We start from the raw sequence: 57,671 nt of genomic DNA, 5'->3' as shown, positions 1-57,671 counted from the left end.
GCCAGGGCATCGCGGCGCTGCAATTGGGCGGTGTATTGCGCAAGCCCGGTCTGGGTCTCGCGGATGGCATTGAGCACCACCCCGTCAAAGTGCGCCAGGGCGCCCTGGGTCGCGGCTTCGGCTTCATGGATGCGCGCACGCGAGCCGTTGGATGGCACCGTCCAGCTCAACAAGGGGCCGAAACCCCAGCGGTTGGTGGCCGGTTTGCCGAGGTTGTCGATAATGCCCACGGTGCCAATGGAGGCGCCGATGCTGATATCCGGGTACAGCTCGCCGGTGGCCACGCCAATGCCCGCCGTCGCCGCCGCCAACCGGCGTTCGGCCTGGCGCACGTCGGGGCGGCGCTTGAGCAGGGTTGCGCCGTCGCCCACCGGTAGCAGTTGGGCAATCTGCGGCAACTGGGCGCAATCGCGGGTGCCAGTAGGCAATTGGTCCAGGGGCTTGGCCAGGAGCATCGACAGGCGGAACAACCCCGCCTGGCGCGCCGCCTCAAAGCGCGGCAGTTCGGCGCGCAGAGACTTGAATTGGGTTTGCGAGCGGGTGACCTGGGTTTCATCGCCCCGCCCGGCATCGCGCAGGCGCTGGGTCAGGCGCGTGCTCTGGGCTTGCAGGTCGAGGGACTGTTGGGCGATGTGCAGCTCTTCGTTGGCCGCGCACACCTGTGTGTAGGAGCGCACCACGTCCGCCACCAGGGTGATGCGCGCGGTATCGACGGCAGCCTGGGTCGCGTCGGCATTGGCCTGGGCGCCTTCGATGCCGCGCTGCAGGGTGCCGAACAGGTCGAACTGATAGGAGGTGGTGATGCCGATATCACCGACATTCGCCACCGGCACTTTATTGGCCTGCAAAAAGGCCTCGCCGGACTCCTGCAAACGCTGGGCGCCAAGCTTGACCCCACCGCTCCAGCCGCCCGCCGATTGCGCTTCCTGCACCTGGAAACGCGCCCGTTGCAGGTTGGCTGCCGCCACGCGCAGGTCGGTGTTGGAGGCCATGGCCTGGCGCACCAGTTCATCCAGGCGCGGGTCCTGGTATAGCTTCCACCAGTCGGCGGGCACCGGGGCCGAGACCACATGACTGCCCTGCCCGGCCAATTGGCCTTGCAGGTCGCCACGGTTGATCGCCGCTTGGTCCGGCAACTGGTAATCCGGGCCTACCACCTGGCAGGCCGACAGCAGCAGCCCCAGCCCCAGCCCTGCGGTCGCCAGCAGTTGCTTCATGGCTGGTCTCCGGCCTTGGGCTGGTCATCGATGATCGAGACGGTGGCCGTGCGCCCGGCGATCATGCGGAAATCCGCCGGCACATCATCAAAGGCAATACGCACCGGAATCCGCTGGGCCAGGCGCACCCAACTGAACGCCGGGTTGACGTTGGGCAGCAGGTTGGAGCCGCTGGTGCGGTCGCGGTCTTCGATGCCGGCGACGATGCTCTGCACATGCCCGCGCAAGCGCGCGTTGTCGCCAATCACGCGGATATCCACGCGTTGGCCGACATGGATGCCGTCCAGCTTGGTCTCTTCAAAGTAGCCGTCGATGTGGAAGGAGTTGCTGTCCACCACCGACAACACCGGGCGCCCGGCGGTCACGAACTCCTGGGCCCGAGGCGCACGGTCGTTGACGTAGCCGTCTACCGGGCTGCGGATCACCGAGCGGTCGAGGTTGAGCTGGGCGCTGTCCACCGTTACCTGCGCTTCGGCCAGGGCCGACTGGGCGCGGGCCACGCGGGACTGGCTTTCTTCCAGTTGCTCGCTGGCCACCAGGTTGCCCAGGCCACGGTTGCGCTTGGCTTCGCGCTGGGCCTGGGCCAGGGTTTCCTGGCGGTCGGCCACGGCCGCCTGGGCCTGGCGCAGGGCGAGCTTGAAGCGGTCCTGGTCCACCGAAAACAGCACCTGGCCACGGGTTACCAACTGGTTGTCGCGCACGTCCACTTGCTGGATCAGCCCGGACACGTCCGGGGCGATCTGCACGATGTCGGCGCGGATATGCCCGTCGCGGGTCCAGGGCGCGAACATGTAGTACATCACCATGCGCCAGACCACGACGCAGGCGAAGGTCACTACCAGTAATGTCAGGACCACACGGCCAATCGTCAAAAAAGGTTTTTTCATGTCATCAGGTATCGACTGAGTGAGTCCACAGCGCCCAGCAACAGCGCGTAGAGAGCCACATTGAATAATGCCCGGTGCCAGACCAGGCGATAGAAGTGGACGCGGTTCAACAGCCCGTGCACCACCAGGTAAAAGCCATACGTAATGCCCATCAGCACCAGCAGCGTGGGCAGGAATACCCCGCTGATATCCAGGTCACCGATCATAGAGGCGCTCCATCGGGTAACGGCGCGTCCATCTCGCCTGTGCTGACAAACTCCACACCCGGCAACAACGCCAGGCGCAGGCCGCTGAGGGCATGCAGCAGGTGCAGGCGGGTTTCGCCCTCGCCTTGCAGGCCCTGGCCATTGAGGGCGCGGCGGGTGCGGTCCAGGGTCATCAGCAGACCGCTGGGAGCCGGCAGGCGTTCACCGGCCTTCAGGCACGCCTTGAAGTACTCGCCAACCTCGGCCACCACCTGGTCGAGCAACACCCGTGGCACGCCGAGGATGCGGGGTGCGTAGGCCAGCAGGTCGAGCAGGTTCAGCGCCACGCGCAGCTCGCGCAGGGCGACGCCGGTGTCCTGGCCGGTCATGGCCAGGCGCGGCAGGTGCTGCATCAGGCGGTCGAGCATTTGCACGCCCAGGCGCCGGTGCTCGGCGAGGGTCGCCGGCTGCGTGAGCCCGACGATATCGCGCCAGCTGAAACGGGTCAGGCGCTTGGCCGCCAGTTCGGCGCCAAAGGGCCGCGCAATCAGAGTCCAGACAAAGGCAAACAGCAAGCCCACGGGGCCGGCGAGGTTGGAGTTGGCGAAGCTCAGAAAATCCGCGTCATAGGCGCCCTGGATGCTGATAAAGGACGAGGTGTTGACGATGGTCAGCAGCATGCCCAGGTAGAAGCGCGGTTGCACCGTCAGGGTGCCGACCCAGATAAAGGGCACCGCGAACGCCAGCACCAGCATCGGGAAATCATGCAGGTTGGGTAGGATCAGAAACAGGTAGAGGCTGGCGAACAGCACCGACATCGCGGTCCAGAAAAAGAACCGGTAGATCTGCGGCGCCGGGTCGTCCATCGAGGCGAAGAAACTGCACGCTACCGCCGCAAGGATCACCGCGCTGCCGCCGTCGGTCCAGCCCAGCAGAATCCACAGCACCGAGGCGACGATGATCGCGCTGACCGTGGAAAACGCCGAGTAGAACATCAGGCCACGGTCAAGAAACGGCGTCAGCCGGCCCAGGCGCCAATGGCGGTAGACCGCGCGCCACGGGGCCTGGCTTTCGCTGTGGATGGCAGCTTGCAGGCTGCGGCAGTCTTGCCACAGGTCGATCCACTCGCCAAGGCGATACAGCGCGTTGGAAAACAGCAACTGATGGCGATCGTCCAGGGCCTCGGCGTCGGGTTGCAGGGCTTCGAGCTGGTCACGCAGGGCGCGCCAGCGTTCCACCGACGCCTCACTGGCGGTGCTTTGCAGCCACTCGGTGGTGGCCGCCAGCAGCGGCGCAAACATGCTGACCAACTCCGGGGTGCGGCGCTCCAGGGCATACAGCGCGTCATCCAGGGCATCCACCACCGGCAACAGATGGATCATGCGCCCGCGCAGTTCCTTGGTGTTGCGCACCGTTTGTGGCCGCGCGCCTTCGTGGGGCAGTTGGCCGATCATCAATTCCAGGGTGTTGAAGGTCGCGACCATGCCGCCGCGCAGGCTGCTGACTTCTTCGGGCTGCACATTACGCGTGAGGAAGCGCTGGCTGTAGACCGTCGCGTCGGCAAACCATTTGCGCACCGAATCATCGAACACCGGCGCCAGGCGCCGTGGCCAGAACATCGCGCCGACCACCGCCGCCACGGCGATGCCAAGGAAGATCTCTTCGGTGCGCGCCTCGGCCACATCCCACACCGCCAGGGGGTTATCCACCACCGGCAGGGCGATCAACGGCAAGGTGTAACCCGCCAGCATCAACGCGTAGCTGTTGGCGGTGCGCAAATGCAGGGACAGAAACAGCAGAATGCCAGTCCACAGTGCAATCACCACCACCAGCAGGAACGGCGTCTGCACAAACATCGGCACGAAAAACACCGCCGCCATCGCCCCCAGAAAGGTGCCGATCGCACGGTACAAGGCCTTGGAGCTGGTGGGCCCGACAAACGGGCTGGAAACGATATACACCGTGGCCATCGCCCAATACGGACGCGGCATTTGCATGAGCATGGCGATGTACAGGGCAATCATCGAGGCGGCGAAAGTGCGCACGCCGTAGAACCAATCCCGGGCCGGCGGCATGCCGGTAAAAAATCCGTTCAAGAAGCCACGACCACGGGCGGCTGGCTGGCGTCTTCGAAAGCGCGCAGTACCCGCAACGCTGCCTCCAGGTCGGCAGGGGCAATATCTGCCAGCACTTCACGGCGCAGGCGCACCAATTGTGCTTCAACGGCCTGTACCAACTCCCGGCCCCGTTCGGTCAGGCTCAAGGCCTTGGCGCGGCGGTCGTGCAGGTCTTCGGCGCGGCACACATAACCTGCGCTGCACAGTTGGTCCAGCAGGCGCACCAGGGATGGGCTTTCCATCCCCGAGGCCTGGGCCACCTTGACTTGATGCACGCCGTCGCCAAGACGGCCGATCATCAGTAAAGGCACCGCACAGGCTTCGGAAATACCGTAGCTCACCAGCGTGGTCTGGCAGATTTTGCGCCAGTGACGGGCGCCTGCGACCATGCTGCTGCTGAGGCTCATATGTAGGGTTTCGAGGGTTTGGGGCACGAGATCATTCGCATACAGTTAGTTTGCTAACTATCAATATGATCAAGGAATGGAATCTCGTCAAGTTTTGATACAAATTCACAGATAGGCGGTGGGACACCCACATACCGCGTCACCCTGTGGGAGCTGTCGAGCCTTGGCGAGGCTGCGATGGCAGTGGCACTGCGTGCATGGATGGTGGCTCACCCACCGCTATCGCAGCCTCGCTGGGGCTCGACAGCTCCCACATTCGATTGCCGTTGTCTTGCACAGTGCGTTCGCTTAAGCACGACCGCTGCGCAGCAGCACATTCAACTCATCCACCACTTCCGCCCAATCCGCATCCTCCAGGATTTCTTCGCGCAAAAACGCCTTCTGGCTCGGCGTCCAGAAAAACGCATCTTCGAGTTTCAACTCTGCCTTGAGCGGTGAATGCACGGCGACAAAACGCTCAATGCTGATGGCGTCATCGGCCAGTCCGAGCTGTTTGAACAACGACGGCAGGCTGTGAACAGGCGATTCCATGACAACTCCAAGACGAGGTAATTGCCCACAGTCTAGACCGATAAAACCCACAGATTGGCGGCCATACGTGCAACATTTTGCAATGTTCACGTTATCATCTTCACCTTCCGCCCAGCGGCATCCACGGACTCCCGGAATAAGGACAATTCATGCGCATCGGTCTTCTGTCATCCCTGACCCTGGCACTGTGTGCCGGCGTATCCCTGCAGGCCCAGGCCAGTGGCGACGACTCGTGCTACCCCGACTGGCGCGTGTCCCAGGATTCGCTGACCGCTTGCAGCAACATGCCGTTCCTGAGCCCCGGCAACGACAGCCGGACCAACCTGCGCCTGTTGCTCGCGGCAAAAAAGAACGCGCCCCTGACCACCAATCCGCTGGGTGAAGATGACCTGGCCCAGGGCTTCGGCCCGGTGCCGTTCCCGGTGTATCGCCTGGTGCCCCGCCCGCCCGAGGGGCAGACGCCCGCAGAACAAGGCGCGCAGCTTGCGCAGTTGTTGGCCGCGCTGGGCATCCAGCACGAGGCCACGGCGGCGGCGGGCGACCAGTTTTTGTGGGGCGAAGGCAGCCGTTGCCGCAGTAACAATGTGCAGAGCGCCACCGACTTTGTGCGCCAAGTGACCAAGGCCGATGTGCCGGCGAATGAGCGTGTGCTGCTGGCCAATGCCCGCCTGAAACTGCTCGGCACCTGCGACTGGCAGGGCGAGGTGCTGCTGGAGCCGCAGTTGATCACTTCCACCCAGGGTCGCGAACTGACCACCTACCTGCTCGCCGCCTCCGACTTTTACAGCGGGCGCTTTGTGTATGCCGAGCGTGGATTTGCCGCAGTCACCCTGACCACGTTGCCGTGGCTGAAGGAAACGGCGGTGTACATGATCGCCCGCGCGTCCCTCAACCATGCCCAGGAAAATGCTTTTGACGAGTACGGCTTGCCCCAGCGCCAGGCTGTGGATAAGTCTGCGCTGGACGAAGCCGAGCACAGTTTCCTCAGCTACCTGAACACTTATCCACAGGGTAAATATTCGGCCTCCGCTCGTGGCCTGCTGCGCCGGGTGCATTGGCTGGCGGGCGATGCGACCAAACTGGCCGACGACTACGCCTGGCAACTGACCGAGGCCAGCGATGCCGAGCGCAATGGCTCCATCGATGAGCTGGTGGAAGAAACCGACAACAAGCTGCTGACCAGCTACGCCGAGACCATCCGCAACCCCTTGTTGCTGGCGATCAACGACCTGATGTGGATGCGCGCCAACAACCCGCCCAAGCTGACCCGCGCCACCCTCGACGGACAAAAGGCCGCGTTTGCCAACGAGCCTGCGCTGTACGACTACTTGCAGGCGGCGTTCGCCCTGTATGTCGAGCACCAGCCAGACCAGGCGTTGAAGCATCTGCCACAGGAGCTGCCAGCGAGCCTGGATTACCTGGCATTCAGCCAGCAAACCCTGCGCGGCCTGGCCCTGCAAGCCAAGCAGGACTGGAAAGGCGCCGAGGCACTTTGGCTGCAACTGCTGCCACTGGCCAAGCAGCCCTTGCAGCGCGATCAAGTGGAGCTGGCCCTGGCGATGAACTACGAACGCAGCGGCCAATTGGCCAAGGTGTTCGCTGCCGACTCGCCGATCCAGACCCAGCAAGTGCGCTATATCCTGTTGCGCAGCGTGGCCGGGCCCGAGTTGCTGCGCCAGCAGATCAGCCAGGCCAGCGACCCGCTGGAGCGCAGTACCGCGCAATTTGTGTTGCTCTACAAAGACCTGCTGCGGGGCCAGTTCGCGACCTTTGCCGAGGACTTGCAACAACTGCCGGCCGCCCCTGCCGCAGACAAGCTCGGCACCAGCCTGGGCTATGTGTACGACGGTGGCCAGGCACTGACCCTGTTCCGCTGGAGCGGCGACAAGGCCGCCTCCGGCTACACCTGCCCGACCATCGCGCAAACCGCCAGCACCTTGCAGGCCGACCCGAAAAACCCACACGGCCTCAACTGCCTGGGTGAGTTCATCCTGCGCAACGGCCTGGACGGCATGCCCCTGGAACAGGCCCGCTCGGCCGGCAGCCTGGGCAGCACTGCATCGGGCTTCACCGGGGAAACCTTCTCGCGGCTCGAGGGCTACCAACAAGTGATCGCCAACCCCAAGGCGCCCCGTGACGACAAGGCCTATGCACTGTTCCGGGCGATCAACTGCTATGCGCCTTCGGGCTATAACAGCTGCGGTGGCGAAGATGTGGACAAGGCCGTGCGCAAGGGCTGGTTCCGCCAGTTGAAAACCGGGTTTGCCGACACCCAGTGGGGCAAATCGCTGCAGTACTACTGGTAAGCCGGTGAAAGGCTTGTGGCTGGCGCTGCTGCTCCTGGCGAGCCCGGCCTTCGGCGCAGTCGACGCCCGCGACCATGAAGCCTTCTGGCTGTGGAGCGGCGTCGCGCCACAGCCGGTGCTCAAGCAGGCCAAGACCCTGTACATCCTCCAGGGCCAGATCAACTCGACCCGCCGCCAGCCCGAACGCGGCGTGCAGTTCATCGCCCAGGGCATGAGCGTGCCGCGCCTCCGTCAGGGCGAAGTGTGGATCGTCTACCGCGCCCATACCTTGCGCTGGCCAGAGCCGGTCTACACAAAAATGCTCGGGCAGGTGCAACGCTGGCGCGTAGCGGGCAACCCGGTGGTCGGGATCCAGATCGACTTCGACGCCCGCACCCAATACCTGCACGAATACGCCACCTTCCTCAAAGACCTGCGCCAGCGCTTGCCGAAGGAGTTGCGCCTGAGCATCACCGGCCTGATGGACTGGAGCAGCAACGCCGACCCGGCCGCCATCGCCCAGCTTAAGGGCGTAGTGGATGAAGTGGTGGTGCAGACCTATCAGGGCCGCCATAGCATCCCCGATTACGCGGCGTACCTGCCCCGGATGATCCGACTGGGAATGCCGTTCAAGATCGGCTTGATCCAGGGCGGGGAATGGCAGGAGCCGGGGTATTTGCAGGGGAGCGAGTGGTTTCGGGGGTATGTGGTGTTTTTGCAGAATCCGCCAAGCCCTTGACACATCACGACGCCCGTGCAATACATCGTCCACAGTCCATGGACGGTGGACGGGGAGCCCCGGTTATAAATGAAAAGTCAAGATATCGTAATCCTCTTCAAGTTGATCAGCCTGAACCTCCAGGCCACGGGAGATCGGGTCAAAAAGCGCGACTTCACTCTATCCCTTGATCATGACGAGGCCATGAATCTGGTACCGATTGATTCCCAGGATTATCTAGATCGATTCCTTGACCTGCGCATGACGGGGAACATCGAAAAAATCGACCTCTCACAGGGACAGCGCTGGGAGGGATGGGAAGACATTGAGGAAGACTCGACCCCACCGAATATGGAGAGCTACTCCGTCCGAGCACTCGCAGCCTCACTGGCACTGAGTAAAAGTGAGGTCTCCAACTCGCTGAATCGTTGCCGTGACATTGGCCTTATTCATACGGACCGCCTGAGCGGTCTGCCGATTGTCAGGGCCCAGGCGCTTCTGGACTTCGTGAGATATGGTCTGCGCTATGTGTTTCCGGCCAAGCCAGGCCCAATCGTGCGAGGTATCCCCACAGCATTTGCCGCGCCGATCATGGCCGGTAAAGTCCTGACGGGCGGCGACCTCATTCCCGTGTGGCCAGACGCTTATGGAAAGAACAAAGGCCAGGAAATCATCCCTTTGTACAAAACGGTTCCTGGAGCCGTGAAAAAAGACGAACTGCTTTATCACTTTCTGGCTCTCGTAGACGCCATTCGCATTGGAGGCCCACGAGAAACCAAGGTCGCAGATGCCATGCTGCGGGAGTGGATCCTGTGAACTCAACCAAAGCAATGATGCTGCTGATGCTTGAAGAGGTCGCCCAAGCCCTGGGCGAGGAACTGAGGGACCAGGTGGCCTTTGTCGGGGGCTGCACGACCGTCCTGCTGATCACCGACGAATACACTCAAGAATCGATTCGCGGCACCGACGATGTGGATCTGGTCATTCATCTGAGCAGTACTGCCCAGTGGTATCGACTGGAGGAACAACTCAAATCCAAAGGCTTCAAGAACACCGGCCAGGACACGGTCACCTGTCGCTTGCGGTTAGGCGCCCTGAAAGTCGACTTCATGCCGACTGACGAAAAGGTACTGGGCTTTTCCAATGCCTGGTTCGTGGGAGGCCTGGCGAATGCCATCCGTCACCAACTCCCAAATGGCACTTGGATCAAGGTGTTTGCAGCCCCCTGGTTTCTTGCGGCGAAGCTGCAGGCTTATCAGGGCCGGGGTCTTGGCGATGTGCTGATGTCCAACGATATTGAAGACATCGTTGCCCTGCTGGATGGCCGGGAAGAGCTGCTTGAGGAAACAAACCAGGCACCTGCTGCATTGCGACGTTTCGTCAGCGAACAACTCGGCGCATTGCTGAGCCTCGCCGCCTTCCATGATGTCATCCAGAGCACTGCCCAAAACGCTGAGCGCGAGTCGCTGATTCACGAGCGCATCAAGCAACTGATTGCGGATGGGATATACGCTTGATCCTACATTCGAGCGCCACCCGACAAGGAGCCGGAAGAACAGAAAACCGCGATATCACAGGCTCTGCGGACAACGGCGGCATGTACCTCTACGTGATCGCAGACGGCACCTCCAGGCCCGACAGTGAAAAGCTGGCAACCGCTCTGACTGACGGCCTGTTGAAGTGTTTTTCCAACGCAGGGCCGGCAAGCATTTCTTGCCTCGACGCGGCCCTTGAATTGACGCTGTCCTCGCTCAGCGCAATACGTTCAACATTCTGCCCTGACTACCCCTTTGCATCAGCCAGTTACCTCGCATTACTGGTGCTTGGCGATACTGCTACTTCAATACATGCAGGGGACTGCTGCCTGGGATTGCTCGATAAAGAAAAAAACCTGAAATGGCTGACAGCTCCCCACTGCGGCCCCAATTGGAAGGGCAGCCTGAGCCACGCAGTCATCGCCAACAACCCGGCCCGCAAAACGCTGCTCAACTGCATGAGCCACCGCAGGCCACATGAACCACAGGTTCAATTCTTGGACGTTGTGCCTGACACAAGATGGATTTTGGCCACCGATGGTTTTTGGGCCGAACTCTCCACCGAAGACCAGCTCAAGGCGATAGAAGAGTCCAGTCTTGAAGGCTACCCAGGTGAGGACGACTGCACCTTCATGCTGTTGATGCCTTAGAAGCGGCGCGTCCTGCTTGACACGCCGCTATCGCCGGCAAGCCGGTTCCTGCGTCTTACCAGTCGTAAGTCAGGCTCGACACCACCGTACGCCCTTCGCCGTAGTAGCAATCCAGGTCGCTGGTGCACTGCGATACGTAGGTCTTGTTGGCAAGGTTCTGCACGTTCATCGCCAGCTTCACGCCTTTGAGTTTCAGGGGCGAGGCGCCCAGGTCGTAGCTCAGGCTGGCATCGTAGACGGTGTAGGACGGCACGGTGAACGCGCCGGCAAAGTAGTCACCCATGCTGCTGCGCGAGTAGCGGGCGCCCAGGCCTGCGCCGAGGCCGGCCAGGGGGGTGTCGCCGATCACGGTGTAGTTGACCCACAGCGCCGCCGTCAGGGGTGAGATACCGGCCGGGTGGCGGCCTTCGCGACCTTCGTTGTCCTTGGTGTACTTGATGTCGTTGCGCGCCGCCGAAGCGACCACATCCCAGGAATCGTTCAACACGGCCTTGGCTTCGAACTCGACGCCGCGCGAACGCATGGCGCCGCTCTGGCTGCTGACGTTGCTCGGCGGATTGGCCGTCAGGATGTTTTCCTGGTCCAGTTGATAGACCGAGACCTGCACAAAACTTTCCTGGCCCGGGGGCTGGTACTTCACGCCGACTTCGTACTGGTTGCCGGTGGACGGGTCGAAGGGTTTCTGGTTGGCATCGGTGCCGGACAGCGGCAGGAAGGACTCCGAGTAGCTGATAAACGGCGCCAGGCCGTTATCGAACAGGTACACCAGGCCCGCGCGGCCGGTGAAGGCCTGGTCCTTGCTGCTGGTGCGGTCGTCGCTCAGCGGCGCCTTGTTGACCACATTGGCCCAGTCATAGCGCCCACCCAGCACCAGTGCCCATTTGTCCCACTTGATCTGGTCCTGCACGTACAGGCCGGTCTGGGTGATGGTGTTGTCCCAGCGATAGGGCTGGCCGAAGTTCAGCGGCTGGCCATACACCGGGTTGAACAGATCGATGATCGGCGGGTTGCGGTCATAAAGGCCGAGGAACCTGGAGTTGGAGTGGTAGTAATCCAGGCCCACGATCAGGGTGTGGGAGAACTCGCCAGTGGTGAATTCGGCCTGGGCGATGTTATCCACGCCAATCACTTTGTTGTTCTGCCTCCAGTCCACGCCGAAACGTTGCAGGTAGCGTTGATCCATCGCGCCAGTGGCCGGGTTGGCGACAAAACGGTAGCCGTGCAACGGCGCCCTGTAGCGGTCGTCCACTTCGGCATAGCGTGCGTTTTGCTTGAGGGTCCAGGTGTCGTTCAGCCGATGGGACAACTCGTAGCCGAAGGCGAATTGTTCGCGGTTGTACTTGTTGACGCCCGGCTCGCCGATAAACACATCGCGGTCGATCTTGCCGTTGGGGTTGCGCCATATCGTGCCGGACGCCGGCAGGCCCTGGGCCTCGGGCACGCCCTTGTCTTTCTGGTACTGGGCGAACAGGGTCAGGCTGGTGTCGTCGTTGGGCCGCCAGGTCAGGCTCGGCGCAATGAATTGGCGGCGGTTTTCGAAGTAGTCGATCTCGCCCTGCTCGTCCTTGAGGCGCCCGGTGAGGCGATAGAAGAATTGCCCTTGATCATCCAGCGGGCCGCTAAGGTCAATGGCCGCGCTTTTGTGCTCGTAGGTGCCGGCTTCGAGCACCACCTGGCGCACCGGGGTCTCGCTGGGGCGCTTGCTGACCATATTGACGATGCCGCCCGGCTGGTTGTGCCCGTACAGCACCGATGCCGGGCCCTTGAGCACTTCGATGCGCTCCAGGGAATAGGGCTCGATCTGCAACGCACCGCCGGTACTGCCGCCGCCGTAAGGCAGGTGCAGGCCGTCGAGGTACAAGGGGGTGGGCGAGAAGCCACGGGATGTCGGCTCGTCGAACAGCTTGACCCGGTCGGAGAACCCCCCGGCGCTCATGCCGGGGGTGTACAGCAGCGCCTGGGTCACGCTTTGCGCGCCGCGCGCCTTGATTTCGGCAGCGGTGATCACGTTGATGGTCTGGGGGATTTCCACCAGCGCGGCATCGGTCTTGCTGCCCGTGGCGCTGCGGGTGGCGACGATGCCGTCGACCGGGCCCCAGGCGTTTTCCTGGGCCTGCTGGGCGCTGATCTGGGTTGCGCCCAACTGCACCGAACCGTCCCCCGACAGCGCCTGCACCGACCAGCCGCCGCCCGACTGCAGCGCCACCAGGCCGCTGCCGGCCAACAAGCGTTCCAACCCCGGGCCCGTGGCATAGCGACCCTGCAAGCCAGGGCTGCGCTTGCCGGCAGTCAGTGATGCATCCACCGAGAGCAAAATCCCCGAAGCGCTGGCGAAACGGTTCAACGCCTGGTCCAGGCTGCCAGCAGGGATGTTGTATTGGCGCAAGGCTTCGCCAGCGCTCTCCTGGGCCTGGACCAGGGTCGGGACGAGCGGCACAGTCGCCAGCACACTGACAAATAGGCCACGGCGCAGGGCGCGGGCCAGGGGTTGGATTGGGTGGTGCGGCATTGCAGGACTCCCCGTGAGAACGCTTCTTGATTGGCTTTCAAGAGGTATCCCGGACGGGATTGAAAAACCGACAAAAGAAAATCAAAAAAAATGCGGCCACAGATTTTCCAAACTGAAACACCATCAATGTGGGAGCTGGCTTGCCTGCGATAGCGGTGGGTCAGTTGGCCCATCTGTCACTGATACACCGCTATCGCAGGCAAGCCAGCTCCTACAGTTGATCGAGTCAGACCCTGGGTTTGATGGTGACCCAGTAACGCGTCACCGCATGCACCCGTACCGGCAATGAGCGCTCAAGGGCGGTGAGGATCGCATCGGTGTCATTGAGCGGAAACACACCGGTCAGCAACAGCCCGGACACGGCCTCGTCACAGCGCAACACCCCCGGCCGATAACGGCTCAGTTCAGCCACAAAACGCCCCAGCGGCTGGCGCTCGGCAATCAGGCGGTGCTGGGCCCAACTGCTGGCGTTGGCATCCAGCGCAGTCACTGCCGAGGTCTGCGTTGCACTGAACCACAGGCTGTCACCCGCGTTCATCAGCACCGGCAAACCCTCTACCGGGCGCACCTGCAGGCGTCCTTCATACAGGTCGACGCGGCTGCCGTCGTCCAGTTCGCGCACGGCAAAGCGGGTGCCCAGGGCCTGGATATCGCCCGCAGCGGTTTCGACGATCAGCGGGCGGGACGGGTCGTGGCCGCTGGTCAGCAGGATCTCGCCACGAATCAGGCGGATGCGCCGCTCAGTGGCACTGAAGCGCAGGTCGATGGCACTGTCGCTGTTGAGGTCCAGGTGGGTGCCGTCGCTCAAGGTCAGGTGGCGAATTTCGCCCGTGGCGGTGCGGTGCTCGGCAAACGCCGCCCGCCACGGCTGGCTGCCCTGCACCAGGTAGCCGCTGCCACCGGCTACCAGCAACAGCCCGAGCAGTTTCAACGCAGCCCGACGCTGTGGGTCCGGCGCGTCGCGCAACACCGCGCGGGCGCTGTCTGCGGGTACGCCGCCCAAGGTCTGCTGCAACTGCTGCAACCGCTGCCAGGCGCGACGATGCTCCGGGTCAGCGGCCTGCCAATGGGCAAAGGCCTGGCGCTGGGCCCCGTCGAATTCGCCGCCCCATTGCAGCATCAACCATTCGCTGGCCTGTTCGACCACGGCCTGGGCAATCGGCGCGTCATGGCGGGCTCTCATTCTTCGTAAGCCACCTGGTAGCAGGCGATGATCGCGCGGGTCATGTACTTCTGCACCGAGCTGATCGTTACCCCCAGGCGCTCGGCGATCTGCGCGTACGTCAGGCCTTCGAACTGCGATAACAGGAACGCCCGGCGCACGTTCTCGGGCATGCGGTCGAGCATGGCATCGATCTGCATCAGGGTTTCGAGGATCAATGCGCGGGTTTCCAGGGACGGCGACTCGGGCTCCGGCAGGTGGGCAATGCTTTGCAGATAGGCGCGCTCGATGCGCAGGCGCCGCCATTGATCGATCACCAGGTTGCGCGCGATCTGCGTCAGGTAGCTGCGGCTCTCCTTGGCCCCGGGAAAACGCCCCGACACCAGCAGGCGCAGGAAGGTGTCCTGCGCCACGTCGGCGGCGTGCTCACGGTCGCCCAGGCGCTTGCGCAGCCAGCCTTGCAGCCAGCCATGATGGTCGCGGTACAGGAGATGAAGCTGTTGCTGGCCGTCAGTCGCGGTGTCCATGAATCGCCCGGATACACTATTGAGAGCAATTATCATTACAGCTTGTATCGCGACTGGCAAAAAACTTTATCAGTTACCGCCCGGCGGTCTGCAACGGATACACCGACTCCCAGCCCCCGCCCAATGCCTTGTACAAGCCGACCATGGCCAGGGACACGCCGGTGGAGCTTTCCACCCATTGCTCCTGGGTCGCCAGCAAGGCGCTCTGCACCGTGAGCACGTTGACGAAATCCACCACCCCTTCGACGTACTGGTGCTGGGCGGTGTCCAGGGCAATCTGGTTCTGGCGCACGGCTTCGGCGAGGCTGTCGCGGCGCAGTTGGCTGGCGTTGTAGCGGGTCAACTGGTCGTCGATTTCATGCCAGGCGCGCAACACGGTCTGCTGGTACGCCAGGGCCGCTTCCTGCTGCTGGGCTTCGCGCAGATCGAGCATGCCTTGCAGGCGGCCGCCGTTGAACAGCGGCAGGCTCAGCGATGGGCCGAAAGCAAAGGTGCGTGAGCCCCAGGAGCCCAGATCCGACAATTGCATGGCCTGGGAACCGAGGCTGCCCGACAGGGTGATCCGTGGGTAGAAGTCGCCCTTGGCCACGCCGATGCTCGCGGTCGCCGCATGCAGGCGCGCCTCGGCCTGGCGGATATCCGGGCGGCGCTGTGCCAGTTGCGACGGCAGGCCAATCGCAACCTGGCGCTGGGTCTGGGGCACCGCCGCGTCCGGCGACAGTTGTGCATGCAAGGCTTGCGGGGCCTGGCCCATCAGCAGGCTCAGGGCGTTGATCAACTGGTCCTGGCGCTGCTGCAAATCCGGCAGGCGCGCTTCGATGGCGGCCACTTGCGCCGCAGCTTCAGCGACATCCAGGTGGGTGGCCACGCCATCGGCCAAGCGCAGTTGCGAGAGCTTCAGGCTGCGCCGTGCGACGTCGAGGTTTTGCTCGGTGACCGCACGGGTACTTTGCACGCCGCGTAGCTGGATGTAGTCCTGGGCAGTCTCGGCCAAGACCGACAGCAGCACACTGCGGCGGTCGTTTTCGGCCACTTGCAGGGTGGCGTCGGCGGCTTCGGTTTCGCGCCGTACCCGGCCCCAGAAGTCCAGTTCCCAGGAGGCCGCAAAGCCCGCGTCCCACAGGTTGAAGGCCGAACGGCCGTTATTGCCGGAGGGATCGCTCAGGCCGTTGGCGCTATTGCGTTTGCGCCCATAGTTGCCGTCGGCGCTGACCTGCGGGTAGCGCTCGGCAGTCGTCACCTGGCGCACCGCGCGGCTCTGTTGCAGGCGGCTGCTGGCCAGTTTCAGGTCGAGGTTGTCACTCAGTGCCCGGCGCACCAGGGCCGACAGTTGCGGGTCGTGGAACACGTCCCACCACTGCTCTTCCAATGGGTCGCTGACCGCACGGCTGGCGGCCTGGCGCCCCTGGGGCTCGGTCCAGTGCGCCGCTGGCTGCGCGTCGGGGCGCTTAAAATCCGGGCCGACGGTGCAAGCGCCCAGGCTGATCAGGCTGAGAGTAAGCAGCGCGAGTTTTCTCATTGCTGCGCCACCTCACGTTGCTGCGCACTGGGCTGTGTGTTGACGCTGGCCTCCACCGACATCCCGACCCGCAGGCGATGAACCTGCGCCTGGCCCGGCTCCAGGATGATTTTCACCGGGATGCGCTGCACCACCTTGGTGAAATTGCCGGTGGCGTTGTCGGGCTTGACCGAAGCGAAGGTCACGCCCGTGGCCGGTGCCAGGCTTTCCAGGTGGCCGTTGAGGACTTCACCGTCAAGGCTGTCGACCCGCACTTCAACCGCCTGGCCGGCGTGCATGTGGGACAGTTGGTTTTCCTGGAAATTGGCCACCACATACGCGTCGGCCAACGGCACCACGGCGAGGATCTTGCTACCCGGGGTGACAAAGGCACCGACCCGCACCGCCCGCTCGCCGACCATGCCATCCACCGGCGCGACAATGCGCGTGTACGACAGTTGATAGCTGGCCATTTCCAGCGCGGCCTGGGCACGCTTCAAGCCACCTTCGGCGGCATCGCGCTGGGCGCTGAGGATTTCCACCTGCTTGCGTTCGGCGGCCAATACCGCCGTAGCGTTGGCCAGGCGCGCGGTGGCCTGGTCGATACGGGTCCTGGCTTGCTGGGCGTTCTGCACGGTACCTGCGCCAACTCCGGCAAGGTGGTTGTAGCGGTTCAATTCGTGCTCGGCAAAGGCCACTTCGGCGCGGTCGGCGGCCACCGTGGCCTGGGCCTGGGCGATCACCGAGCTTTGCCGCTCAAGGGTGGCCACTGCGTTTTTCAGCTGGGCCTGAGCCATCAGGGTTTCGGCGTCGGCGGCCTGGGCGGCGGCGCGCAAGTCGCGGTCATCGATCAGCGCCAGCAACTGCCCGGCCTTGACCTGCTGGTTGTCCTCCACCAACACCTCTTTGATAAACCCGGCGACCCGTGGTGCCACCAAGGTGTAGTCGGCGGCGACGAAGGCGTCGTTGGTGGTCTGGCGCTTGCTGCCAAACACACCCGGCGCCAGCAGGTACACCAGCGCGCCCACGGCGAATACGCTGATAACAGTCACGGCAATCTGGTCTTTGCGTTTCATAAAAATCCTTTGTTTCAGTCAACAATCAAGCGGGTGCGCGCGGCGGGAAAATCCGCGTCGGCATCCAGAAAATCAGGAGGATCAACGCCACCGCGACACCGGCCATGACGTAATAAAGATCCGCAGAAGTCAGCACCACGGCCTGCTGGTGCAGGCGGTGGGCAAGGCCCGCGGCATCGCTGTCAGCCAGGGGTGAGTTACCCAGGGCGTCCACCAGCATGGTCGAGTGGAAATGCAGGCGGTGGGTGGTCAGCACCTCGATCACCCCGGTGGCGACCACCGCCGCCAGGCCCTTGACCGTGTTGAACCAGGCCGAGGCAAACGGCCCGTCGGTGGGCACGATGCTGCCGGTGGACAGCATCAACAGCGGCAACACCGCCATCGGCTGCCCGAAGATTTGCAGCAGTTGCAGCACGTAGAACTCATCCCGGATCCACGCCGAGGTCAGTTGCGCGCCGCCAAGGCAGGACAAGGTCAGCATGCCCAGGCCAATCCCCAGCACCCAGCGGCAATCCACCCAGCGCAAGTTGCACAGGGCGGCCACCAGGGGCAGCGCGAGCAACTGCGGCAGCGCCATGATAAGCATCACCGGCGCGGTTTGCAGCGGCCGGTAACCCTGCACCTGCGCCAGGTAGCTGGACGGCAGGATGATCACCGCCTGCAACACCACCAGCACCCCGGCCAACACGATCAGGGCGAAGGCCAGGTTGCGCAGGCCGAGCATCTGCAACTTGAAGAACGGCATCGGGTGTGACCATTCATTGAGCATGAACAGCACCAGCAACAGCACCCCGCCAATCAGCAGCGTGGTGATCAGCGGCGACTCGAACCAGTCCAGGCGGTTGCCCTGCAAAATGCCGATCACCAGCATGCAGATCGCCGGGAAGCCCAGCAGCAGGCCGCGCCAGTTGAACTGCTTGAGGCGCTCCAGGCGCAGCGGGTCCTGGGGCAAGCCGTAGGCCACGGCGGCCATGGCCAGCAGGCACGGTGCGACGATCTGCCAGAACGCCCACTGCCAGCCGACGTATTCGGTCCAGAGTGCCGCCAACGGTGTGCCGAGGCTGGGGCCGAAAGTGGCGGTCAGGGCATAGCCGGCCAGGCCGTAGAGCTTGACGTGGGCCGGCAAGAAACGCAGGGCCACGGTCATCAGCATCGGCGGCAAGGCTCCACCGGCCAAGCCTTGCAGGGTGCGCAGTACCAGCAGGCTTTCATAGTTCGGCGCCAGCGGGCAAAGCACCCCCAGCAGGGTAAACAGGCCGATGGCCCACAGGGTGAAGCGGCGCAGCGAAAACGTCACCGAACACCACGGCGCAAAGGCCATGGCCGAGACGGAAGTGGCGGTGTAGGCAGCAACCAGCCAGGTACCTTCGTCAAACCCGATGTACAGCGCACCGCGGATATCGGCGAGGGCGACCTTGGTCACCATTTCGTTCAGGCCCGAGACCAGTACCGCCAGCAGCACGCCGACCAGGCCGATGATGATCCGTGGGCCGAACACAGGGGGGCTGACGGCGGCGGGTTTGGCGGCGGCCAAGGGCGCGGGGGCAGCGAGGGAAGTCATGAAGGTACAACTCGGCAATAGAATACCCGAGCAGTTTAATAAGGCTTAGACATGACGAAAACTGACTTGTGGGAAGGTTATAACTGCATCAGACGCAATGATTGAATGTAGGAGCTGGCTTGCCTGCGATAGCGGTGTGTCAGTTACAGATGCGTTAGCTGACACACCGCTATCGCAGGCAAGCCAGCTCCTACATTTGATCGGGGTCATCAGACCGGCTGGGCTTCGCGCCAGGTCGCCGCGCAGCTTTCGCGCATGGTTTCGCGCAGCCATCGGTGCGCCGGGTCTTTGTCGAAGCGCGGGTGCCAGGCCTGGGTCAGGACCAGGGTCGGCAGGGAAATCGGCAGGGTGAATGCGCGCAGTGGCAGTTTCAGGCGATTGGCGCTGTACAGCGCTTCCTTGGGCACCGGCAGGATCAGGTCGGAGTCGGGCAGCATGAACATCGCACCGTGAAACCCCGGCGCGATCATCGCCACCCGGCGCTCCAGGCCCTGGGCACTGAGGGCGGTGTCGATCGGCCCACGGGCGATACCGCGCCGGGAGATGCTGATATGGGAGTAGCTGGCAAAGCGCGCTGCGGTGATTTCTTCGTCGAACAGCGGGTGGCCTTCGCGAGCCAGGCCGACGAAGGTGGTGGAGAACAGGTTCTGCACCTTCACCTCCGGGGTGATCGGCATGGTGTTGCCGACGCGCAGGTCCAGGCGCCCTTCGCGCAAGGCTTCATCGTCACTGTCGCCTTCCGGCACAAAACGCAGCTCGCAGTGGGGCGCCACCCGTTCCATGGCATCGAACAAACGACCGCCATACACGCCGACAAAAAAGTCATTGGCACGCACGCTGAACCGCCGGCGCAAAGTGCTCAGGTCGACCTCGTCCGCCGAGCGGAACAGCAACGCCGCCTGCTCCACCACGTTGCGCACCTGGCCTTGCAACTCCAGGGCCTTGGGCGTGGGCACCAGGCCGCGCCCGGCGCGCACCAGGATCGGATCGCCGACAGCCTCGCGGATGCGCGTCAGGGTGCGGCTCATCGCCGCCGGGCTGAGGTTCATCCGCCGTGCGGCGCCCACCACACTGCCCTCGTCGAGCAAGGCGTCGAGGGCCACCAGCAGGTTCATGTCCGGTAATTGCATGCCAAGCACTCGTGATGAATGTGGAGTACAGCGCACGCAATCGTAGCAGGCTTTATCGGTACTGTTTCAGGCTATGCGGCAGGTAATCGGCGTAGGTGGCGGTGGGATTGGCCTGACACTGGCGGACGATTTCCGGCAATAAGTTTTCCAGCTGATCGGCCAGGACCAGGCCGTCGGCATAGGTAGTTTTGCCACTGAACGCCGGCAGCATCACCGCAACGCGGGTGATGGCGAAGCTCTTCATGGCACTCAAAGGGCGGGTGGGATGCTCGCGGCGGAACTGGCTGACCTCCTCGCTCAAGTCACGGCAGGATTGAAACTTGACCTCGGTAAAGTTCAGTTGCACCCCTTCACGGCTGATGGGCTCGGGCGAAAACAGCATATCGTTGCGCGCCTCGACCACCGCAGGCCGCTCGGCGCTCACTGTCCACGGCTTGAAGCGCCATTGCTTGGCCGCACCGACAGCCGCTTCGCCAAAGGCGGGCTTGGTGGCATTGAGCGCTTTTACATCGCTGACCGATCCGTCGTTGTGGATCTTGAGGCTGATCCGCGCATGCCCCTGGGTGGTTGTCAGGGTCTTGGGGTACACCGGCTTGACCGTGAACACCACTTCAGGCTCAAACCCGGCAAAAACCGCTGTCGACGCGAGTAAGGCTGCAGCCAAGACAAGAAACCGCATGTTCGTAAATCCTTTTACCGGCCAGGCCTGACGCCAGGGCGGCGTCAGGTTCGGGCGGCATTATCGGACTCATAGCGGCCAAAGAGCAATAATTCCTATTTAGCGCTGCATGCCCCAGCGCTTCACGGTGACGCGCTCGAGGGTGTCGAACACCAGGTTTTCCACGAGCAGGCCGATCAGGATCACTACCGCCAGCCCGGCGAATACCTTGTCGGTGTACAACTCGTTGCGGTTCTGGAAGATGTACCAGCCCAGGCCGCCCTTGCCGCTGGTGGCGCCGAACACCAGTTCGGCGGCGATCAGCGTGCGCCAGGCAAAGGCCCAGCCGATCTTCAGGCCGGCGAGGATCGACGGCAGCGCCGCCGGGATCAGGATAAACAGCACAAAGCGCATGCCCTTGAGGCCGTAGTTGCGCCCGGCCATGCGCAGGGTTTCCGACACCCCCATAAACCCCGAGTAGGTGTTGAGCGCCAAGGCCCACAGCACCGAGTGCACCAGCACAAAAATCAGGCTGTTCTGCCCCAGGCCAAACCACAACAGCGCCAGGGGCAGCAGGGCAATCGCCGGCAGCGGGTTGAACATCGAGGTCAGGGTGCTCAGCAGGTCGCGGCCCATCTGGGTCGAGACCGCCAGGGTGGTCAGGGCAAATGCCAGGACGATGCCGATCAGGTAGCCCTTGAGCAGCACCACCAGCGAGATGCTGACCTTGCCCAGCAACTCGCCGCTGGCAATGCCGTCGTAGAAGGCGTGGAAGGTCTGCAAGAAGCTGGGCAGCAGCAGGTCGTTGTTCTGATAGCGCGCCGCCGCTTCCCAGAGGATCGCCAGCACGATCAGGATCAGGCCCTTGCGCAGCCAGCCTTGTTGCCACAGGCGTTGGCGCAGGGGTAAGGCGCGTTCCACGGGCACGCCGGGCAGCGGTTGCAGGGTGATTTCATATTCCTGGCGCATGGGCACAGTCCTTCAATAAGCGATGCGGATGTCGGCGAAATCCAGTTCGGTTTCTGCCTCGGGCGACTCATCGAACAACAGGCGATGAATACGCCGCGCCGACGCCTGGAACGCCACACCGCCGAGGCTGTGCAGGTCGTATTGATGGCTGTGGATTTCGGCGCGCACCCGCCCTGGATGGGGCGACAGCAACAGGATGCGGTTGCCCACCACCAGCGCCTCTTCGATGGAGTGGGTGACAAACAGCAGGGTGAAGCGCACCTCTTCCCACAGCAGCAGCAACTCCTCCTGCATCTTGCGCCGGGTCAGGGCATCGAGGGCGGCGAAGGGCTCGTCCATCAGCAGGATTTTCGGCTGCATGGCCAACGCCCGGGCAATCGCCACCCGCGCCTTCATGCCACCGGACAGGGTGTGTGGATAGGCGTCGGCAAAGGCGCTCAAACCGACCTTGTCGAGGTAGTACAACGCCCGCTCCTCAGCTTCGCGGCGCTTGAGGGTCCGGGACGCCAGCAACGGGAACATCACGTTCTGCTTGACGGTTTTCCAGGGCGGCAGTTGGTCGAACTCCTGGAACACCACGATGCGATCCGGGCCCGGTTGCTCGACCTTTTGCCCCAGCAGGCGGATCTCGCCTTCGCAGGGTTTGATAAAGCCGGCCACCGCCTTGAGCAGCGTGGATTTGCCGCAGCCCGAAGGCCCCAGCAGTACAAAGCGATCAGCCGGATCGATCTCGAAGCTGACCTGGTGAGTGGCCCGCACCACCCGTTCGGGGGTGCGGTATTCCAGGCTGACTTGATCCACCGCGAGCAAGGCTTGGGCGGGACTCAGGTTGCTGGCCGTGTGGCCTTGCAAAGGCGCGTTCATCTCAGCTCCCTTGCAGCGGCTTGGCATCCTGGAAGAAGTAATCCTTCCACGACTCGGGTTTGTTCTTGATCGCGCCCACGCGGTAGAGGAATTCAGCCAGTGGGTAGGTGTTTTTCGGCGTGACGCTGAACTCAAATTGCGGGTTGTCGATGATTTTCAGCAACTCGGCCCGGTCGATCTTGGCCTTGGTCACCCGGATATAGGTGTCGGCGGCGGCGCCCTTGTCGTTCTGGGCGAACTGCGCGGCCTCGGTCAGGGCATCGATGAAGGCCTTGTAGGTTTTCGGGTTGTCGTTGCGAAACTTCTCGGTGGCGAACAACACGGTCGGCGAGTTCGGCCCCAGCAGGTCATAGGTGTTGAGCACCACATGCACGTTCGGGTTGGCCAGGGCCTGATCCTGGAACGGCGGGTTGGAGAAGTGCCCGGTCAGCTCGGTGCCGCCGGCGATCAGCGCGGCCGTGGCGTCGGGGTGCGGCACGGCGATGGTGTATTTATCCAGGCGATTGAATTCCTTGTCGCCCCATTGCTTGGCCGCAGCGTATTGCAAGAACCGCGACTGCACGGAAACCCCCACGGCCGGCACGGCAATGCGGTCTTTCTCGGTGAAGTCTGCAATGGTCTTGACCTTGGGATTGTTGCTGACCAGGTAGTACGGGAAGTTGCCCAGGGAGGCCACGGCCTTGACGTTCTGCTTGCCGTGGGTGCGGTCCCAGATGGTCAGCAGCGGGCCGACACCGGCGCCGGCAATGTCGATGGAGCCGGAAAGCAGCGCGTCATTGACCGCCGCGCCGCCGGACAACTGGGTCCAGTCGACCTTGATGTCGATACCTTCCTGCTTGCCGTATTTCTCGATCAGGTTCTGGTCGCGCACCACGTTGAGCAGCAGGTAAACGATGCCGAACTGCTCGGCAATGCGAATCTGGCCTTCGGCCTGGGCGACAGTCGGGGCAACCAGACTGCCGGCCAACAGGCTGACGCCAAGGCCCACGGTCGCGGCCAATCGTGCAAAGGGGGTTTTGCTGGACATGGTCATGCTCCGAATCAGAAGGGGGCGTCGCCCTGGATGGTGGTGCGAAACAGCTTGCGGCGCAGGTGGCTGGGGCAACCGGCGGCCAGGTGGATCAGCGAGCGGTTGTCCCAGAACACCAGGTCGTGGGGCTGCCAGCTATGGCGGTAGACGTTGTGCGGGTGGACGCTGTGGGCGTAGAGCTGGGCCAGCAGGTCGCGGCTTTCGTCTTCGGGCAGGCCGACGATACGGGTGGTGAATCCTTCACTGACGAACAGTGCCTTGCGCCCGTTTTCCGGGTGGGTGCGCACCACCGGGTGCACCACCTCGGCGACCTGGGCCAGTTGTTCGGGGGTCAGGGTTGGGCGCCAGTTGCCTTCGAATTTGGTTTCGCTGTAGCGCGCGGTGTAGGAGTGCGCGGCGCTGCGGCCCTGCACGGCTTGGCGCAGATGCTCGGGCAGTTGGTCCCAGGCTTTGTGCATGTCGGCAAACAGCGTGTCGCCGCCTTCGGACGGCAACTCCTGGGCGTGGAGCATCGAACCCAGGCTCGGCAGTTCCTTGTACGACAGGTCCGAGTGCCAGAACTTGCCAGCGTCGCCCAGGCCGACGGATTGACCGTTTTCGATGATGTTGGAGACGATGAGGATTTCCGGGTGGTTGGCCAGCAGGAACTGTTTGAGCACATGGATCTGCAACACGCCGAAACGGCGGCTGAAGGCGATCTGTTGCTCGGGGGTGATGCGCTGGTTGCGGAACACCACCACATGGTGGTCCAGATGCGCGCGGTGGATGCGGGCGAAATCCTGGTCGTTGACCGGACGCGACAGATCCAGGCCGATGATCTCGGCGCCTACGCTGCCGGGGAATGGGCGGATGTCGAAGGTTTGGGCGGTGGGCAAGGCGGCTGTGGCGGTGGACATGAGATCACTCCCTGGCAGTCAGGAGAGTGACTTTATAGATATAAGAACTGGAATTTAAATACCGTTAGAGAATAACGATATGGCCTTTTTGCGGTAGAGGCTGGGGGATGGGGTGAGGTTGAGGGCCCCTTCGCGGGCAAGCCCGCTCCCACATTCGACCGATTTCCAACATAGGAATGCGGTTGAATGTGGGAGCGGGCTTGCTCGCGAAGGGGACCGCCCAGACACTGAAGATCAACGCTCCTGCAACGACTCCGCCCGGGCCTTGATGATGGGCTTGAGCAGGTAGCTGAGGATGGTTTTCTTGCCGGTGATGATATCGACCGAGGCGACCATGCCGGGGATGATGATCAACGGCTTCTCATCGGTGCCCAGGTGGCTGCGATCGGTGCGCAAGGTGATCATGTAGTAGGTGGTTTTTTTGTCTTCGTCGGTGATGGTATCGGCACCGATGCGCTCCAGCTTGGCCTTGAGGCCGCCGTAGATGGTGTAGTCATAGGCGGTGAACTTGACCACGGCCTCTTGCCCCGGGTGCAGGAAAGCAATGTCTTGCGGGCGGATCTTGGCTTCCACCAGCAGGGTGTCGTCCAACGGCACGATTTCCACCATGTCGCTGCCCGGCTGGATCACCCCGCCGATGGTGTTGACCAGCAGTTGCTTGACGATCCCGCGCACCGGCGAGGTGACCAGGGTCCGGCTCACCCGGTCTTCGAGGGCTTTGCCGGTGGCCTGGGCCTTGTTCAAGTCGGTGCGTGCTTCGTTGAGTTCGGTCAGGGCTTCGCTGCGGTATTTACCGCGGGTCTCGTCGATCTTGCGCTGCACTTCCTTGATCGCCGAATCGGCGCGGGGGATGGCCAGGGTGGTGGCGTCCAGCTGGCCACGGGTTTCCATTTCTGCGCGCTTGAGGCGCAGCACTTCCACCGGCGACACCGCCCCCTGGGCGACCAGGGGTTCGGACATGTTGATTTCCTGGCGCTGCAACGACAGCTGGTTACGGTACTGGCCCTGCTTGGAGGTGTATTCGCGCATCTCCTGCTGGCGCTGGGTCAGTTGCTCCTGCAAGCCGCCGATTTCGTCCTTGAACTGCTGGCGCCGGCTTTCGTACAGCGACTGCTCGTTGATCGCCTGGGTGGGCGCAGCAGCCCGCACATCTTCAGGGATATTCAACGGCCGGTCTTCGACCTGGGCGTTCAAGCGTTCGATGCGCAACAGCAGGGACAGGCGCTGGGCCTCGGTTTCCCCGGCGTTGGAGACAAAACGTGTGTCGTCCAGGCGAATCAGCGGCGCGCCGGCTTCGACGATCTGCCCTTCCTTGACGTACAGCTCGGCGACGATGCCGCCTTCCAGGTTCTGGATCTTCTGCAGCTTGGAGGATGGGATGGCCTTGCCATCGCCACGCGTGACTTCGTCGACCTTGGCAAAGCCGGCCCACAGCAGCATGCACAGGAAAAACCCGATGATCCCCCAGATGGTCAGCCGCACGACGCGCGGAGCATCTTCGATCAGGGCCTTCTTGACCTCTGGCAGTGGCTGGCCGTCCAGCGAATCGGAACCAATGAAGTAACGACGGACCGCGTCCTTGAATTTACGCAACACTGATCTGCCCCTTCTTCAACGCTTCCATCACTACGGCTTTCGGGCCATCCGCGAGGATCTGCCCACGGTCGATGACCAGCAAACGGTCCACCAAAGACAGCAACGACGCCCGGTGTGTCACCAGCACCACGGTCTTGTTTGCCACAACGGCTTGCAGGCGCTGTTTGAGGCGTTCCTCACCGGTGTTGTCCATGGCGCTGGTCGGTTCGTCCAGCAGCAGGATAGGCGGGTTGAGCAACAGGGCACGCGCCAGGGCGACGTTTTGTCGCTGGCCGCCAGAAAGGTTCTGGCCCCGCTCGCCTACTTGCAGTTCGTAGCCTTGCGGATGCAGGCGGGCAAATTCGTGGACGCCCGCCAGTTCGGCGGCTTGCAGCACCACTTCGTCTTCAACGTAGCGGGCGCCGGAGACCAGGTTGTCGCGCAGGGTACCGGCCAGCAGTTGGATGTCCTGGGGCACATAGCCGACGTTGTGGCGCAGCTCGCTGACGTCGATCTGGCGAATGTCCACGCCGTCTACCAGCAAGGCGCCAGAGTCGGGCTGATAGAGCCCCACGATCAGTTTGGCCAGGGAACTCTTGCCCGAACCGCTACGCCCGATGATGCCGATCTTCTCGCCGGGCTTGATCACCAGGTTGATGTTCTTGAGCGCCATGTTCTGCTGGTTGGGGTAGGTAAAGTTCAGGCCCCGGCACTCGATGGCGCCTTGCAGGGTGCGGCGGCTCAGGGGGCGCTCTTCGAAGTTGCGCTCCTGGGGCAGCTCCATCATCTGGTCGGTGGAGACCATGGTGACTTTGGCCTGCTGGTAGCGGGTCATCAGGCCCGACAGCGACGCCAGGGGGCTGAGCGCGCGGCCACTGAGCATGTAGCAGGCAATCAGGCCGCCCATGCTGAGGTTGCCGGCGATGATCTGGTAGACCCCGAAGACAATCATGATCACACCCGCCAGTTGCTGGATCAGCAGGGTGATGTTCATCGACAGCCCGGAGAGCATTTTGACCCGCAGCTCAAGGCGGCTGAGGGTGCCAATGGTCTGTTCCCACTGGTACTGGCGCTCGCTTTCGGCGTTGTTGACCTTGACCGCGTCCAGCCCTGCCAAGGTTTCGATCAGGCTCGACTGGCGCTCGGAAGCCAGGGCCATGGTGCGTTCCATGGTGGCGACCAACGGCTTTTGCAGCAGGTAGCCGATGCCCAGGGCAATCGGGAAGGCCAGCATGGGGATCCACACCAGATGCCCGCCGAGGATGGCGATCACCATGAAGATCAGCAGGGTGAACGGCAGGTCGATCAGGCTGGTGAGGGTCAGGGACGCGAGAAAATCGCGCAGGCTCTGAAACTCGTGGATGTTCTGGGCGAAACTGCCGACCCGCGCCGGGCGGTACTTCATTGACATGCCGACGATCCGCTCGAACAGCGTGGCCGAGATGATCAGGTCGGTTTTCTTGCCGGCCAGGTCCAGGCACAGGCTACGCAGGCTCTTGAGGACCAGGTCGAAGACATAGGCGATAAAAATACCGGTGGCCAGCACCCACAGGGTGGCGGTGGCCTGGTTCGGCACCACGCGGTCGTAGACATTCATCACGAACAGCGGCGCGGCCATGGCAATCAGGTTGATCAGGAAACTGGCGGCGATGGCATCGGCGTAGAGCCAGCGCGAACGCTTGAGGGTATCGCGAAACCACGAGCGGGCCCGAGGGATCAGGGTGCCGTGGCTGACATCGAATTTGTGCTGGGGCTGGGCAAAGAACACTTTACCGATGTAGTCATCGGCCAAGGCTTGACGCTTGACGATGGTTTCACCGCCATCGCTTTCGCTGAGCAGCACCTGGGCTTCGTCTTCACCCTGCCAGCCGAGCAGCACGGCGCTGCGACCGTCCTTGAGCAACAACAACGCCGGCATGGCAATCGCGGGGATCGAATCGAGCTTGCGTTGCAGCAGGCGCCCTTGCAAACCGGCGCGGGCCGCGGCCCGGGCCAGCAAATCGGCAGTCAGTTGCTGTGCCGGCAATGGCAGACCGGTGGTCAGCATCGCCGCACTGGCGGGCTTCTGGTGCAGGGCGCAGAGAGCCAACAACCCGTCGAGTAACGGGTCGTCGTGCAATGTGCGTGGATCATGACTGAGATGGACTCGACTGACTTCTGATTCCACGCGGGCTCTCTCAACTAACAGATGGGACTATAAGGAATAGCTCAATTCATCCCAGGCAGTTGAACTTTCGGCTTCACATCGTTCTGTACGACGGAGGCCATCGGTGCGACCACTCCCTGGCTCTTGAGCAACTCGCCCATGGTCGCCTTGATTCGGTACTGAGTAAATAACTGAACGTTTTTTATCTCTTCCAGACGACGCGAAGCGGTGAACAGTTCGTTCTCGCTGTCGAGCAAGTCGAGCAGGGTCCGCTCGCCCAGGCTGAATTGCTTTTGGTACGCGCCGCGCACCTTGCTGCTGTGGTCGACGTATTGCTGGGCAATCGGCACCTGGGCATTGGCGTTGTTCATGGCGTTCCAGGCCAGGCCCAGTTCTTCGTTCAATTGACGCAGGGCGTTGTTGCGGATATCCAGAGCCTGGTTGGACTGGTAGGACTTGGATTCCAGCTCAGCCTTGTTGCTGCCACCGGCATACAGGTTAAAGCGCATGCGCAGCATGGCTTCCCAGCCATTGTTGTGGCTGGCGTCGCCGTCGATGTTGTTGTCGGCGTTGCGGCCCAACTCGGCGTCGAAGCGTGGGTAGAAGGAAGACTTGGCGGCTTCGTATTGTTTTTCGGCGGCGGCGATGTCGGATTCGGCCGAACGCAGGATCGGGCTGTTATCCAGCATCTGGCGGCGCGCTTCGTTCAGGTCTGCTGGCAGCAGCGCCATGAAGCTTGGCGGACGCTCCAACTGATCGGCTTCCTGGCCAACAGCGCTCAGGTAGTTGGTCTGGGCATCGGCCAGGTTGGTCTGCTCGGTGATCACGTTGTTGCGGGCCTGGGCCAGACGGGCTTCGGCCTGGTCCAGGTCAGCCCCGCTGCCGACGCCGCGCTGGGTGCGCAACTTGATCTGGTCGTAGATGCGCTCGTGATTGCGCAGGTTGTCTTCAGCCAGGCGCACGAACTCACGACGGGTCAGGACGTCCAGGTAAACCTGGGCTACCGTCAATGCTGTGCGCTCGGAAGTGCCAAGCAACGAGAAAGCGCGGGAGTTAACGGTGGCTTGTTGACGCCCAACTTCACTGGAGGTGGCAAAACCGTCAAAAACCATTTGCTGCAGGCGCAGGCTCGATTCACCGCGATTGAGGGTGTCCCAGTGGCCGCCACGGGCCCGGGTGGAAGAACTGTCGGTGCCTTCACGGCCGTAACCGGCGTTCAGGTCGACACGAGGCAGGTAACCGCCCTTGGCCGCACGTAACTGATAGTCGGCAGCAATACGAGCGTTGACACCTGCCTGAATCTCCGGGTGCACATCCAGCGCTTGCTGCATGGCCTGGGGCAGGGTTTGGGCTTGTACAAAACTGGCGGCGAGAACGAACGGTATTGCCTTAAGCAGGTGCAAACGCATTTAAAAATTCCCCAGGACTTCTTGTCTCAAGTCACAGCAACTTGGCGTGCTGCGTTAGAAAATGGCTACCGTAATGACCGTACGTCGGAAAGTTCAAAAGCGGAACTGGTTCACACATGTAGGACGGTTCGCCGCGTGAATATCAATGTGACATTAGCGAGGCGATTGTTTAGGATGGCGCCAATAAGGTCAATAGTTTGGCATAAAGTAAATCGCCAAAAAATATAGCCAATTATTTGACGTCACCCGTTTTATAAACTACGCACTTCCCAGGTTGATGAATCCCATAGGGTCTCAGCCACAGGAACACCCACAGAATGGATCGCCGGAGAAATCTTCAATGAGCAGTGTTGTTGCAATCGTCAAAAGCATTGTTGGCCAAGTTTTCGTCATTTCTCCGGAAGGCGCCCGTCGGGTGCTTGTTGAGGGTGATCGCCTGTTCGCCGGCGACCAGATAGACACCGGCATGTCGGGCGCCGTCAGCCTGGAGCTGGCCGATGGCCGCACCCTGGACCTGGGCCGTGATACCCAGTGGAGCGCCAACGCGCCCGACTCCAGCACCGACCTGAGCCAAGCCACCGCACAGGCCGCGCCTTCGGTTGCCGAACTGCAGCAGGCCATTGCCGCCGGCGCTGACCCGACCACCGACCTGGAAGCCACTGCCGCAGGCGCGACAGCTTCTGGCACGGGCGCTGCCGGTGGCGGCCACAGCTTTGTGATGCTCAATGAGACGGCTGGCTCGGTTGATCCGTCCATTGGTTTCCCGACGGCAGGCCTGGGGTTCGGTACCAATGCGTTGACCAACGAACTCGGCGGGCAGCCGACCGATCCCCTCACGGCAGCACCGTTGCCGTCGACCCTGTCGCTGAGCGCCACCCCGACCATCACCGAAGCCGGCGGCGTGCTGACCTACACCGCCACGGTGACCCAGCCGTCCACCAGCAACCTGACCGTCACCCTGTCCAACGGCGCGGTGATCACCATCCCGGCCGGCCAGGTGACTGGCTCCGTGAATGTGCCCCTGGCGCCCAACGACAGCCCGTACATCGATCCAGGCCAGATCAGCGTCACCGTCACCGGCACCACTGGCGGTAACAACCTGATCGTGACCGTCGACCCGACGCCGGCAGTTACCCAGATCACCGACACCATCGACACCACCACCGTGACCCTGACAGCAGGCGAAACGGTGACCGAAGGCGGTCAGATCACCTACACCGCGACGCTGACCAACCCGGCGCAGACGCCTGTCACCATTACCTTGAGCAACGGCTCGGTGATCACCATCGAGGCGGGTAAGTCCACCGGTACGGTGGTGGTCGACACGCCGGCCAACGATGTCTACACCAATGGCAGTACGGTCAGCACCACCATTACCGGGGCAACTGGTGGCAACTTCGAAAACCTGGTGCCCAACACCACACCAGCCGTCACGACGATTACCGACTCGGTCGACGACACCGGCGTAACCCTGACCGCGACCAACACGGTCACCGAAGGCGGCCAGATCACCTACACCGCGACGCTGACCAACCCGGCGCAAACCCCGGTGACCGTGACCTTGTCCAACGGTTCGGTGATCACCATCAAGGCCGGCGAGTCCGTCGGTACCGTAGTGGTCGACACCCCGGCGAACGACGTCTACGTCAACGGCAGCACCGTCACGACGACCATCACCGGCACAACCGGTGGCAACTTTGAAAACCTGGTGCCCAACACCACGCCAGCCGTCACCACCATCACCGATTCGGTCGACACCACCACGGTGACGCTGACTGCGCCTGGCGATGTCAGCGAAGGCGGCCAGATCACCTACATCGCCACGCTGTCCAATAAAGCGGACACCGACGTTACCCTGAAGCTGGACAACGGTTCGACCATCGTCATCAAGGCAGGTGAAACCGTTGGCTCCGTCACCGTCGATGCTCCGGGCGATGATGTGTTTGTCGACAAAAGCACGCAAACGGTAAAGATCGTCGAGACTAATGGCGGTAACTTCGAAAAACTGGAAGTGGCAGGCGATGGCGCGACCACCACCGTCAACGACACCATCGACAAGGTCGATGTGGTCCTGACCGCCACAACCACCGTGGGCGAAGGCGGTCAGATCGTCTACACCGCATCGCTGGTGGACAAGGCAGGTAACCCGGTCACCAACACCACCAATCCGTTGACCGTGACGCTGGACAATGGCCAGACCATCACCATTGGCGTCGGCCAATCCGCGGGCACTGCCAGCACTGTTGCGCCAAACGATGTGTATGAGGGCAACCAGACCGTCACCACCGCTATCACCAATGTGACCGGCGGCGCGCATTTCGAGAACCTGGTGCCTGGCACCACGCCGGTCAACACCACCGTGACCGACACACCCGGCACCACCGACACCACCACCGTCACCCTGACTGCGCCAGGCGAGGCCGACGAAGGTGGCAACATCACCTACACCGCGACCTTGAGCAACAAGGCCGGCAGCGACCTGACCCTGACCTTGAGCAATGGTGACGTCATCACTATCGCCAAGGGCGAGACGACCGGCCAGGTGACGTCCAAGGCACCGAGCGACGACGTATTCAAAGATGCAGGCCCGATCAACGTCACGATCAATCCGGACGTCGTGGGTGGCGGTTTCGAGAAGCTTGATATCGCACCGGGTGGGGCGACAACGCAGATCAACGACACCATCGACAAGGTCGATGTGGTGCTGACCGCGACCAAAACCGTGGGTGAAGGCGGCGAGATTGTTTACACCGCGACCTTGGTGGATAAGAACGGCGCGCCGGTGACTAACATCACCAGCCCTGTGACTGTGACTCTGGATAACAACCAGGTCATCACCATTGGCGTGAACCAGTCGAGCGGGACTGTTTCGGTTGTAGCTCCAGATGACGTGTACAAAGGCGATCAAACCGTTACTACCGGCATTAAAGAAGTCGCCGGTGGCGAGCACTTTGAAAATCTGGTTCCAGGTACCGATAAAGTCACCACCGTCGTGACTGATACCCCAGGTACCGATAACACCACGACAGTGACGCTGACGGCTCCTTCGGAAGTGAGTGAGGGTGGAAAAATCACCTACACCGCCACGCTTTCTAATAAAGCGGATACCGACGTCACCCTGACCCTCGACAACAAACAAACCATCACCATCAAGGCTGGCGAAACCGTCGGCACCGTGACGGTGGACGCTCCAGGCGATGACGTGTTCATCGACAAGAGCACCCAGACCGTCCAGATCACCGGCACTAACGGTGGCAACTTCGAGAAGCTTGTCGTTGCAGGCAACGGCGCGACTACCACCATCAACGACACCATCGACAAGGTCGATGTGGTGCTGACCGCGACCAAAACCGTGGGTGAAGGCGGCGAGATCGTCTACACCGCGACCTTGGTAGATAAGAACGGCGCGCCGGTAACCAACATCACCAGCCCTGTGACTGTGACTCTGGATAACAACCAGGTCATCACCATTGGCGTGAACCAGTCGAGCGGTACCGTTTCGGTTGTGGCTCCAGATGACGTGTACAAAGGTGATCAAACCGTTACTACCGGCATTAAAGAAGTCGCCGGTGGCGAGCACTTTGAAAATCTGGTTCCGGGCACTGATAAAGTCACCACCGTCGTGACCGACACACCGGGCACTGATAACACCACGACAGTGACCCTGACGGCTCCGTCGGAAGTGAGTGAAGGTGGAAAAATCACCTACACCGCCACCTTGAGCAACAAGGCTGACACTGACGTCACCTTGACCCTCGACAACAAGCAAACCATCACCATCAAGGCCGGTGAAACCGTCGGTACTGTGACAGTGGATGCTCCAGGCGATGACGTGTTCATCGATAAGAGCACCCAGACCGTCCAGATCACCGGGACTGACGGCGGTAACTTCGAGAAACTCGTGGTTGCAGGCGATGGCGCGACTACCACCATCAACGACACCATCGACAAGGTCGATGTGGTGCTGACCGCGACCAAAACTGTGGGTGAAGGCGGCGAGATTGTTTACACCGCGACCTTGGTGGATAAGAACGGCGCGCCGGTGACTAACATCACCAGCCCTGTGACTGTGACTCTGGATAACAACCAGGTCATCACCATTGGCGTGAACCAGTCGAGCGGGACTGTCTCGGTTGTGGCTCCAGATGACGTGTACAAAGGCGACCAGACTGTTACTACCGGCATTAAAGAAGTCGCCGGTGGCGAGCACTTTGAAAATCTGGTTCCGGGCACTGACAAGGTCACCACGACTGTTACTGATACCCCAGGTACTGATAACACCACGACAGTGACGCTGACTGCTCCGTCGGAAGTGAGTGAAGGTGGAAAAATCACCTACACCGCCACCTTGAGCAACAAGGCTGACACTGACGTCACCTTGACCCTCGACAACAAACAAACCATCACCATCAAGGCTGGCGAAACCGTCGGCACCGTGACAGTGGATGCCCCAGGCGATGACGTGTTCATCGACAAGAGCACCCAGACCGTCCAGATCACCGGCACCGATGGTGGCAACTTCGAGAAGCTTGTCGTTGCAGGCGATGGCGCGACTACCACCATCAACGACACCATCGACAAGGTCGATGTGGTGCTGACCGCGACCAAAACCGTGGGTGAAGGCGGCGAGATCGTCTACACCGCGACCTTGGTAGATAAGAACGGCGCGCCGGTGACTAACATCACCAGCCCTGTGACTGTGACTCTGGATAACAACCAGGTCATCACCATCGGTGTGAACCAGTCGAGCGGGACTGTCTCGGTTGTGGCTCCAGATGACGTGTACAAAGGCGACCAGACTGTCACTACCGGCATTAAAGAAGTCGCCGGTGGCGATCACTTTGAAAATCTGGTTCCGGGCACTGATAAAGTCACCACCGTCGTGACCGACACACCGGGCACTGATAACACCACGACAGTGACCCTGACGGCTCCGTCGGAAGTGAGTGAAGGTGGAAAAATCACCTACACCGCCACCTTGAGCAACAAGGCTGACACTGACGTCACCTTGACCCTCGACAACAAGCAAACCATCACCATCAAGGCCGGTGAAACCGTCGGTACTGTGACAGTGGATGCTCCAGGCGATGACGTGTTCATCGATAAGAGCACCCAGACCGTCCAGATCACCGGGACTGACGGCGGTAACTTCGAGAAACTCGTGGTTGCAGGCGATGGCGCGACTACCACCATCAACGACACCATCGACAAGGTCGATGTGGTGCTGACCGCAACCAAAACCGTGGGTGAAGGCGGCCAGATCGTCTACACCGCCACCCTTGTGGATAAAAACGGCGCCCCCGTCACTAACACCACTGGTCCACTGACCATCACCTTGGATAACAACCAGGTCATCACCATTGGTGTGAACCAGTCGAGCGGGACTGTCTCGGTTGTGGCTCCAGATGACGTGTACAAAGGCGATCAAACCGTTACTACCGGCATTAAAGAAGTCGCCGGTGGCGAGCACTTTGAAAATCTGGTTCCGGGGACTGACAAGGTCACCACGACTGTTACTGATACCCCAGGTACCGATAACACCACGACAGTGACCCTGACGGCTCCGTCGGAAGTGAGTGAAGGTGGAAAAATCACCTACACCGCCACCTTGAGCAACAAGGCTGACACTGACGTCACCCTGACCCTCGACAACAAACAAACCATCACCATCAAGGCCGGTGAAACTGTCGGCACTGTGACAGTGGATGCCCCAGGCGATGACGTGTTCATCGACAAGAGCACCCAGACCGTCAAGATCACCGCCACTGACGGTGGCAACTTCGAGAAGCTTGTCGTTGCAGGCGATGGCGCGACTACCACCATCAACGACACCATCGACAAGGTCGATGTGGTGCTGACTGCGACCAAAACCGTGGGTGAAGGCGGCGAGATCGTCTACACCGCGACCTTGGTGGATAAGAACGGCGCGCCGGTGACTAACATCACCAGCCCTGTGACTGTGACTCTGGATAACAACCAGGTCATCACCATTGGTGTGAACCAGTCGAGCGGGACTGTCTCGGTTGTGGCTCCAGATGACGTGTACAAAGGCGACCAAACCGTCACTACCGGCATTAAAGAAGTCGCCGGTGGCGAGCACTTTGAAAATCTGGTTCCGGGCACTGATAAAGTCACCACCGTCGTGACCGACACACCGGGCACTGATAACACCACGACTGTGACGCTGACTGCTCCGTCGGAAGTGAGTGAGGGTGGCAAGATCACCTACACCGCCACGCTTTCTAATAAAGCGGATACCGACGTCACCCTGACGCTCGATAACAAGCAAACCATCACCATCAAGGCTGGCGAAACCGTCGGCACCGTGACAGTGGACGCTCCAGGCGATGACGTGTTCATCGATAAGAGCACCCAGACCGTCCAGATCACCGGGACTGACGGCGGTAACTTCGAGAAGCTCGTGGTTGCAGGCGATGGCGCGACTACCACCATCAACGACACCATCGACAAGGTCGATGTGGTGCTGACTGCAACCAAAACTGTCGGTGAAGGCGGCCAGATCGTCTACACCGCCACCCTTGTGGATAAAAACGGCGCACCCGTCACTAACACCACAGGTCCACTGACCATCACCCTGGATAACAACCAGGTCATCACCATCGGTGTGGACAAGTCGAGCGGTACTGTTTCGGTTGTGGCTCCGGACGACGTCTACAAAGGTGATCAAACCGTTACTACCGGCATTAAAGAAGTCGCCGGTGGCGAGCACTTTGAAAATCTGGTTCCAGGTACCGATAAAGTCACCACCGTCGTGACCGACACACCGGGCACTGATAACACCACGACTGTGACGCTGACTGCTCCATCGGAAGTGAGTGAGGGTGGCAAGATCACCTACACCGCCACGCTTTCTAATAAAGCGGATACCGACGTCACCCTGACACTCGACAACAAACAAACCATCACCATCAAGGCTGGCGAAACCGTCGGCACCGTGACAGTGGATGCCCCAGGCGATGACGTGTTCATCGACAAGAGCACCCAGACCGTCCAGATCACCGGCACCGATGGTGGCAACTTCGAAAAACTCGTGGTTGCGGGCAACGGTGCAACGACGCAGATCAACGACACCATCGACAAAGTCGATGTGATCCTGACCGCGACCAAAACCGTGGGTGAAGGCGGCCAGATCGTCTACACCGCCACCCTTGTGGATAAAAACGGCGCACCGGTCACTAATACCACTGGTCCACTGACCATCACCTTGGATAACAACCAGGTCATCACCATCGGTGTGGACAAGTCGAGCGGTACCGTATCGGTTGTAGCGCCGGACGATGTGTACAAAGGCGACCAGACTGTCACTACCGGCATTAAAGAAGTCGCCGGTGGCGAGCACTTTGAAAATCTGGTTCCAGGTACCGATAAAGTCACCACCATCGTGACGGACACACCGGGCACCGATAACACCACGACAGTGACCCTGACGGCTCCGTCGGAAGTGAGTGAAGGTGGAAAAATCACCTACACCGCCACCTTGAGCAACAAGGCTGACACCGACGTCACCCTGACCCTCGACAACAAGCAAACCATCACCATCAAGGCCGGCGAAACTGTCGGCACCGTGACAGTGGATGCCCCAGGCGATGACGTGTTCATCGACAAGAGCACCCAGACCGTCCAGATCACCGGCACCGATGGTGGCAACTTCGAAAAACTCGTGGTTGCGGGCAACGGTGCAACGACGCAGATCAACGACACCATCGACAAAGTCGATGTGATCCTGACCGCGACCAAAACCGTGGGTGAAGGCGGCCAGATCGTCTACACCGCCACCCTTGTGGATAAAAACGGCGCACCGGTCACTAATACCACTGGTCCACTGACCATCACCTTGGATAACAACCAGGTCATCACCATCGGTGTGGACAAGTCGAGCGGTACCGTATCGGTTGTAGCGCCGGACGATGTGTACAAAGGCGACCAGACTGTCACTACCGGCATTAAAGAAGTCGCCGGTGGCGAGCACTTTGAAAATCTGGTTCCAGGTACCGATAAAGTCACCACCGTCGTGACGGACACACCGGGCACCGATAACACCACGACAGTGACCCTGACGGCTCCGTCGGAAGTGAGTGAAGGTGGAAAAATCACCTACACCGCCACCTTGAGCAACAAGGCTGACACCGACGTCACCCTGACCCTCGACAACAAGCAAACCATCACCATCAAGGCCGGCGAAACTGTCGGCACCGTGACAGTGGATGCCCCAGGCGATGACGTGTTCATCGACAAGAGCACCCAGACCGTCCAGATCACCGGGACTGACGGCGGTAACTTCGAGAAACTCGTGGTTGCAGGCGATGGCGCGACTACCACCATCAACGACACCATCGACAAGGTCGATGTGGTTCTGACCGCAACCAAAACCGTGGGTGAAGGCGGCCAGATCGTCTACACCGCCACCCTTGTGGATAAAAACGGCGCCCCCGTCACTAACACCACTGGTCCACTGACCATCACCTTGGATAACAACCAGGTCATCACCATCGGTGTGGACAAGTCGAGCGGTACTGTCTCGGTTGTGGCTCCGGACGACGTCTACAAAGGCGACCAAACCGTCACTACCGGCATTAAAGAAGTCACCGGTGGCGCGCACTTCGAGAACCTGGTTCCAGGTACCGATAAAGTCACCACCATCGTGACCGACACACCGGGCACTGATAACACCACCACCGTCACCCTGACCGCGCCAAGCGCCGTCAACGAAGGCGGCAAGATCACCTACACCGCCACCTTGAGCAACAAGGCTGACACTGACGTCACCTTGACCCTCGATAACAAACAAACCATCACCATCAAGGCTGGCGAAACTGTCGGCACCGTGACAGTGGATGCTCCAGGCGATGACGTGTTCATCGATAAGAGCACCCAGACCGTCCAGATCACCGGCACTGACGGTGGCAACTTCGAGAAACTCGTGGTTGCAGGCGATGGCGCGACTACCACCATCAACGACACCATCGACAAGGTCGATGTGGTGCTGACCGCGACCAAAACTGTCGGTGAAGGCGGCCAGATCGTCTACACCGCTACCCTTGTGGATAAAAACGGCGCACCCGTCACTAACACCACTGGTCCGCTGACCATCACCCTGGATAACAACCAGGTCATCACCATCGGTGTGGACAAGTCGAGCGGTACTGTTTCGGTTGTGGCTCCGGACGACGTCTACAAAGGTGATCAAACCGTTACTACCGGTATTAAAGAAGTCGCCGGTGGCGAGCACTTTGAAAATCTGGTCCCGGGGACTGACAAGGTCACCACGACTGTTACTGATACCCCAGGTACCGATAACACCACGACAGTGACGCTGACTGCTCCGTCGGAAGTGAGTGAGGGTGGCAAGATCACCTACACCGCTACGCTTTCTAATAAAGCGGATACCGACGTCACCCTGACACTCGACAACAAGCAAACCATCACCATCAAGGCTGGCGAAACCGTCGGCACCGTGACAGTGGACGCTCCAGGCGATGACGTGTTCATCGACAAGAGCACCCAAACCGTCCAGATCACCGGGACTGACGGTGGCAACTTCGAGAAGCTCGTGGTTGCAGGCGATGGCGCGACTACCACCATCAACGACACCATCGACAAGGTCGATGTGGTTCTGACCGCGACCAAAACCGTGGGTGAAGGCGGCCAGATCGTCTACACCGCCACCCTTGTGGATAAAAACGGCGCACCCGTCACTAACACCACAGGTCCACTGACCATCACCCTGGATAACAACCAGGTCATCACCATCGGTGTGGACAAGTCGAGCGGTACCGTTTCGGTTGTAGCGCCGGACGACGTCTACAAAGGCGACCAGACTGTTACTACCGGCATCAAGGAAGTCACCGGTGGCGCGCACTTCGAGAACCTGGTTCCGGGCACTGATAAAGTCACCACCATCGTGACCGACACACCGGGCACTGATAACACCACCACCGTCACCCTGACCGCGCCAAGCGCCGTCAACGAAGGCGGCAAGATCACCTACACCGCCACCTTGAGCAACAAGGCTGACACTGACGTCACCTTGACCCTCGATAACAAACAAACCATCACCATCAAAGCTGGCGAAACCGTCGGCACCGTGACAGTGGATGCTCCAGGCGATGACGTGTTCATCGACAAGAGCACCCAGACCGTCAAGATCACCGGTACCGACGGCGGCAACTTCGAAAAACTCGTGGTTGCGGGCAATGGTGCAACGACGCAGATCAACGACACCATCGACAAAGTCGATGTGATCCTGACCGCGACCAAAACTGTCGGTGAAGGCGGCCAGATCGTCTACACCGCCACCTTGGTGGATAAGAACGGTGCGCCGGTAACCAACATCACCAGCCCTGTGACTGTGACTCTGGATAACAACCAGGTCATCACCATCGGTGTGGACAAGTCGAGCGGTACCGTTTCGGTTGTAGCGCCGGACGACGTCTACAAAGGCGACCAAACCGTTACTACCGGCATCAAGGAAGTCACCGGTGGCGCGCACTTCGAGAACCTGGTTCCTGGGACTGACAAGGTCACCACGACTGTTACTGATACCCCAGGTACCGATAACACTACAACTGTGACGCTGACGGCTCCGTCGGAAGTGAGTGAGGGTGGCAAGATCACCTACACCGCTACCTTGAGCAACAAGGCTGACACCGACGTCACCTTGACCCTCGACAACAAACAAACCATCACCATCAAGGCCGGCGAAACTGTCGGCACCGTGACAGTGGACGCTCCAGGCGATGACGTGTTCATCGACAAGAGCACCCAGACCGTCCAGATCACCGGCACTGACGGCGGCAACTTCGAAAAACTCGTGGTTGCGGGCAACGGTGCAACGACGCAGATCAACGACACCATCGACAAGGTCGATGTGGTGCTGACCGCGACCAAAACTGTCGGTGAAGGCGGCCAGATCGTCTACACCGCCACCTTGGTGGATAAGAACGGTGCGCCGGTAACCAACATCACCAGCCCTGTGACTGTGACTCTGGATAACAACCAGGTCATCACCATCGGTGTGGACAAGTCGAGCGGTACTGTTTCGGTTGTAGCGCCGGACGACGTCTACAAAGGCGACCAAACCGTTACTACCGGCATCAAGGAAGTCACCGGTGGCGCGCACTTCGAAAACCTGGTTCCAAATACCGACAAGGTCACCACGACTGTCACTGATACCCCAGGCACCGATAACACCACGACCGTGACCCTGACGGCGCCGTCGGAAGTGAGTGAGGGCGGCAAGATCACCTACACCGCCACCTTGAGCAACAAGGCTGACACTGACGTCACCTTGACCCTCGACAACAAGCAAACCATCACCATCAAGGCCGGCGAAACCGTCGGCACCGTGACAGTTGATGCCCCTGGCGATGACGTGTTCATCGACAAGAGCACCCAGACCGTCAAGATCACCGGTACCGACGGTGGCAACTTCGAGAAACTCGTGGTTGCAGGCGATGGCGCAACGACGCAGATCAACGACACGATCGACGATGTGAAGGTTGTGCTGACAGCCACCACCAGCGTCGCCGAGGGCGGCCAGATCGTCTACACCGCAAGTTTGGTAGACAAGAACGGCGTGGCCGTGACCAACGTGGGTTCCGACCTGGTGATCAAGCTGGACAACAACTTGATCATTACCATCGGTAATGGCAAGACCAGCAGCACTGCCAACTTCACCGCGCCGAATGATTTCTACATCGGCGCCAAGGACATTTCCGCCAAGATCACTAGCGTGGTCAGCGGTGGCGACAAGTATGAAAACCTGATCCCGGTCGGCACGCCAGTGGTTACCAAGGTAACGGACGTGACGAACGACACCGTGATCACCATCGCGGGCGATACCTCGGTTACCGAAGGCCAGACCGCTCACTACACGCTGAACCTGACCCAGCCGGCAGCCACCGAAGTCACGGTGACGCTCTCGTATAAAGGCGTGGCCCAGGACGGTTCGGACTTCAACGGCGTGTACACAGTGAAGATTCCGGCCGGCCAAAGCAGCGCGACGTTCGATATCAAGACCATCGACGACAAGCTGACCGAGCCTACGGAGAAGTTCGAGATCAGTATCTCCGGGACCTCCGGCGGCAATTTCGAGAACCTGGCTATCAGCACCACCAACGGTAAAATCGAAACGTCGATCATCGACAACGACGCACCACCGGCCATCGACCTGGACGCCAACAACTCCAGCGGCGCCACCGGTAACGACTTCAAGACCACGTTCACCGAAGGCGGCACTGGCGTGTCGATTGCTGACACCGACATCCGCATCACCGACCCGGACAGCACCCAGCTGACGGGCGCCACGGTGGTGCTGACCAATACTCAGCCGAACGATTCGTTGAGCTACACCAGCGTCCCGGGCATTACCGTGACCCCGGTCACGGACCCGGTCACCGGCAAGATCACCCTGACCCTCACCGGTACGGCGTCGCTGGCTGACTACATGTTGCAGATCAAGAACATCACGTTCAGCAACAGCAGCGAAGACCCAAGCACCACGCCACGGACCATCACCGTGACCGTGACCGATGGCGGCAACTACTCGAACGTGGCGACTACCACGGTCAACGTAGTGGCGGTCAACGACGCACCGGTTGCCACTGGCAGTGCCGTCACCGGTACCGAAGACACGCCGCTGAAGCTGACCTGGGCCAACTTTGGGGTCACCGATGTGGATTCCCCGCAGGCCAGCCTCGGGGTGAAAATCACCGAGCTGCCGGTGGCCGGCAAGCTGCAGTACCTGGCAGCGGACGGCACGACCTGGACCAACGTGACCGCCGGCCAGACCTTCACAAAGGCGCAGATCGACGGCGGCCAGTTGCGCTTCACGCCAAACGCCAACGAATCCGGAGCCGACGGCTACGGCGGCACGGGTGTGGGCAACAAGCAGGCGGACTACGCACAGTTCAAGTTCCAGCCAACCGATGGCAAGGACCTGGGCACCAGCACCACCGTGAAAGTCGACATCACCCCGGTTGCAGATGCGCCGACCTTGAGCGTTGCCGATAACAACATTGCGTCGGTCGGCCTGACCAAGCAGAGCTGGAACAGCATTGCGAACCTGGGCACCAACGGCAACGGCGCCTCGCCGACCGTGTTGAAAAACGCCATCGATAACGCCGGCACGCCAACCAGCACGACGGTTTCGACCACCGTCCTACCTACTGCCGATGTGCCTGGCGGTGCCGGCTCGAAGACCTCCGGCCTGATCTACCTGGAAGCCGGCAAGTCGTACACCTTCAGCGGCTACGGCGATGACAGCATCCTGGTCAATATCGGCGGCAAAGATGTGGCCAGCGGTACCTGGGGCTCCAACTCCGGCCAGTTCAACGGTACGTTCACCCCGACCAGCAACGGCTACTACAGCATTGATATCTACCATGCCAACCAATCAGGTCCGGGCAGCTTTGATCTCAAGCTGTCGGTCAACGGTGGCACCGCAACCAACCTGAGCAACACCACGATGCCGATCTACACCGGCATCAACGACCTGATCAGCGCCGGCGCGCAGGTATCTGACCTGCACGGCACCAACGGCCAGGGCTACTACGACGCGTACAAGCTCAACGAAGGGCTGGAAAACGGCACGGTCAAACTGACCAAGGTCACCACCGGCCTGACCGATACCGACGGTTCTGAAACCCTGAGCGTGAAGATTGGCAGCATTCCGGTGGGCGCAGTGCTCAGCGATGGTGCCGGGCATACCTTCACCGCGACCCAGGGCCATACCGAGGTGGACGTCACCGGTTGGAACCTCAACAACCTGAGCCTCAAGCCACTGCCTTACACCAGCGGCCAGTACAACCTGACCGTGACCTCGACCTCCACCGAAAGCCTCGGCGGCTCTGCCCAAACCGTGGCTAATCTGCCGGTCAAGGTGTACCCGGCAACCTACAGCGGGAGCACGGCGACTTCGGGCGATGACAACGTCAGCGGTACCAGTGGCAACGACATCATTGTGGCGGACGTTTCGGGCCTGAACGTGGTCCAGGGCAAGAACTACAACATCGCGTTCATGATCGATACGTCGGGCAGTATGGGCGACGACTCGGTGGCGGCGGCGAAAGCCTCGCTGACCACCGTGTTCAACTCACTGAAAAACAGTATCGGCTCCAGCACCTCTGGCACCGTGAACATCTTCCTTGCCGACTTCGATTCCCAAGTCAACCAGACCGTTACGGTCAACCTGAAAGACCCAGGCGCCCTGGCTGCCCTGCAGAAAGTCCTGGACTCGATGGTGTCTGAAGGCGGGACCAACTACGAAGACGTGTTCAAGGCCGCATCCAACTTCTTCAACAGTGCCAAGGCGACCAGTAATACTGGCGCAATCAACACAACGTACTTCATCACCGATGGCCAGCCGACGTTTTACCAACGCAGCGAGCAGGGCAACCCGACCTTGTACGGCAACGTCAAGCTGGATGATGTCGTCAACATGAACAACTACACCTTAGGCACCGCCACCAGGATCACTATCGACTCGACTCACCTGATTGATATTGATGCTGTAGGGAAAATGACGCTCTGGATCAACAACGGGGGCTGGTCGCAGTACAACCCGGGAGTCATCCACGCCCAAGGGGATGGCACTTTTGAGCTGTCGGTGCGCGACGGTTATGGCAACTATACCGACACCGCCACCACCACCAACTCCAATAGCGCATTTGCACTGCTCAAGGGCCTGTCCACCGGCGGTGTCGAAGCCATCGGCCTCAACAGTGGCGTCAGCCTGGATCAGTTGAAACCGTACGACAGCGATAACAAGCCACAAGCCAACATCGATCCCAAGGATCTGGCCAACGCCATCCTCGGTAGCAGCGAAGCCACCCTGCCGGGTGCCGACCGTGTCGATGGGGGTGACGGCAACGACATCCTGTTTGGCGACCTGGTGAGCTTCCCGGGCATTACCGGCGAGGGCTACAACGCTATCCAGTCCTACGTGGCAGGGAAAAACGGCGTGGCGGTTGCTGCCGTCACCGGCCAGGATGTGCACAAGTACATCACCGAGCACTACAACGAGTTCAACACCTCGGGTGCCAAGGACGGTAATGACACCCTGCTGGGTGGCTCGGGTGATGACATCCTGTTCGGCCAGGGCGGCAACGACTACCTGGACGGGGGCAAGGGCAACGACATCCTGCTGGGCGGCACGGGTAACGACACGCTGATCGGCGGCCAGGGCAATGACATCCTGATCGGCGGTACCGGTGCCGATACCTTCGTCTGGAGATCCGGTGACGTCGGCAACGACGTGATCAAGGACTTCAAGGCCTCGGAAGGCGACCGTATCGACCTGCGCGACCTGCTCAAGGGTGAAACCGACAGCACCATCGACAACTTCCTGAAGTTGACCACGGTGGATAACGTGACCACGCTGCAGATCAGTTCCGAAGGCAAGCTCAACGCTGCCGGCGGCCTGGCCAACGCGGATGTGACGATCAAGCTGGAAGGTAACAACTGGTCCGGGCAGACGATCAATTCGTTGATCAGTGGTGCTGACCCGACCATCAAGGTCGATCACACCTAATGAACCAATGACCCGGCCGCCTCTTGAGGCGGCCGATTCATTTGCGGCCACCGTTCGCTGGCATGGGGCAACGATTGCACGGCATACTCACGCCCAATCGCGCTCCGTTGGCCTATGCTGCTGACAGGCTGTCGTCAGTTCTCCTCATGAGGGATGTTCAATGTTCTACGTGCAACGTGATGCACAGGGTGAGCTGATTCGCGCCGAAGCGGTTGCCTTCGCCGAATCGACCGGCACCCTGCCCGCGGATCATCATGAGATCCAGGCCTGGTTTGCCAATGAAGAAGCGGAGCTGAGCCTCAAGCAGCTCAAGCACAGTGACTCGGAGATGATCCGGGTGCTGGAAGACTTGATTCAGGTGCTGATCCAAAAAGGCGTGATCAACCTCACGGACCTGCCGGTGGCTGCCCAAGCCAAGCTCAAGGACCGTAGCAACGCACGGGAATCACTGGGTGGCCTGAGCCACCTGATCAATGATGATGAGACCGGCCTGATCTGAGGCCGGCCACGGCCTCAGCGCCAGGGCGCCGGCTCGCCAAACAGCTGGCCCTGCACGCCAAAAATCCCCATCTCGCGAATCACCTGCAACTCACCTTCGGTTTCGACCCGCTCGGCAATCAGCGGCAAGTCGATGCTGTGGGCTGCGCGCTGGATGGCTTCGATAAACAGGCGCTTGTCGCTTTCCTGGTCGATGTCGCGGATGTAGCTGCCATCGATCTTCAGGTAGGCCAGGCCCAGGCGCGCCAGGTTGCCGATCATGCTGAAGCGCCCGCCAAAGCGTTGCAGGCTGAGGGAAAAATTCAGCTCCCGCAGGCGCTGGGTCAACTGCTCCAGCACGGCCTGTTCAGGCAGTTGCTCTTCACCGATTTCCAGGGTCAGGCGCGGGCCCAGGTTGGCATGTTGGCGCAATAAGTCGAAGACGCGGTTCAGGGCTTGCGGGTCTGCCAGTGTGGCCGCAGACAGGTTCAGGGCCAGCGACTGCTCATGGCTGGCCATCTGTTTGAGCACCAGTTCCAGCATCACCCGGTCCAGGCGCGCCGACCAGCCAAAGCGCTCAAGCCAAGGCAGGAAGCGCCCGGCGGGGATGGTATGACCCTGGTCGTCGACCAGTCGCGAGAGGACTTTGTAATGCAGGATCAGTTGCGGATCCTGAGTGGCCACTACCGGCTGGAAGTACAGCTCGAAGCGTTGTTGGGTCAGCGCCTGGTCCAGCAGGGTGTGCCAGGCATGGTGATCGTCGCCGACGCTGGCGGCCGCGCTGTGGTCCAGGCACACCCAGCTGACATCCCCCAGGGTCTCGGCCTGGGCCAGCGCCTGGTCGGCCAGGGTCAGCAGGGCTTGCGGCGAATCACCGTGATTGAAAGGCGCCAGGCCAATACAAGCGACCGGCGACACATCACTGGCACCGGTGGCTTGCAGGCTTTGCAAGGTGCTTTCCAGGTTCTGCGCCAGCTGCAACGCCTCTTCACGCATCAGCCCCGGCGCCAGCACGGCGAATTCGCCACCGCGGATTCGGGTGACCAGGTTGTGGGTTTCCGGGTACGGCTCGCACTGGCGCAGCAGTTGCTCGCCAACCGCCTGCAGCAGTTGGTCGGTACGCTGGCCGCCGAGGCGCTGGTTGAGGCCGGCCAGGTCCTTGACCCGCAGCACCAGCAAGTAGCCTGAACTGGTCTCTTCGGGGTTGCTGACCCGCGCGTTGAGTTGCATCTCGAAATAGCGACGGTTGGCCAGGCCTGTGAGGTTGTCCTGATAGGACTCCACCCGCAGCTTTTCGCTGCGCTCGGCCTGTTCCTGGAATAGCGCCTTGAGCTTTTCCACCATCTGGTTCATCGCCTGCACCACGCGGCGCAGTTCCGGGGTGCGCGGCAAATCCGGCAGGCTCAGGAACTCGCGGCGGGCAATGGCGTGGGACTGCTTGACCATGTAGTCCAAAGGCTTGAGCTGGCGGCGCAGCAACAACGCGCCCAGCACCGCACTGACGGCGCCGCACAACAGCAGCCAGCCGAGGCTGCCCAGGGCGCTCTGCCACAGCTTGGCCAGGGCGAACATCGGATGGCTGACCACCTCGACCCGCGCCGCCTGCTCCCAGCCACGGCTGACCAGGGCGTCGCCACCGGCCGGCTCCAGGCCGATCATCTTGACGAACCAGTTGGGCACGCCGTTATTGTCGGGGATGCCGCTGCGCTCGACGATGACCTGGTCATTGGTCACGTCGATCACGCGGATGCTGGCGTAATAACCGCTGTCGAAGATCGAGCTGACCAGCAGCTCGACCATCGCCGGGTCGTCGATATTGGGCGTCAGGGACAGCGCCAGGGCGGTCGCCGCATCCTGCGCGTGGGAGCGCAACTGGTTCACGTATTGGGTACGCGAGCTTTCCAGGCTGACCATGAAGCTGCCGCTGAAAGCGACCACCAGGAACAGACAGATAGCGATCAACAGCTGTTTGAACAGTGACATCTGAACAGTTACTCCTAGTTGGCCGGCTCGGCTGGGAAGCCTTCCGCACGCATTTTTTTCAACACATCCTGCCAGCGCGACAGGCGCTTGGTGTCGCCGACCTTTTTGTTGCCCTTGGCGCCCGGCAGGTACAAACCTTCGGCGTTGAAGGAGTAGACCGGCAGCAAGTCGGTCCGTTGGCTGGCAGGCTGGATTTCGTCGATCAGGCTGTCGAGCACCAGCGGCATGGCCTCTGGCGTCGAATAATAGGTCAAGACCATATGGGCGCGATTCTGCCGCAATGCCTTGACGTAGGTAATGCGCAATTTGTCGCTGGAGACACCCAGGTGCCGGAGGCTGAAATATTTGGCGATGGCATAGTCTTCACAGTCGCCGGCGCCCTTCCACAGGGCTTCGATGGGCGTTTCCCAGTAATCGACCTGGTTCCACAGGTCGATGTCTTCGACATAGCGCACCCGTTTGTTGAAGAACAGGTTGACCACCTTGAGCTGCTCCAGCTCGCTGCCTTGTTTTTGCGTGGCCAGCAGCCGCTGCCAGTCATCGATACGCTGCTGGCCCGCGCCCAGTGGCCCATAGAGCGTGGTGGCACGCCGGCTGATCTGGGAGAAATCCCAATCGGCATGCAGCCCGCCAGGCAACAAGCCAGCCAGCAGCAGCGCTGAAAACAACCAGCACAGGATCCGCGAAGGAGTAAAACGTACCGCCAATGGCTTCAGTCCGTAGAAAGAGACGGAGAATCAATCGATGGTGAAGGGTCGGTCGGCAAAAGACAATGGCACGGTGCAATCACTGAGCTTAAGCAATCGCGCCTTGTAAGACGCCAGCAAGCCATAATGTGCGATGAAAAACCGCGCTGTTGAGTCGCTTACAAAGGGAAACCTTGCCTGTTTGACAAGCCTGCATGCAATCTCTAGTGTTCTTTGGATCCAATTAGCCAAAACCCATTCCAACAAGAAAGGAGGATAGCGTAGTCGTGACGCACAAGCCGAACCCTTTGAGCAGCATCAAGATCAGTGGGCCCATTCCCGCTCACCTCGCCCGCTCCGTTATTGAAGAAACATTGCGCAACGCCATACTGGATGGCCGCCTGCCTTGCGGCACCGCCATGCGCCAGCAAGAGCTGGCCAGCCTGTTCGGAGTCAGCCGTATGCCGGTGCGCGAGGCCCTGCGCCAGCTGGAAGCCCAGTCGCTGCTGCATGTTGTCACCCATAAAGGCGCCGTGGTCGCCCCGCTGATTGAAGATAACTCGGCGGAAACCTACGCCCTGCGAATTCTCCTGGAGTCGGAGGCGTTGCGCTTGTCGATCCCATTGCTGGGCACAAGTGATATCGAGCAGGCGGGTGCCTTGATCGACACCCTTGAGCACGAAACCGACTACAACGAAATCGGCCGGCTCAACCGCCTGTTTCACATGGCATTGTATGGCAAGGCTCCCAACCAGCGGTTGTTGAGCCTGGTAGAGCACGGGCTGAACGAGGAGGAGCGGTTCCTGCGTTTCAACCTCGAAGCCATGGGGCTGGGCGAAACTTCCCAAGAGGACCATCGCGAGTTGCTCACCCTGGTCGCGCAGAAAAAGGTCGAGGAAAGTGTACTGACCCTGCGCAATCACCTCATGCGCGGGATGGAAGTGATCACTCACTACCTGAACGGCCTCGAGCAGGAGAACGACAAAGGGGCGCGTTGATTTCTCCCGGCTTTAGCCGCTACGTGCGCGACCTGGATTGCCAGGCGCCGCACACGTCCAAAGCCGGCCTCTGCTGCCGTCACCCCTTGGCCGCTCCGGCAACCGACTCGACATTGACCGTCAGGAAACATCCAGCATTGCAAATGCAAAAGCGGATTTAAGCCTGGTCATTAAGTCCAATAATTTAAAACCTGCAAACAAGGAGGAAAGTTCTCACATCGAACAGTAAGCTCGACTACGAAACATTCCTTCCTGCAAAAAAACCTTATACAACTCTTAAAGTATTTGAATACTTAACCAAGTGATTATCCTTTAATTGGTCTTGGCACTTCAGTCGAAAGCGTAGGCACAGGCTTAGGCACGGCTGTGGACGACAAACTATCCAATAAGTCTAAGTTGCTTTGTCACTACTTGTTGCTTGCCGGATAACCAAGCCAGCCGTGTCATTCCCATGACTGCGCGACGCAACACTTACCTGTAATGCACACTTGGTTCTAAACAACCTTTTTATTTGAGTCGGCATAACGACTTATAGGCATTAAGCATGTTTCAACTCCAAGAACTACTCAGACAAAAAAAACTGCAACTACATGAACATCCGATTTTCCTGGAAATCAACTCTTTCCCGCAGTTACAGCACTTTATGCAGAACCATATTTTCGCCGTCTGGGACTTCATGACCCTGACCAAACGCCTGCAACAGGACCTGACCTGCGTGCGCCTGCCCTGGCTCCCGCCGGCGGACCCGCAGGCCGCGCGGCTGATCAACGAAATTGTCCTCGACGAGGAATCGGACCTGCGCCTGGGCGACGGGCATAGCAGTCACTTCGAACTGTACCTGGAGGCAATGCGCGAGGTAGGGGCCTGCACCACCACCATCGAACGCTTCATCGCGTTGCAGCGAGAGGGTGCAAGCCTCGACAGTGCCTTGGCGCAGATCACGCTTGATCCTGCGGTAGAGCGCTTTGTGCGGCACACCCTGGACGTCGCCCTGAACGCCCCGACCCACTGTGTAGCCGCGACCTTCCTGCATGGCCGGGAAAGCGTCATCCCGGCGATGTTCAAGCGCATCCTGCAGGGCAGCGACGTCGCCCACCGGCAGGCCCCCAGCTTGTGCTACTACCTCCAGCGCCACATCGAGCTGGACGCTGAGGGCCATGAGCCGGCCGCAGAGCGCCTGCTCCGACGCCTGACACTGGCGGACCCGGTGCTCGAACAACAGGCCTGGAACGCCGCCCTCAGCGCCGTAGAGAGCCGCATTGCCTTGTGGGACGGCCTGCGCCAGCACGCAGGCCGCCAGGAGGTGAGCCTGTGAACGCCCTCGACTATCGCTCGTTCGCAGCCGACTGGGAGCATCAGGCGACTATCCGCACTCGCCCGCGACGCCTGCTGGAAGATGACGACAAGTTGATCTACCCCCTGTGTCGCCAACCGCTGGTACTCAGTGCGGGTTTTCTCGAGCACTGCCCGCAGTGGCGCGATTTTGTGCTGGTGCAGACGCTCTACAAATTCCTCAACGACGTGGTGATCTTTGAGACCGAGATCGTCGATAGAACCGCACGGAGCATCGCCAAGAATCGTTTTTCAATCCCCTTCCCTACCGCGTGCCGCTACGACGCCATGACCGTGGTGGTCGATGAGGATTATCACGCCCTCGTTGCCCTGGACTTCATGCAGCAAACGCAGGAAAAGACAGGTATTGCCCCGCTGCCGCTACCGGCCGCCATCGAGTTGAGCCGTGCCATCCCCATCGCTCAGGCCCAGGCACCGGCGCATCTGCGTGATGCGGTGGAGCTGGTGTGCGTGGCGATTGCCGAGAACACGGTCACCCATGACGTGGCGGCGTTTGCCAAGGATGACGGCGTCAAGCAGTCGGTCCGGGGCCTGATGGCCGACCACCTGGCTGACGAGGGCCGCCACGCCAGCTTCTGGACCTGCCTGGTAAGGCTCTACTGGCAAACGGCAAGCGAAGAGGATCGCGACGGCATCGCCCGAACCCTGCCGGTGTTCCTGCAACACTATTTGACCAATGACCTGCAAAGGGACTTCGACCGACTGTTGATCGAACATCTGGATGTGCCGGCGCACACTCGCCAGGCGCTGCGGGTCGAGGTACAGACCCCGGCCTTTCCCATCACCCGCCAGCACCCGCTGATCGGCAACATCATGGGGTTCCTGCGCCGCAGCGGGTTGCTGCAAACCTCGTGTGTCGCCCATGCGTTGAGTGCCTACCTGCCGGCAGCCGGGGGCCAGTCATGAGACGCCTTGGGATTAGCCTGGTCGGTAGCAGTGCGGCCTTGCATGAACTGGGGCAGGCACTGCAACCCTATGGGCATGACCTTGCCGCGCAGGCGCCGGCAATCGACTTGCTGATTGAAGATGGCACCCAGCCCCTCGCCCAGGAACTGGCCGGCGTGACCAGGATGAGCCTGCGCCTGTGCATCGGCCCGATGAGTGAGTGTGGCCTGCCAGCCCTGCAAATACGCTGCTATGACCGCACACGCCAGCTGCTGGCCGCGCTGGATCTGACACCGCCAGCCTGTGGCAACGGCCAACGACTGCGACGCCAGGCAGTGACGCGCCTGGTCGAGTGGGTCGCGCTGCAGGTCAGCGGCTTTTCGCGCAACCCCGGGCACTTCACACAACGTGCTAGCGCCGCCACGTTTGCCGAGCAGAGCCTGCAGGGCCTGGAAGGACTGGCCTACCTGCATCGCCTCAACCGGACCGCTGACCCAGCGCTCCTGCAAAAAGCCCGGACGCCGCTGATCAAACAGTTGGAGCAGAGCTTGCGGGTCTTCGCCGACCGGCCGGCCCTGGAGATTGCCGGGCTTAGCCTGAGCTATCGACAGCTGTTGCGACACAGCCTGGCCATCCGGCAGGTTCTACAACCCTTGCTCGGGCCGGGGCCGGCGCCCGTGGTCGGGATCTGCCTGGGCAAGTCGATCGAGTTGTACGCCAGCATTCTGGCGACCCTGGGTTGCGGCGCGGTGTATCTGCCGCTCGAGCCGGGCCACCCGCTGCCGCGCCAACGAGCCATGCTGGAAAACGCCGGGGCCGTGGTGTTGCTCGATGATGGCCAACATCCCTTGCGCAAGCATTTCATGGCGGTGGACGTCAGCCGCATGGACAGCCAGCACGTGGACGACAATTGCCCCTTGGCGCTCACCTCGCCCACGGCTGATAGCGCCAGCATGGTGCTTTACACCTCGGGCACTACCGGCCAGCCCAAGGGGGTGTTGCTCAGCCAGCAAAACCTGGCGCATTTTTCGGCGTGGTACAGCCAGCATGTCGAACTCAGCGAGCACAGCCGTGTACTGCAATTTTCGTCCGTGAGTTTCGACTCTTCGCTGGTCGATCTCTTTCCAGCCCTGAACCAGGGCGCGACCCTGATTGTTCCCAGTGAAGAACAGCGTCGTGACCCACTCCAGTTGGTTGAACTGATCCAGCAACAGCGCGTCACCCATGCCTTCCTGCCGCCGGCGCTGTTGAGCCTGCTGCCAATGGACCGACCGTTGGGCCTGCAACACCTGCTGACCGGCGGTGATATCTGTGAGCCCCATGTCATCCGGCAGATGGCCGGGCAATGCGCCTTGCACAACCTCTATGGCCCGACGGAAGCCACAGTGCTGGTCAGCAGCCGTCGGATGCAGGCTGACGACAGCAACCTCAACCTCGGCATACCCATCGCCAACAGCCAGGTGCTGATCCTCGACGAGCAGCGCCAGCCGGTCGAGGACCAGGTAGTTGGCGAGGTGTATATCGTCGGCCCCGGGGTGAGCCTTGGGTATCTGAACCAGCCACGCCAGACCGCCGAGCACTTTGTGCGCCTTGGGCTGCCTGACGGCCAGGCCTTGCACGCGTACCGCACGGGCGACATGGCGAAATGGACGGCCGAGGGTATCGCGCTGGTCGGGCGCCAGGACCAGCAGGTGAAGATCCGTGGTTTTCGGGTCGAGCCCCAAGAGATCGAGCAGTGCTTGCGCGCCAGCCAGCTGTTTCGCCAGGTCGCGGTGGTGATTGACCGTGATCGACGGGTCCTGGCGTTTGTGGCACAGCCTGATCCCAATGGTTCGGGCGCAGCCCTGGCCGCGCTCAAGCAACATGCCAGGCAAATGCTGCCGGACTATATGCAGCCGACCGTGTGCACAGAGCTGACGAGCCTGCCCTCTGGCAGCAATGGCAAGGTTGACCGCCAGGCCTTACTGGCGCTGACGGTTCAAGCCGTCTCGGAAAACCCTCAACGCCCCCCCCAAACACCGCTGGAAGGGCAATTGCTGGGCCTGTGGAGTGAACTGCTGGGGTTGCCGGTCGACGAGATGTCGACTGACGACAGCTTTTTCCATCTCGGCGGTCACTCCATTCTGCTTTCAACCATGCTCCTGCGGATTCGCGAGTTGTACGGGCGCAGCCTGCCCCTCAACCGGTTTATCGAAGCGCCAACGGTGCAGACCCTCGCCGCGTTGATGAGCGATAGCCTGCCAGGTGCTGCCCCCAGCGACCGGGCGATCAGCGACGCGCTACGCGCGCTGGACATAAGCCTGTTGCCAGGAGCGCGCGCGGGCAATCGCCACAAGGCGATCGTGACCGGCGCCAACAGCTTTTTGGGTGTGCACATCGTCGAGGCCTTGCTGATGGCCGGAGCGACAGAAGTCGCCTGCCTGGTGCGCGAAAACCCAGGGCAATCAGCCGCTACACGGTTTGCCGAGGCGTTGCGTGAATACCGCCTGGAACACCTGGACCTGAGCCGCGTGCGGGTGTACGCCACCGACCTGCACCGACCTCGCCTGGGGCTTGAGGCCCATGTCTATGAACACCTCGCCCGCCAGTACGGGGTGCTGATACACAGCGCGGCCCACGTCAATCACGTCATGGACTACGCATCGCTGGCCAAGGACAACGTGGAACCGGTGCTTGAGTGCCTGCGACTGTGCGAAACCCACTGTAAGAAGGTGCTCAATTTTGTCTCCACATTATCCGCATCAAGCAGCGTCGGAGCCGACGGGCAGGTGCTTGAAGCGCCTGCGGCAAGTACCCCGCCGCTCTACATCAAGAACGGCTACAACCTTTCCAAATGGGTGGCTGAACGCCTCTTGGGGCGCGCTGCGGGGCAAGGCGCCTGGATCAACATCTATCGCCCCGGGAACATCAGTTTCAATAGCCGCAACGGCGTCTGCCAACCACACAAAAACCGCCTGATGCTGATGCTCAAGGGCTCGCTGCAGCTGGGCCGGGTGCCACGCCTGGGCTTGAACTTCGACCTGATGCCGGTGGATTTCCTGGCGCAGTTCATTGCCTTCCACAGTGGCAACTGCGTTGCCGAGCGCAGCGTGTTCAACCTGCACAATCCGCAGCCACTGCGGTGGGAAACCTACGTGGAGTCGTTCCGCCAGGCAGGTCATGCGTTCGAATTGGTAAGCGTGGCGGATTGGCAACACCAGCTAGGTGAAGTGGGTCGCGAGAATGCCCTGTTTGGCGTGCTCGGGTTTTACCTCAATGGGCTGGGAGAAGACATTGGCGATATCTCGATGATTCGCCACGAGAACGCACGCTATGGCGTCGAGCAGATGGGCATGCAATACCCCGAAAAAGCACCCGCGCTGTTACGCAGAGGGTGCCAGTACCTCAATGCCATCGGCTTTCTGTGACACCGCCACCAGGGAAAAAATTATGAGACAGCTGCAACCCGATACGTTGATCCAAAACCCCGTGGGCAGGCCTGTGGTGTCATCTGTGGCGATTGCCTGCAGCGCCGTCAACCTGTGGGGGGTCGTGGGTCGCTTCGCAGGCTTTGACGCGTTCATCCCTGCCCTGGCAAGTATCACGATGATCGGCAGCGGTGTGGGATCGCTGCGCAAGAAATGCTTCCACGACGGCAATGTGGTCGTGGAACAGCTCAATAGCCACGATGCGCAGGCGATGCACATGACCTGGACGACGATCTATAACACCTTGGGCGTGGCCCGGCTGTGGGCCGCAATGAGCGTTGAGTCGCTGGGGGAGAATCAGGCGCGGGTGACCTGGACCATCATCGCCGAACCCGTTGATGCCAGCGACAAAGAGGGATTTGAACAATTCATCCAGGCCTTCGCCGACAGTGCACTGGATAACGTGCGCCGACTGCTTGGCTGAAAAAAATGGCGCAGTACATTGCTGCACTGCGCCACATTGACTGGCAGGGTGATCAGATCTTGAAACTGTCGACCAGTTGCTTCAAGCGATTGGCTTGTTGTGACAGCGCGTCACAGTCTTTCAAGGTCTCGTTGAGGTTGGCCACACCTTGTTGGTTCAGCAGGTTGATCTGGTTGATATCAACATTGAGCGTCTCCACCACGGCGGTCTGCTCCTCGGTGGCAGCGGCCACCGACTGGTTCATGCCGTCGATCTCGACGATACGCTGGGTCACGCTGATCAAGCGTTCACCGGCCTGGTTGGCAACCTCGACGCTTTCTTCGCTGGACACCTGGCTGGCATTCATCGTGGTCACGGCTTCGCGTGAGCCGATCTGCAACGAGGTGATCATCTTGTGGATCTCCTCTGCCGACTCCTGGGTACGGTGGGCCAGGTTGCGCACTTCGTCAGCCACCACGGCAAAGCCACGGCCGGCTTCACCAGCACGGGCGGCTTCAATAGCGGCGTTGAGGGCCAGCAGGTTGGTTTGCTGGGAGATGCCTTTGATCACATCGAGGATATGGCCAATGTTGTCGGTACTGGCATTCAAGGTTTCGATCTGCGTGCAGGACAGGCTGATCTTCTGCGACAACTCGGACATCGCCAGGATGGTTTTCTCTACGACCTGGCGACCGTCATCGGCTTGCTCGCTGGCGCCACTGGCGTGTTGCGAGGCGTCAGCGGCGTTACGGGCGATTTCCTGGGTGGCGGCACCCAGTTCGTTAATGGCCGCGGCAACGCTGTTGGTACGGGCGCTCTGCTCGTCAGAACCGATGATCGAGGCGTTGGACGATGCCATCACGCGCTGGGAAAGATCGTGTACATGCCTGGTCGCCGAGGACACTTCGCTGATCGAGGCATGGATACGCTCGACAAACTGGTTGAACGCACCACCCAGCTCACCGAATTCATCTTTGCTTTCCACGACCAGGCGGCGGGTCAGGTCGCCCTCGCCCTGGGCAATGTCTTGCATGGCGCGACCCATGGTGGTCAGCGGGCGCATCAGCACCTGGATCAACAGGCTCAGCAATACGGCAATTGCAGTGACGGCAATGAACATTGCGATCAAGGCGGAGGTGCGGAACTTACTTAGGGGGGCGTAGGCTTTGTCTTTATCGATCGACAGCCCTATGTACCAGTCCGCACCAGGCAAGCCGCTGATCGGGGTGAAGGACAGGATGCGGTCCTGGCCATTGAGGACCACATCCTGGTTGATCTTCTCAATACGGACGGTGCTGCCCGGATAGATATCCTTGAGGTTTTTCATTACCTGTTCTTGGTCAGGACTGACAATCACCTGCCCATCGCCGCTGACCAGGAACGCGTGGCCAATCCCGCCGAAGTCCACCGAGTTGATGATCTTCACCAAGGTTTGCAGGCTCAAGTCGCCACCCACTACACCCAACAGCTCACCATTTTTCTTGACCGGCATCGCGATGGTGACGATCAAACCACCGACGGCGGCCATATAAGGCGGGGTCAGCATGGGTTTGTCGGCAGCGACCGCTTGCTTGTACCAAGGGCGCTGACGCGGATCGTAGCCATCAGGCATTTTCGCGTCAGGACGCTGGGTGAAGACACCGTTGGTGGAACCGACGTAGGTGAACTGGAAGTTCGAGGTGAACGCCGGTTGATCAACCAGGCCGGGGAGGTCGGCATTGCTGCCTTGGTGAGCAACGTTCTGCGCAAGGTTCTCCAGGACCAGCACCCGGCCACTGAGCCAGTTCTGCACACTGCTGGCAGTCAGGTCACCCGACTGCTGGATAGATGACTCCAGGTTTTGCCTGATGGTATTGCGCTGCAGGTAGTCGTTGTACAACGTAAACAGCGCGAAGGCCAAAACCACGACGCCTGACGCGGCCAACAGAATTTTATGACTGAACTTGAGATTCATTTCATCGACTTCTTTTTGCCAAAAGGGGGTGAGCGTGCCGAATGCAACGTTCCATGTACGGTATAGGCGGACTCTACGACCGCTCTATTTCGGTGCACGCATGGCTCATCAGGCTTTCGGCCAAGGCTGGATAAATCTTAGGAATTTGTGGGATACATCTTCTTTTTATGTAAGAAGCCGACAGGCGGTCAGGATTGGACACTTAGGTCCCCAGAACAACAAAACCCCCGTCTGCGCTAGCAGACGGGGGTTTCGGAATTTAATCTTGACGATGACCTACTCTCACATGGGGAAACCCCACACTACCATCGGCGATGCATCGTTTCACTGCTGAGTTCGGGATGGGATCAGGTGGTTCCAATGCTCTATGGTC

At 60.9% G+C, this 57,671-nt stretch carries 36 protein-coding genes and 1 rRNA gene (1 of these 37 running past the window's edge); 12 read left to right on the top strand and 25 right to left on the bottom strand.

The features are described from left to right. From AC19YY_RS27130 to AC19YY_RS27105, 6 genes are all read right to left on the bottom strand, one after another. Positions 1–1,217 carry the 5' portion of an efflux transporter outer membrane subunit gene (locus AC19YY_RS27130; protein ID WP_170058204.1) on the bottom strand. Its footprint begins 232 nt before the window's first position, so only the first 1,217 of its 1,449 coding nucleotides appear in the window; its start codon is at positions 1,215–1,217; its stop codon lies beyond the left edge, outside the window. After that, the gene (locus tag AC19YY_RS27125) at positions 1,214–2,104 is read right to left on the bottom strand and encodes an efflux RND transporter periplasmic adaptor subunit (RefSeq protein WP_169953984.1); all 891 of its coding nucleotides are present in this window, start codon (positions 2,102–2,104) and stop codon (positions 1,214–1,216) included. The genes AC19YY_RS27130 and AC19YY_RS27125 overlap by 4 nt, the downstream gene beginning before the upstream one ends. Further along, positions 2,101–2,310 carry a DUF1656 domain-containing protein gene (locus tag AC19YY_RS27120; RefSeq protein ID WP_029298814.1) on the bottom strand — a complete coding sequence of 70 codons (210 nt, stop codon included), beginning with the start codon at positions 2,308–2,310 and terminating at the stop codon, positions 2,101–2,103. The genes AC19YY_RS27125 and AC19YY_RS27120 overlap by 4 nt, the downstream gene beginning before the upstream one ends. Continuing rightward, positions 2,307–4,385 (bottom strand): FUSC family protein, encoded by a 2,079-nt coding sequence (locus AC19YY_RS27115; RefSeq protein ID WP_500605131.1) that lies wholly within the window; start codon positions 4,383–4,385, stop codon positions 2,307–2,309. Before AC19YY_RS27115 ends, AC19YY_RS27120 begins: the two co-directional genes overlap by 4 nt. After that, a complete protein-coding gene (locus AC19YY_RS27110; RefSeq protein WP_169953986.1) occupies positions 4,382–4,813 on the bottom strand; it encodes a MarR family winged helix-turn-helix transcriptional regulator in 432 nt (143 codons plus the stop codon). The genes AC19YY_RS27115 and AC19YY_RS27110 overlap by 4 nt, the downstream gene beginning before the upstream one ends. 288 nt (positions 4,814–5,101) lie before the next feature. Beyond that, positions 5,102–5,344, bottom strand: a complete 243-nt coding sequence (locus AC19YY_RS27105) for a DUF2789 domain-containing protein (protein WP_169953987.1) — start codon at positions 5,342–5,344, stop codon at positions 5,102–5,104. Positions 5,345–5,493: 149 nt separating this feature from the next. On the opposite strand from AC19YY_RS27105, the gene AC19YY_RS27100 reads away from it, so the two are divergent. From AC19YY_RS27100 to AC19YY_RS27080, 5 genes are all read left to right on the top strand, one after another. After that, a complete protein-coding gene (locus AC19YY_RS27100; protein WP_500605130.1) occupies positions 5,494–7,650 on the top strand; it encodes a PA5441 family protein in 2,157 nt (718 codons plus the stop codon). 4 nt (positions 7,651–7,654) lie between these two features. Next, on the top strand, positions 7,655–8,368 hold the full coding sequence (locus AC19YY_RS27095) for a DUF3142 domain-containing protein (RefSeq protein ID WP_500605129.1): 714 nt from the start codon (positions 7,655–7,657) through the stop codon (positions 8,366–8,368). A gap of 69 nt (positions 8,369–8,437) precedes the next feature. Further along, a complete protein-coding gene (locus AC19YY_RS27090; RefSeq protein ID WP_500605128.1) occupies positions 8,438–9,163 on the top strand; it encodes a hypothetical protein in 726 nt (241 codons plus the stop codon). 14 nt (positions 9,164–9,177) lie between these two features. Next, on the top strand, positions 9,178–9,864 hold the full coding sequence (locus AC19YY_RS27085; RefSeq protein WP_500605138.1) for a hypothetical protein: 687 nt from the start codon (positions 9,178–9,180) through the stop codon (positions 9,862–9,864). 80 nt (positions 9,865–9,944) lie between these two features. Further along, entirely contained in the window at positions 9,945–10,532 is a 588-nt protein-coding gene (locus AC19YY_RS27080) for a protein phosphatase 2C family protein (RefSeq protein ID WP_500605127.1), read from the top strand. A gap of 55 nt (positions 10,533–10,587) precedes the next feature. On the opposite strand, the gene AC19YY_RS27075 is transcribed toward AC19YY_RS27080, so the two are convergent. From AC19YY_RS27075 to AC19YY_RS27005, 15 genes are all read right to left on the bottom strand, one after another. Beyond that, a complete protein-coding gene (locus AC19YY_RS27075; RefSeq protein WP_500605126.1) occupies positions 10,588–13,041 on the bottom strand; it encodes a TonB-dependent siderophore receptor in 2,454 nt (817 codons plus the stop codon). Positions 13,042–13,267: 226 nt separating this feature from the next. Continuing rightward, complete coding sequence (locus AC19YY_RS27070) at positions 13,268–14,224, bottom strand: FecR domain-containing protein (protein ID WP_500605125.1); 957 nt, start codon at positions 14,222–14,224, stop codon at positions 13,268–13,270. Beyond that, the gene (locus AC19YY_RS27065) at positions 14,221–14,730 is read right to left on the bottom strand and encodes a sigma-70 family RNA polymerase sigma factor (protein ID WP_170042286.1); all 510 of its coding nucleotides are present in this window, start codon (positions 14,728–14,730) and stop codon (positions 14,221–14,223) included. Before AC19YY_RS27065 ends, AC19YY_RS27070 begins: the two co-directional genes overlap by 4 nt. Before the next feature lie 73 nt (positions 14,731–14,803). Next, entirely contained in the window at positions 14,804–16,249 is a 1,446-nt protein-coding gene (locus AC19YY_RS27060) for an efflux transporter outer membrane subunit (protein WP_172312398.1), read from the bottom strand. After that, positions 16,246–17,304 carry an HlyD family secretion protein gene (locus tag AC19YY_RS27055; RefSeq protein WP_169953994.1) on the bottom strand — a complete coding sequence of 353 codons (1,059 nt, stop codon included), beginning with the start codon at positions 17,302–17,304 and terminating at the stop codon, positions 16,246–16,248. Before AC19YY_RS27055 ends, AC19YY_RS27060 begins: the two co-directional genes overlap by 4 nt. 25 nt (positions 17,305–17,329) lie before the next feature. Then, complete coding sequence (locus tag AC19YY_RS27050) at positions 17,330–18,865, bottom strand: MFS transporter (protein WP_170058211.1); 1,536 nt, start codon at positions 18,863–18,865, stop codon at positions 17,330–17,332. A gap of 209 nt (positions 18,866–19,074) precedes the next feature. Then, positions 19,075–19,995 (bottom strand): LysR family transcriptional regulator, encoded by a 921-nt coding sequence (locus tag AC19YY_RS27045; RefSeq protein ID WP_169953996.1) that lies wholly within the window; start codon positions 19,993–19,995, stop codon positions 19,075–19,077. Between the two features lie 52 nt (positions 19,996–20,047). Beyond that, complete coding sequence (locus tag AC19YY_RS27040) at positions 20,048–20,674, bottom strand: energy transducer TonB (RefSeq protein WP_169953997.1); 627 nt, start codon at positions 20,672–20,674, stop codon at positions 20,048–20,050. Between the two features lie 99 nt (positions 20,675–20,773). Beyond that, positions 20,774–21,622, bottom strand: a complete 849-nt coding sequence (locus AC19YY_RS27035; protein ID WP_057438937.1) for an ABC transporter permease — start codon at positions 21,620–21,622, stop codon at positions 20,774–20,776. 12 nt (positions 21,623–21,634) lie between these two features. Then, entirely contained in the window at positions 21,635–22,486 is an 852-nt protein-coding gene (locus AC19YY_RS27030) for an ABC transporter ATP-binding protein (RefSeq protein ID WP_169953998.1), read from the bottom strand. Position 22,487: 1 nt separating this feature from the next. Beyond that, on the bottom strand, positions 22,488–23,513 hold the full coding sequence (locus AC19YY_RS27025; protein WP_500605124.1) for an ABC transporter substrate-binding protein: 1,026 nt from the start codon (positions 23,511–23,513) through the stop codon (positions 22,488–22,490). A gap of 14 nt (positions 23,514–23,527) precedes the next feature. After that, positions 23,528–24,412 (bottom strand): TauD/TfdA dioxygenase family protein, encoded by an 885-nt coding sequence (locus AC19YY_RS27020; protein ID WP_500605123.1) that lies wholly within the window; start codon positions 24,410–24,412, stop codon positions 23,528–23,530. Positions 24,413–24,646: 234 nt separating this feature from the next. Next, a complete protein-coding gene (locus tag AC19YY_RS27015; protein ID WP_029298775.1) occupies positions 24,647–26,008 on the bottom strand; it encodes an HlyD family type I secretion periplasmic adaptor subunit in 1,362 nt (453 codons plus the stop codon). Beyond that, entirely contained in the window at positions 25,998–28,154 is a 2,157-nt protein-coding gene (locus AC19YY_RS27010) for a type I secretion system permease/ATPase (protein WP_169954001.1), read from the bottom strand. Before AC19YY_RS27010 ends, AC19YY_RS27015 begins: the two co-directional genes overlap by 11 nt. 41 nt (positions 28,155–28,195) lie before the next feature. Next, the gene (locus tag AC19YY_RS27005) at positions 28,196–29,542 is read right to left on the bottom strand and encodes a TolC family outer membrane protein (protein ID WP_029298771.1); all 1,347 of its coding nucleotides are present in this window, start codon (positions 29,540–29,542) and stop codon (positions 28,196–28,198) included. A 340-nt stretch (positions 29,543–29,882) separates the two neighbouring features. Between AC19YY_RS27005 and AC19YY_RS27000 the strand changes: the two genes are divergently transcribed. Then, positions 29,883–45,092 carry a retention module-containing protein gene (locus AC19YY_RS27000; RefSeq protein ID WP_500605122.1) on the top strand — a complete coding sequence of 5,070 codons (15,210 nt, stop codon included), beginning with the start codon at positions 29,883–29,885 and terminating at the stop codon, positions 45,090–45,092. 160 nt (positions 45,093–45,252) lie between these two features. Beyond that, positions 45,253–45,591, top strand: a complete 339-nt coding sequence (locus AC19YY_RS26995) for a hypothetical protein (RefSeq protein ID WP_029300706.1) — start codon at positions 45,253–45,255, stop codon at positions 45,589–45,591. Positions 45,592–45,605: 14 nt separating this feature from the next. On the opposite strand, the gene lapD is transcribed toward AC19YY_RS26995, so the two are convergent. Next, positions 45,606–47,552, bottom strand: coding sequence for a cyclic di-GMP receptor LapD (gene lapD / locus AC19YY_RS26990; RefSeq protein WP_170058215.1), 1,947 nt, complete (start codon positions 47,550–47,552; stop codon positions 45,606–45,608). 14 nt (positions 47,553–47,566) lie between these two features. After that, complete coding sequence (gene lapG / locus AC19YY_RS26985; protein ID WP_169957166.1) at positions 47,567–48,259, bottom strand: cysteine protease LapG; 693 nt, start codon at positions 48,257–48,259, stop codon at positions 47,567–47,569. 266 nt (positions 48,260–48,525) lie between these two features. Between lapG and AC19YY_RS26980 the strand changes: the two genes are divergently transcribed. From AC19YY_RS26980 to AC19YY_RS26960, 5 genes are all read left to right on the top strand, one after another. Then, positions 48,526–49,236 (top strand): GntR family transcriptional regulator, encoded by a 711-nt coding sequence (locus tag AC19YY_RS26980; protein WP_169957165.1) that lies wholly within the window; start codon positions 48,526–48,528, stop codon positions 49,234–49,236. Positions 49,237–49,780: 544 nt separating this feature from the next. Continuing rightward, the gene (locus AC19YY_RS26975) at positions 49,781–50,551 is read left to right on the top strand and encodes a DUF3050 domain-containing protein (RefSeq protein ID WP_169957163.1); all 771 of its coding nucleotides are present in this window, start codon (positions 49,781–49,783) and stop codon (positions 50,549–50,551) included. Next, a complete protein-coding gene (locus AC19YY_RS26970) occupies positions 50,548–51,495 on the top strand; it encodes a diiron oxygenase (protein WP_500605121.1) in 948 nt (315 codons plus the stop codon). The genes AC19YY_RS26975 and AC19YY_RS26970 overlap by 4 nt, the downstream gene beginning before the upstream one ends. Beyond that, complete coding sequence (locus AC19YY_RS26965; protein ID WP_500605120.1) at positions 51,492–54,881, top strand: amino acid adenylation domain-containing protein; 3,390 nt, start codon at positions 51,492–51,494, stop codon at positions 54,879–54,881. Before AC19YY_RS26970 ends, AC19YY_RS26965 begins: the two co-directional genes overlap by 4 nt. A 22-nt stretch (positions 54,882–54,903) precedes the next feature. Next, positions 54,904–55,365 carry an SRPBCC family protein gene (locus AC19YY_RS26960; protein WP_170043802.1) on the top strand — a complete coding sequence of 154 codons (462 nt, stop codon included), beginning with the start codon at positions 54,904–54,906 and terminating at the stop codon, positions 55,363–55,365. 52 nt (positions 55,366–55,417) lie between these two features. Here AC19YY_RS26960 and AC19YY_RS26955 read toward each other — a convergent pair whose 3' ends face one another. Together AC19YY_RS26955 and rrf are read right to left on the bottom strand one after the other, a co-directional pair. Next, entirely contained in the window at positions 55,418–57,298 is a 1,881-nt protein-coding gene (locus AC19YY_RS26955; RefSeq protein ID WP_170058220.1) for a methyl-accepting chemotaxis protein, read from the bottom strand. Between the two features lie 263 nt (positions 57,299–57,561). Then, positions 57,562–57,671 (bottom strand): 5S ribosomal RNA (gene rrf / locus AC19YY_RS26950); the annotation flags it as partial.

This window comes from Pseudomonas sp. MF09156 (genome assembly GCF_059862305.1).
This window is presented reverse-complemented; position numbering and strand designations above follow the sequence as displayed.

What these genes read in the sequence shown, in the direction of transcription:
- AC19YY_RS26960 (WP_170043802.1), top strand. Translation starts at nt 54,904, where the DNA reads ATGAGACAGCTGCAACCCGATACGTTGATCCAAAACCCCGTGGGCAGG.
- AC19YY_RS27065 (WP_170042286.1), bottom strand. Translation starts at nt 14,730, where the DNA reads ATGGACACCGCGACTGACGGCCAGCAACAGCTTCATCTCCTGTACCGC.
- AC19YY_RS27050 (WP_170058211.1), bottom strand. Translation starts at nt 18,865, where the DNA reads ATGACTTCCCTCGCTGCCCCCGCGCCCTTGGCCGCCGCCAAACCCGCC.
- AC19YY_RS27000 (WP_500605122.1), top strand. Translation starts at nt 29,883, where the DNA reads ATGAGCAGTGTTGTTGCAATCGTCAAAAGCATTGTTGGCCAAGTTTTC.
- AC19YY_RS27080 (WP_500605127.1), top strand. Translation starts at nt 9,945, where the DNA reads ATGTACCTCTACGTGATCGCAGACGGCACCTCCAGGCCCGACAGTGAA.
- AC19YY_RS27075 (WP_500605126.1), bottom strand. Translation starts at nt 13,041, where the DNA reads ATGCCGCACCACCCAATCCAACCCCTGGCCCGCGCCCTGCGCCGTGGC.
- AC19YY_RS27030 (WP_169953998.1), bottom strand. Translation starts at nt 22,486, where the DNA reads ATGAACGCGCCTTTGCAAGGCCACACGGCCAGCAACCTGAGTCCCGCC.
- AC19YY_RS27110 (WP_169953986.1), bottom strand. Translation starts at nt 4,813, where the DNA reads ATGAGCCTCAGCAGCAGCATGGTCGCAGGCGCCCGTCACTGGCGCAAA.
- AC19YY_RS27025 (WP_500605124.1), bottom strand. Translation starts at nt 23,513, where the DNA reads ATGTCCAGCAAAACCCCCTTTGCACGATTGGCCGCGACCGTGGGCCTT.
- AC19YY_RS27020 (WP_500605123.1), bottom strand. Translation starts at nt 24,412, where the DNA reads ATGTCCACCGCCACAGCCGCCTTGCCCACCGCCCAAACCTTCGACATC.
- AC19YY_RS27045 (WP_169953996.1), bottom strand. Translation starts at nt 19,995, where the DNA reads ATGCAATTACCGGACATGAACCTGCTGGTGGCCCTCGACGCCTTGCTC.
- AC19YY_RS27090 (WP_500605128.1), top strand. Translation starts at nt 8,438, where the DNA reads ATGAAAAGTCAAGATATCGTAATCCTCTTCAAGTTGATCAGCCTGAAC.
- AC19YY_RS27100 (WP_500605130.1), top strand. Translation starts at nt 5,494, where the DNA reads ATGCGCATCGGTCTTCTGTCATCCCTGACCCTGGCACTGTGTGCCGGC.
- AC19YY_RS26965 (WP_500605120.1), top strand. Translation starts at nt 51,492, where the DNA reads ATGAGACGCCTTGGGATTAGCCTGGTCGGTAGCAGTGCGGCCTTGCAT.
- AC19YY_RS27120 (WP_029298814.1), bottom strand. Translation starts at nt 2,310, where the DNA reads ATGATCGGTGACCTGGATATCAGCGGGGTATTCCTGCCCACGCTGCTG.
- AC19YY_RS26995 (WP_029300706.1), top strand. Translation starts at nt 45,253, where the DNA reads ATGTTCTACGTGCAACGTGATGCACAGGGTGAGCTGATTCGCGCCGAA.
- AC19YY_RS27040 (WP_169953997.1), bottom strand. Translation starts at nt 20,674, where the DNA reads ATGCGGTTTCTTGTCTTGGCTGCAGCCTTACTCGCGTCGACAGCGGTT.
- lapD (WP_170058215.1), bottom strand. Translation starts at nt 47,552, where the DNA reads ATGTCACTGTTCAAACAGCTGTTGATCGCTATCTGTCTGTTCCTGGTG.
- AC19YY_RS27105 (WP_169953987.1), bottom strand. Translation starts at nt 5,344, where the DNA reads ATGGAATCGCCTGTTCACAGCCTGCCGTCGTTGTTCAAACAGCTCGGA.
- AC19YY_RS26955 (WP_170058220.1), bottom strand. Translation starts at nt 57,298, where the DNA reads ATGAATCTCAAGTTCAGTCATAAAATTCTGTTGGCCGCGTCAGGCGTC.
- AC19YY_RS27005 (WP_029298771.1), bottom strand. Translation starts at nt 29,542, where the DNA reads ATGCGTTTGCACCTGCTTAAGGCAATACCGTTCGTTCTCGCCGCCAGT.
- AC19YY_RS27085 (WP_500605138.1), top strand. Translation starts at nt 9,178, where the DNA reads ATGATGCTGCTGATGCTTGAAGAGGTCGCCCAAGCCCTGGGCGAGGAA.
- AC19YY_RS27070 (WP_500605125.1), bottom strand. Translation starts at nt 14,224, where the DNA reads ATGAGAGCCCGCCATGACGCGCCGATTGCCCAGGCCGTGGTCGAACAG.
- AC19YY_RS27060 (WP_172312398.1), bottom strand. Translation starts at nt 16,249, where the DNA reads ATGAGAAAACTCGCGCTGCTTACTCTCAGCCTGATCAGCCTGGGCGCT.
- AC19YY_RS27055 (WP_169953994.1), bottom strand. Translation starts at nt 17,304, where the DNA reads ATGAAACGCAAAGACCAGATTGCCGTGACTGTTATCAGCGTATTCGCC.
- AC19YY_RS27125 (WP_169953984.1), bottom strand. Translation starts at nt 2,104, where the DNA reads ATGAAAAAACCTTTTTTGACGATTGGCCGTGTGGTCCTGACATTACTG.
- AC19YY_RS27035 (WP_057438937.1), bottom strand. Translation starts at nt 21,622, where the DNA reads ATGCGCCAGGAATATGAAATCACCCTGCAACCGCTGCCCGGCGTGCCC.
- AC19YY_RS26975 (WP_169957163.1), top strand. Translation starts at nt 49,781, where the DNA reads ATGTTTCAACTCCAAGAACTACTCAGACAAAAAAAACTGCAACTACAT.